The 57,671-nt window shown below is 62.5% G+C and carries 50 protein-coding genes (2 of these 50 only partly in view); 34 read left to right on the forward strand and 16 right to left on the reverse strand.

The window, feature by feature from the left end; all coding sequences use genetic code 11:
• From BN1188_RS02680 to choX, 4 genes are all read right to left on the reverse strand, one after another.
• Window positions 1–308: the 5' portion of a thioesterase family protein gene (locus tag BN1188_RS02680; RefSeq protein WP_040259687.1), read on the reverse strand. 172 nt of this gene lie to the left of the window's left edge; 308 of the gene's 480 nt are visible here — the first part of the coding sequence; the start codon lies at window positions 306–308; the stop codon falls past the left edge of the window.
• Window positions 301–1,266, reverse strand: coding sequence for an L-carnitine dehydrogenase (locus tag BN1188_RS02685; protein ID WP_040259688.1), 966 nt, complete (start codon window positions 1,264–1,266; stop codon window positions 301–303). The genes BN1188_RS02680 and BN1188_RS02685 overlap by 8 nt, the downstream gene beginning before the upstream one ends.
• A gap of 11 nt (window positions 1,267–1,277) precedes the next feature.
• Window positions 1,278–2,165 carry a 3-dehydrocarnitine:acetyl-CoA trimethylamine transferase CdhC gene (locus BN1188_RS02690; protein WP_040259689.1) on the reverse strand — a complete coding sequence of 296 codons (888 nt, stop codon included), beginning with the start codon at window positions 2,163–2,165 and terminating at the stop codon, window positions 1,278–1,280.
• 61 nt (window positions 2,166–2,226) lie between these two features.
• Window positions 2,227–3,165, reverse strand: a complete 939-nt coding sequence (gene choX / locus BN1188_RS02695) for a choline ABC transporter substrate-binding protein (RefSeq protein ID WP_040259690.1) — start codon at window positions 3,163–3,165, stop codon at window positions 2,227–2,229.
• Between the two features lie 159 nt (window positions 3,166–3,324).
• On the opposite strand from choX, the gene BN1188_RS02700 reads away from it, so the two are divergent.
• Window positions 3,325–4,266, forward strand: coding sequence for a GlxA family transcriptional regulator (locus tag BN1188_RS02700; RefSeq protein WP_040259692.1), 942 nt, complete (start codon window positions 3,325–3,327; stop codon window positions 4,264–4,266).
• A 524-nt stretch (window positions 4,267–4,790) separates the two neighbouring features.
• On the opposite strand, the gene BN1188_RS02705 is transcribed toward BN1188_RS02700, so the two are convergent.
• A complete protein-coding gene (locus BN1188_RS02705) occupies window positions 4,791–5,216 on the reverse strand; it encodes a lysozyme inhibitor LprI family protein (RefSeq protein ID WP_040259693.1) in 426 nt (141 codons plus the stop codon).
• A 240-nt stretch (window positions 5,217–5,456) separates the two neighbouring features.
• On the opposite strand from BN1188_RS02705, the gene BN1188_RS02710 reads away from it, so the two are divergent.
• From BN1188_RS02710 to etfB, 6 genes are all read left to right on the forward strand, one after another.
• The gene (locus BN1188_RS02710) at window positions 5,457–6,434 is read left to right on the forward strand and encodes a dipeptidase (RefSeq protein ID WP_040259694.1); all 978 of its coding nucleotides are present in this window, start codon (window positions 5,457–5,459) and stop codon (window positions 6,432–6,434) included.
• A gap of 62 nt (window positions 6,435–6,496) precedes the next feature.
• Complete coding sequence (locus tag BN1188_RS02715) at window positions 6,497–7,027, forward strand: DUF5943 domain-containing protein (RefSeq protein ID WP_040259695.1); 531 nt, start codon at window positions 6,497–6,499, stop codon at window positions 7,025–7,027.
• A gap of 16 nt (window positions 7,028–7,043) precedes the next feature.
• Complete coding sequence (gene dgcA, locus BN1188_RS02720) at window positions 7,044–9,104, forward strand: dimethylglycine demethylation protein DgcA (RefSeq protein WP_040259696.1); 2,061 nt, start codon at window positions 7,044–7,046, stop codon at window positions 9,102–9,104.
• 142 nt (window positions 9,105–9,246) lie between these two features.
• Window positions 9,247–11,211 (forward strand): dimethylglycine demethylation protein DgcB, encoded by a 1,965-nt coding sequence (gene dgcB / locus BN1188_RS02725; protein WP_040259697.1) that lies wholly within the window; start codon window positions 9,247–9,249, stop codon window positions 11,209–11,211.
• A complete protein-coding gene (gene etfA, locus BN1188_RS02730) occupies window positions 11,211–12,431 on the forward strand; it encodes an electron transfer flavoprotein subunit alpha (protein ID WP_040259698.1) in 1,221 nt (406 codons plus the stop codon). The genes dgcB and etfA overlap by 1 nt, the downstream gene beginning before the upstream one ends.
• A gap of 10 nt (window positions 12,432–12,441) precedes the next feature.
• On the forward strand, window positions 12,442–13,212 hold the full coding sequence (gene etfB, locus BN1188_RS02735) for an electron transfer flavoprotein subunit beta (RefSeq protein ID WP_040259876.1): 771 nt from the start codon (window positions 12,442–12,444) through the stop codon (window positions 13,210–13,212).
• A gap of 57 nt (window positions 13,213–13,269) precedes the next feature.
• Here the strand turns inward: etfB and BN1188_RS02740 are convergent, their stop codons facing one another.
• The gene (locus BN1188_RS02740; protein WP_408633566.1) at window positions 13,270–15,315 is read right to left on the reverse strand and encodes a TonB-dependent siderophore receptor; all 2,046 of its coding nucleotides are present in this window, start codon (window positions 15,313–15,315) and stop codon (window positions 13,270–13,272) included.
• 322 nt (window positions 15,316–15,637) lie between these two features.
• Between BN1188_RS02740 and BN1188_RS22210 the strand changes: the two genes are divergently transcribed.
• Entirely contained in the window at window positions 15,638–16,246 is a 609-nt protein-coding gene (locus BN1188_RS22210) for an RHS repeat-associated core domain-containing protein (protein WP_408633559.1), read from the forward strand.
• Between the two features lie 64 nt (window positions 16,247–16,310).
• On the opposite strand, the gene gbcA is transcribed toward BN1188_RS22210, so the two are convergent.
• Window positions 16,311–17,606, reverse strand: coding sequence for a glycine-betaine demethylase subunit GbcA (gene gbcA / locus BN1188_RS02750; RefSeq protein WP_040259700.1), 1,296 nt, complete (start codon window positions 17,604–17,606; stop codon window positions 16,311–16,313).
• 296 nt (window positions 17,607–17,902) lie between these two features.
• On the opposite strand from gbcA, the gene gbcB reads away from it, so the two are divergent.
• From gbcB to BN1188_RS02765, 3 genes are all read left to right on the forward strand, one after another.
• On the forward strand, window positions 17,903–19,003 hold the full coding sequence (gene gbcB, locus BN1188_RS02755) for a glycine-betaine demethylase subunit GbcB (RefSeq protein WP_040259702.1): 1,101 nt from the start codon (window positions 17,903–17,905) through the stop codon (window positions 19,001–19,003).
• 211 nt (window positions 19,004–19,214) lie between these two features.
• A complete protein-coding gene (locus BN1188_RS02760; RefSeq protein ID WP_040259704.1) occupies window positions 19,215–19,445 on the forward strand; it encodes a hypothetical protein in 231 nt (76 codons plus the stop codon).
• Window positions 19,442–19,744: a cell division protein ZapA gene (locus BN1188_RS02765; RefSeq protein WP_040259705.1), complete on the forward strand. Its 303-nt coding sequence runs from the start codon at window positions 19,442–19,444 to the stop codon at window positions 19,742–19,744. The genes BN1188_RS02760 and BN1188_RS02765 overlap by 4 nt, the downstream gene beginning before the upstream one ends.
• Window positions 19,745–19,817: 73 nt before the next feature.
• Here the strand turns inward: BN1188_RS02765 and BN1188_RS02770 are convergent, their stop codons facing one another.
• A complete protein-coding gene (locus BN1188_RS02770; RefSeq protein ID WP_040259707.1) occupies window positions 19,818–20,858 on the reverse strand; it encodes a threonine aldolase family protein in 1,041 nt (346 codons plus the stop codon).
• A 367-nt stretch (window positions 20,859–21,225) separates the two neighbouring features.
• Here BN1188_RS02770 and glyA point away from each other — a divergent pair, with 367 nt between their 5' ends.
• The 10 genes from glyA to BN1188_RS02820 all read left to right on the forward strand — a co-directional run bounded on the left by glyA (window position 21,226) and on the right by BN1188_RS02820 (window position 34,959).
• Window positions 21,226–22,479, forward strand: a complete 1,254-nt coding sequence (gene glyA, locus BN1188_RS02775; RefSeq protein WP_040259708.1) for a serine hydroxymethyltransferase — start codon at window positions 21,226–21,228, stop codon at window positions 22,477–22,479.
• Between the two features lie 15 nt (window positions 22,480–22,494).
• Window positions 22,495–23,745, forward strand: coding sequence for a sarcosine oxidase subunit beta family protein (locus BN1188_RS02780; RefSeq protein WP_040259709.1), 1,251 nt, complete (start codon window positions 22,495–22,497; stop codon window positions 23,743–23,745).
• Window positions 23,746–23,758: 13 nt separating this feature from the next.
• On the forward strand, window positions 23,759–24,091 hold the full coding sequence (locus BN1188_RS02785) for a sarcosine oxidase subunit delta (protein ID WP_040259710.1): 333 nt from the start codon (window positions 23,759–23,761) through the stop codon (window positions 24,089–24,091).
• Window positions 24,088–27,105 (forward strand): sarcosine oxidase subunit alpha, encoded by a 3,018-nt coding sequence (locus tag BN1188_RS02790; protein ID WP_040259711.1) that lies wholly within the window; start codon window positions 24,088–24,090, stop codon window positions 27,103–27,105. The genes BN1188_RS02785 and BN1188_RS02790 overlap by 4 nt, the downstream gene beginning before the upstream one ends.
• Before the next feature lie 30 nt (window positions 27,106–27,135).
• Window positions 27,136–27,768: a sarcosine oxidase subunit gamma gene (locus BN1188_RS02795; protein WP_040259713.1), complete on the forward strand. Its 633-nt coding sequence runs from the start codon at window positions 27,136–27,138 to the stop codon at window positions 27,766–27,768.
• Between the two features lie 105 nt (window positions 27,769–27,873).
• Window positions 27,874–28,731 carry a formyltetrahydrofolate deformylase gene (gene purU, locus BN1188_RS02800; protein ID WP_040259715.1) on the forward strand — a complete coding sequence of 286 codons (858 nt, stop codon included), beginning with the start codon at window positions 27,874–27,876 and terminating at the stop codon, window positions 28,729–28,731.
• Between the two features lie 111 nt (window positions 28,732–28,842).
• On the forward strand, window positions 28,843–30,042 hold the full coding sequence (gene fdhA / locus BN1188_RS02805; RefSeq protein ID WP_040259716.1) for a formaldehyde dehydrogenase, glutathione-independent: 1,200 nt from the start codon (window positions 28,843–28,845) through the stop codon (window positions 30,040–30,042).
• Between the two features lie 779 nt (window positions 30,043–30,821).
• Complete coding sequence (locus BN1188_RS22215) at window positions 30,822–31,544, forward strand: RHS repeat-associated core domain-containing protein (RefSeq protein ID WP_052469127.1); 723 nt, start codon at window positions 30,822–30,824, stop codon at window positions 31,542–31,544.
• Window positions 31,545–31,862: 318 nt separating this feature from the next.
• Complete coding sequence (locus BN1188_RS02815; protein ID WP_040259717.1) at window positions 31,863–34,274, forward strand: glucose/quinate/shikimate family membrane-bound PQQ-dependent dehydrogenase; 2,412 nt, start codon at window positions 31,863–31,865, stop codon at window positions 34,272–34,274.
• A gap of 121 nt (window positions 34,275–34,395) precedes the next feature.
• A complete protein-coding gene (locus tag BN1188_RS02820) occupies window positions 34,396–34,959 on the forward strand; it encodes a DUF2780 domain-containing protein (RefSeq protein WP_040259718.1) in 564 nt (187 codons plus the stop codon).
• Between the two features lie 205 nt (window positions 34,960–35,164).
• Here the strand turns inward: BN1188_RS02820 and BN1188_RS02825 are convergent, their stop codons facing one another.
• Complete coding sequence (locus tag BN1188_RS02825) at window positions 35,165–36,076, reverse strand: RHS repeat-associated core domain-containing protein (protein WP_088776179.1); 912 nt, start codon at window positions 36,074–36,076, stop codon at window positions 35,165–35,167.
• Between the two features lie 310 nt (window positions 36,077–36,386).
• The gene (locus BN1188_RS02830; protein ID WP_040259720.1) at window positions 36,387–37,274 is read right to left on the reverse strand and encodes an acyltransferase; all 888 of its coding nucleotides are present in this window, start codon (window positions 37,272–37,274) and stop codon (window positions 36,387–36,389) included.
• 187 nt (window positions 37,275–37,461) lie between these two features.
• On the opposite strand from BN1188_RS02830, the gene rloA2 reads away from it, so the two are divergent.
• The 3 genes from rloA2 to BN1188_RS02845 all read left to right on the forward strand — a co-directional run bounded on the left by rloA2 (window position 37,462) and on the right by BN1188_RS02845 (window position 40,226).
• A complete protein-coding gene (gene rloA2, locus BN1188_RS02835; protein ID WP_040259721.1) occupies window positions 37,462–37,965 on the forward strand; it encodes a retropepsin-like aspartic peptidase RloA2 in 504 nt (167 codons plus the stop codon).
• A 215-nt stretch (window positions 37,966–38,180) separates the two neighbouring features.
• Entirely contained in the window at window positions 38,181–38,624 is a 444-nt protein-coding gene (locus BN1188_RS02840) for a response regulator (protein WP_040259723.1), read from the forward strand.
• Window positions 38,625–38,891: 267 nt separating this feature from the next.
• On the forward strand, window positions 38,892–40,226 hold the full coding sequence (locus tag BN1188_RS02845) for an OprD family porin (RefSeq protein WP_040259724.1): 1,335 nt from the start codon (window positions 38,892–38,894) through the stop codon (window positions 40,224–40,226).
• Window positions 40,227–40,313: 87 nt separating this feature from the next.
• Here BN1188_RS02845 and BN1188_RS02850 read toward each other — a convergent pair whose 3' ends face one another.
• Entirely contained in the window at window positions 40,314–42,503 is a 2,190-nt protein-coding gene (locus tag BN1188_RS02850; protein ID WP_040259726.1) for a malate synthase G, read from the reverse strand.
• Between the two features lie 185 nt (window positions 42,504–42,688).
• Here BN1188_RS02850 and BN1188_RS02855 point away from each other — a divergent pair, with 185 nt between their 5' ends.
• Complete coding sequence (locus tag BN1188_RS02855) at window positions 42,689–43,207, forward strand: glycine cleavage system transcriptional repressor (protein WP_040259727.1); 519 nt, start codon at window positions 42,689–42,691, stop codon at window positions 43,205–43,207.
• Window positions 43,208–43,419: 212 nt separating this feature from the next.
• On the opposite strand, the gene rarD is transcribed toward BN1188_RS02855, so the two are convergent.
• The 5 genes from rarD to BN1188_RS02880 form a co-directional block, all read right to left on the reverse strand.
• Complete coding sequence (gene rarD, locus BN1188_RS02860) at window positions 43,420–44,307, reverse strand: EamA family transporter RarD (protein ID WP_040259728.1); 888 nt, start codon at window positions 44,305–44,307, stop codon at window positions 43,420–43,422.
• Between the two features lie 36 nt (window positions 44,308–44,343).
• Window positions 44,344–45,318 (reverse strand): serine/threonine protein kinase, encoded by a 975-nt coding sequence (locus tag BN1188_RS02865; RefSeq protein WP_040259730.1) that lies wholly within the window; start codon window positions 45,316–45,318, stop codon window positions 44,344–44,346.
• 49 nt (window positions 45,319–45,367) lie between these two features.
• Entirely contained in the window at window positions 45,368–47,272 is a 1,905-nt protein-coding gene (locus BN1188_RS02870; protein ID WP_040259731.1) for a PhoX family protein, read from the reverse strand.
• A 73-nt stretch (window positions 47,273–47,345) separates the two neighbouring features.
• Entirely contained in the window at window positions 47,346–48,110 is a 765-nt protein-coding gene (locus tag BN1188_RS02875) for a TOBE domain-containing protein (RefSeq protein ID WP_040259733.1), read from the reverse strand.
• 48 nt (window positions 48,111–48,158) lie between these two features.
• Window positions 48,159–48,896 carry a ComF family protein gene (locus BN1188_RS02880; protein WP_040259734.1) on the reverse strand — a complete coding sequence of 246 codons (738 nt, stop codon included), beginning with the start codon at window positions 48,894–48,896 and terminating at the stop codon, window positions 48,159–48,161.
• An 83-nt stretch (window positions 48,897–48,979) separates the two neighbouring features.
• On the opposite strand from BN1188_RS02880, the gene bioB reads away from it, so the two are divergent.
• From bioB to BN1188_RS02925, 9 genes are all read left to right on the forward strand, one after another.
• Window positions 48,980–50,038, forward strand: a complete 1,059-nt coding sequence (gene bioB / locus BN1188_RS02885; RefSeq protein WP_040259735.1) for a biotin synthase BioB — start codon at window positions 48,980–48,982, stop codon at window positions 50,036–50,038.
• A gap of 3 nt (window positions 50,039–50,041) precedes the next feature.
• Window positions 50,042–51,214, forward strand: a complete 1,173-nt coding sequence (bioF, locus tag BN1188_RS02890; RefSeq protein ID WP_040259737.1) for an 8-amino-7-oxononanoate synthase — start codon at window positions 50,042–50,044, stop codon at window positions 51,212–51,214.
• The gene (locus BN1188_RS02895) at window positions 51,207–51,914 is read left to right on the forward strand and encodes an alpha/beta fold hydrolase (RefSeq protein ID WP_040259739.1); all 708 of its coding nucleotides are present in this window, start codon (window positions 51,207–51,209) and stop codon (window positions 51,912–51,914) included. Before bioF ends, BN1188_RS02895 begins: the two co-directional genes overlap by 8 nt.
• Window positions 51,911–52,705 carry a malonyl-ACP O-methyltransferase BioC gene (bioC, locus tag BN1188_RS02900; RefSeq protein WP_040259740.1) on the forward strand — a complete coding sequence of 265 codons (795 nt, stop codon included), beginning with the start codon at window positions 51,911–51,913 and terminating at the stop codon, window positions 52,703–52,705. Before BN1188_RS02895 ends, bioC begins: the two co-directional genes overlap by 4 nt.
• A 12-nt stretch (window positions 52,706–52,717) precedes the next feature.
• A complete protein-coding gene (bioD, locus tag BN1188_RS02905) occupies window positions 52,718–53,398 on the forward strand; it encodes a dethiobiotin synthase (protein ID WP_040259741.1) in 681 nt (226 codons plus the stop codon).
• A 71-nt stretch (window positions 53,399–53,469) separates the two neighbouring features.
• The gene (locus BN1188_RS02910; protein WP_040259742.1) at window positions 53,470–53,760 is read left to right on the forward strand and encodes a hypothetical protein; all 291 of its coding nucleotides are present in this window, start codon (window positions 53,470–53,472) and stop codon (window positions 53,758–53,760) included.
• A gap of 247 nt (window positions 53,761–54,007) precedes the next feature.
• Window positions 54,008–55,813, forward strand: coding sequence for a phenylacyl-CoA dehydrogenase (locus BN1188_RS02915; protein WP_040259743.1), 1,806 nt, complete (start codon window positions 54,008–54,010; stop codon window positions 55,811–55,813).
• 311 nt (window positions 55,814–56,124) lie between these two features.
• On the forward strand, window positions 56,125–57,408 hold the full coding sequence (locus tag BN1188_RS02920) for a GGDEF domain-containing protein (RefSeq protein WP_040259745.1): 1,284 nt from the start codon (window positions 56,125–56,127) through the stop codon (window positions 57,406–57,408).
• Window positions 57,409–57,504: 96 nt separating this feature from the next.
• Window positions 57,505–57,671, forward strand: partial view of an acyl-CoA dehydrogenase C-terminal domain-containing protein gene (locus BN1188_RS02925; protein ID WP_040259746.1) — the 5' portion only. 1,609 nt of this gene lie beyond the right edge of the window; the window shows 167 of its 1,776 coding nt (coding positions 1–167); it begins with the start codon at window positions 57,505–57,507; its stop codon lies off the right edge, out of view.

The raw sequence follows: 57,671 nt of genomic DNA on the forward strand, positions 1-57,671 counted from the left end.
GGCGAGCCCTCCGACCGGTGCAGGCTATGGTAGAGGTGAATCCGTTTGCGGTCATACCCTAATACCTGACTGCGCACCTCGATGCCTTCGTCCCGCTTCACTTCATGGAGAAAATTCAGGTGGCACTCCAGGGTGAACAGCGAGTGGCCACTGGCCTCCCGGCTCTGGGCGTCCAGGCCGATCAGGCTCATGAAGCCGTCTGTGGCATAGCTGAAAAGCAACAGGTAAAAGGCATCGCGCAAATGTCCGTTGTAGTCTGTCCACTCAGCCTGCACCGTACTCTGAAAAGTAACCCGAGGCTCAGTCATCGGCGTGGATTCCATGGTCGCGCTTGGCCTGGTGCACCGCGGCCAGTACGCCGAGCAGAGCATCGTCGCGGTAGCGCTCCAGTGTCGCGATGCTGTGCTGGCCAAGTTGTTCGACGGTCCCCTCGACCACGTCATCGATCAAACGCTCGGTCAGGGGCGGAGCGGGCAGGTACGTCCAGGGCAATTGCAACGCCGGCCCGAACTGGCGCATGAAGTGGCGCATACCTGCGTCACCCCCGGCCAGTGTGTAGGTGAGGAAGGTACCCATGAAGGACCAGCGCAAGCCGGCGCCGAAGCGAATGGCGTCGTCAATCTCACCTGTGGTCGCCACGCCATCGTTGACCAGATGCAATGCCTCCCGCCAAAGCGCTTCCAGGAGACGATCGGCGATGAAGCCCGGGACTTCCTTGCGCACGTGCAAAGGGCGCATGCCCAGGCGGCGGTAGATGACCTGGGCAGCCGTAATGGCGTCTTCGGCCGTTGCCCGGCCGCCCACAACTTCTACAAGGGGCAGCAAGTACACCGGATTGAACGGGTGCCCTACCAGGCAGCGCTCTGGGCAAGTGGCGCGGGCGAAAAACTCGCTGGGCAACAAGCCCGAGGTGCTGGAGGCGATCAAAGCATCCGGGCGCGCCGCCGCGCTGATCGCGGCATGAAGCTCCAGCTTGAGCGGCAGTTGCTCCGGCGCGCTTTCCTGGATGAAATCCGCGTCGGCTACGCAGGCTTCCAACGTAGGGGCCATTCGCAAGCGCTGCGGCGACGCGTCGGGCGCCAAGCCTTGCTTGGTCAGCGCCGGCCAAGCGTTGGCGATGCGTTGACGCAGCACCGCTTCGGCATTGGGCGCCGGGTCCCAGGCCATTACATCGAGCCCGTGAGCCAACGCGCGGGCCACCCAGCCGCTGCCGATCACACCACCTCCCAAGGCGGCGAAAGTCTTCACATCGGTAATCCAGGCCATGGCGATCGTCCTTAGTAGCGCGTGGTAAGGTTCATCTTGGCGCGGCCCTCGGCCGGGGTGAGCACCCTGGCGCCAAGACGCGTGAGGATTTCGACGGCCCGTTCCACCAATTGGCCGTTAGTCGCCAGCACGCCTTTCTCCAGCCAAAGGTTATCTTCCAGGCCCACGCGCACATTGCCGCCCAGTAGTACCGCCTGGGCCGCCATGGGCATCTGCATGCGGCCGATGCCGAACCCTGCCCAGATAGCGCCTGCCGGGAGGTTGTCCACCATGGCCTTCATGGTGGTGGTGTCCGCTGGCGCGCCCCACGGAATGCCCAGGCATAGCTGGAACAGCGGATCCTTAAGCAAGCCTTCCTTGAGCATTTGTCTGGCGAACCACAGGTGGCCGGTGTCGAAGATTTCCAGCTCTGCCTTGACCCCCAGTTCGGTAATACGGCGCGCGCCGGCGCGCAGCTGGGCCGGGGTAGACACATAGATGCTGTTGCCATCGCCGAAGTTGAGGGTGCCGCAATCCAGGGTGCATATCTCGGGCAACAAGGCCTCTACATGCGCCAGGCGAGCTAGCGGGCCGACCAGGTCGGTGCCTGGCCCAAAGGCGTTGGGTTCTTCGCCAGGGCCGATTTCCAGATCTCCGCCCATGCCGGCTGTGAGGTTGACGATGATGTCTACATCCGCTTCGCGGATACGGGTCATCACTTCCTGGTACAACGCCACATCACGGCTGAAGCGGCCGGTGGCGGGGTCCCTTACATGACAGTGCACGACGGTAGCCCCGGCTTTTGCTGCCTCCACTGCCGCCTCCGCGATCTGCTTCGGGGTAACAGGTACGTAGGGACTTTTGGCGGTGGTGTCGCCAGCCCCGGTAAGGGCACAAGTGATGATCACATCGTGGTTCATGGTATTTTCCTTGAGGCGAGCTTGCCCGTGCGCCGCTGGGCGGCGCGCAGTGCAAGAGAGATCAGTTGGTGGTCAGCTTGAGGTGAGTGTCGGCAGGCTTGCCATCGAAGGTGGTCACCCCTTCGAGCCAGCGGGCGCGGTCCTGAGGGTGTTCGGCCAGCCACTGTCGAGCAGCGCTGAGAGGATCTTTATGATCCAGGATCGGCTGCATCATCCGGCTCTCATCCGCCGCGGTGAAGTTCAGATTGTGCAGTAGCCGGTCTACATTAGGGCAGCGCTGGGCGTAATCCGGCGCGGTGACCGTCCAGACCGTGGCCTTGCCTTCGTCCGGGCCGAGGGCATCTCCGCTGCCGCTGAGGTAGGTCATGTCCAGGTTGACGTTCATGGGGTGTGGCGCCCAGCCGAAGAACACCACCGCCTCCTTGTGCTTCACTGCCCGGCTCACCGCCGAAAGCATGCCGGCCTCGCTGGATTCCACCAGCTGGAAGTCGCCCAGGCCGAAGCGGTTCTTGGCGATCATGTCTTTGATCTGAGTGTTGGCGCCTGAGCCTGGCTCGATGCCATAGAGCTTGCCGCCCAGCTGCGTCTTGAAGCGCGCGATGTCCGCGAAGGTTTTCAGGCCCTGGTCGGCCAGGTAGCTGGGCACGGCCAGGGTCGCCCTGGCATCCCCCAGGTTTGGCGCTTGTAATACGCGAACCTGCTGTTGCTCGACGAAGGGCGTCAGGGTAGCGGTCATGAGGGGGTTCCAGTAGCCCAGGAAAAGGTCCAGGCGCTGGTCGCGGATGCCCGCGAAAATGATCTGTTGAGAGGCGCTTGTCTGGCGAGTGTTGTAGCCCAGCCCGTCGAGCAGGGCCTGGGCTACGCCACTGGTGGCCATGACATCGGTCCAGTTGACCACGCCCAGGCGCACTTCCTTGCAGCTGGCCTGGTCCGCAGCCTGGGCGATGGGGAGGGCAAGAGCGCTCAGTAACAGCACACCACAGCGGATCAAACGGGTCATGGGCGAGCTCCTTCGGCATGGCGTTATGGGAAAGGGCGTCTACGCGCCTTGAAATCAGGCTACGCCCCCGCTTGCCGGTCCATCCGCACGGCGGCGACCGCCACTTGCACACTGGCGACCGCTGCGCTATTACACAGCCATTCAAGCGGAGCCTACGCCATGCCCAAGGTGTTCCATTTCCTGCTGCTCCCCGGTTTTTCCGCCTTGGGCTTCATCAGCGCCACCGAACCGTTGCGCGTGGCCAATCGTTTCTGCCCGGGGCTTTACCATTGGCGAATCCTGAGCCTGGAGAGCGGCGCCGTGCTGGCCAGTAATGGCATGTCGATCAATGCCGATGCCGGGCTCGAAACCCTGGAGCGTGGCGCGACCCTGTTCGTGGTGGCCGGTTTTGAACCACTGAAAGCCTTCTCACCGACCTTGCGTGCCTGGCTTAGGCGGGTTGCCGCGACCCAGGGCACCCTCGGCGGCATCGATACCGGCGCGTTCGTGCTGGCCGCGGCGGGGCTGCTGGACCAGGCTCGGGTCACTCTGCATTGGGAGGCGGTGGACGCCTTCCGAGAGCGCTGGCCGCAGGTTCAGGTTACCCAGGAATTATTCGAGATCGATGACCACCGCATTACCTGTGCGGGTGGCACCGCCTCTATCGACCTTATGCTGGACCTGATCAGCCAGGCCCATGGCAGCGCCTTGGCAATCCAGGTGTCCGAGCAGTTCGTACTGGGGCGAATCCGGCCGCGGCAGGACCACCAGCGCATGGCCCTGGCCTCACGCTACGGCACGCGTAATAAGAAGCTCATGCAGGTCATCGCCGCCATGGAGCAACAAACAGAGCCGCTGCTGACCACTGCCGCGCTGGCTGAATCCGTGCAGGTGACTCGGCGTCAGTTGGAACGGCTATTCCGCCTGCATTTACAGGACACGCCCAGCAATTTTTATCTCGGCCTGCGCTTGGACAAGGCCCGTCAGCTGCTGCGCCAGACCGACATGAGCGTGACTGAGGTGAGCATTGCCTGCGGCTTCGAGCTGCCGTCCTATTTTGCCCGACGCTACAAAGGGCGCTTCGGGCGACCGCCGCGAGACGATCGTTCGTTGTCTGGCTAAGCCGTCGCGCTAGCGTTGGATAACGGCGTGTTCAAACGCCTGCAGCTTCGCTCGATAAGGATTCGAATTATCAAGGTTATAGATCCCTTCCCAACGGACGACAGGTAGCCGGGTTTTCGGCGCGTGATGGTTGGGCGCAACCGCGATCTGGATCAGTCGCAGCCGCGCTGACGCATCGGTGAGTAGATGCATTTGGGGCTGCAGGTCGGTAGCCGCATTGATGTCGCTGGCAGAAGGTGCAAGGGCGTGTGCTATCCGAGCGGGTACGAATCACATGACCGACGATGGTCTTGAGCGCCTCGATGGCTTGCTCCATGGGGGATTTAGGCATCGGCAGCTGGCTCACGAACGCTTCGTTAGTCATGGTTCCCATTCCTTGAGGTGAAAGGGCAAAGAGTGCCCCGGCCCGTATCGACCCTTGCAGGTCGCGGGCACTATCGCGGGAATGGTGAGCAGCGATAACGGGCAAGCGGTTCCAGGCGCCTGCTCCGGAGCCTGGCGGGCGGTGGCGACGAGCCTGGGGGTTATTGATCCGGGGCGTCGTTTTCGTCGCCCTGGGTACCGATGGTCTGCAGGTATTCGCTGCGCTCATCGCTGCGTTGCGCCATGCAGTCGTTGAGGGCGGTCTGGCTGGAATTGCCGTCCTTGTCAGCCTCGAGTACCTCGACCGCGCAATCGGCCTCGCGTAGCTTGCGCCACAGGTCCTGGGCAGCCTTGACCTTGGCCAGATACTCCTTCAGTACCGCAGGCTGGTCGCCGTATTGAGCGCTGATCCGGGCATTGAGGCCGTTATAGGCATCGTTGAGCTCACGCTCGGCGGTTTTGCGGTTGTACACCGAGCAATCCAGGCTCTGCTGGCTGGTTTCCACGTTGTCGCAAGGGGTGGGGCCATCGTCATCGGCCTGCGCGCCCATTGCGATCAATGCCAGTATCCCTAACCACGCTTTCATTACCACGCCCCCGGCCGTACGGAAATTGTTCAGAAATTCTGGCCCATGGCCCGCCGGAAGAACAGTCGGAGCAGCGGATTTCATCTTCGGCCACGATGGCTGTCACGCCTTGACGCTTTCGGCAATCCCTCAGTCGTTTTTGCATCCGGGCCCCCTGGCGTGGGGGCATATGCTGGCCCGAAAGCGCCGGCGAACGATCCGGCCACCGCTGACAAGGGGAACCGCCTGATGAGCCCAGCCATGAGCCCAGCCGAACTGCACGCCGACAGCATCGTCATAGACGGGCTGATCATCGCCAAGTGGAACCGCGAGCTGTTCGAGGACATGCGCAAGGGGGGGCTTACCGCCGCCAATTGCACCGTGTCGGTGTGGGAAGGCTTCAAGGCCACCTGCGACAATATCGCCGCTAGCCAGAAGCTGATCCGCGAGAACAGCGACCTGGTGATGCCAGTGCGCACTACCGCTGATATCCGTCGAGCCAAGGAGCAGGGCAAGACCGGTATCCTGTTCGGCTTCCAGAACGCTCACGCTTTCGAAGATCAGCTGGGCTACGTGGAGCTGTTCAAGCAGTTGGGCGTGGGCATCGTGCAGCTGTGCTACAACACCCAGAACCTGGTGGGCACCGGCTGCTATGAGCGCGACGGCGGGCTGTCGGGCTTTGGCCGCGAGGTGGTGGCCGAGATGAACCGCGTGGGCATCATGTGCGACCTCTCTCACGTGGGTTCGAAAACGTCCGAAGAAGTGATTCTCGAATCGAAGAAGCCGGTCACCTATTCCCATTGCCTGCCCCTGGGCCTGAAGGAGCATCCGCGCAACAAATCCGACGCTGAGCTCAAGTTCATCGCCGACCATGGCGGCTTCGTCGGCGTGACCATGTTCGCGCCCTTCCTGGCCAAGGGTATCGATTCGACCATCGACGACTACGCCGAAGCCATCGAGTACGTGATGAACATCGTCGGCGAGGATGCCATCGGCATCGGCACGGACTTCACTCAGGGCCATGGTCAGGACTTCTTCGAATACCTGACCCACGACAAGGGTTACGCCCGGCGGTTGACCAACTTCGGCAAGATCATCAACCCCCTGGGCATTCGCACCGTGGGCGAATTCCCCAACCTGACCGAAACGTTGCTCAAGCGCGGCCATTCCGAGCGGGTGGTGCGCAAGATCATGGGCGAGAACTGGCTCAACGTGCTTGCGGATGTCTGGGGCGAATAGGTAATTCCCGCCGCAACACCCCTGCAAGCGACTAGAACATCTTTTGACTGGAGCTGAGTTCCATGGCCAAGCACGCCCCCGAATTGCCCATCGAAGTCGACAGCGAAACCGGCGTCTGGACCACCGACGCGCTGCCGATGCTGTACGTGCCGCGGCACTTCTTCGTGAACAACCACATGGCGATCGAAGAAGCGCTGGGCGCCGACGCCTATGCCGAGATCCTCTACAAGGCCGGCTACAAGTCGGCCTGGCACTGGTGCGAGAAGGAAGCCGAATGCCATGGCCTGGAAGGGGTAGCAGTATTCGAACACTACATGAAACGGTTGTCCCAGCGCGGCTGGGGGTTGTTCAAGATCCAGGACATCGACCTGGACAACGGCACCGCCAGCGTGAAGCTGGAGCACTCGGCGTTCGTTTACGTCTACGGCAAGGTCGGGCGCAAGGTGGACTACATGTTCACCGGCTGGTTCGCCGGGGCCATGGACCAGATCCTGGCGGCGCGTGGCAGTAGCCTGCGCACTGTGGCTGAACAAGTGTACGCAGGCTCCGAAGCGGGCCACGACGACGGCCTGTTCGTCGTCAAGCCGTTGTAACCCCGAGGATCTTGCCATGGCTTTCGAAGCGATGTTCCAGCCGATCCAGGTCGGCAAGCTCACCATCCGCAACCGGGTGCTCAGTACCGCCCATGCCGAGGTGTACGCCACCGATGGCGGCATGACCACCGAACGCTACGTCAAATACTACGAAGAGAAGGCCAAGGGTGGCATCGGCCTGGCCATCTGTGGCGGTTCCTCCACCGTGGCCATCGACAGCCCTCAGGGCTGGTGGAAGTCGGTGAATCTGTCTACCGACCGTATCATCCCGCATTTCCAGAACCTGGCCGACGCCATGCACAAGCATGGGGCCAAGATCATGATCCAGATCACCCACATGGGCCGCCGCTCTCGCTGGGACGGCGAGCACTGGCCGACCCTGATGTCGCCCTCCGGCATTCGCGAGCCCGTGCACCGGGCCACCTGCAAGACCATCGAGCCGGAAGAGATCCAGCGCGTGATCGGCAACTACGCCCAGGCGGCCCGACGCGCCAAGGCCGGCGGCCTGGATGGCGTGGAGCTGTCGGCCGTGCACCAGCACATGATCGACCAGTTCTGGAGCCCCCGGGTCAACAAGCGCACGGATGAATGGGGTGGCAGCTTCGAGAACCGCATGCGCTTTGGCCTTGAGGTGCTCAAGGCGGTACGTGCCGAAGTGGGCGATGACTTCTGCGTGGGCCTGCGCATCTGCGGCGATGAATTCCATCCCGATGGCCTGAGCCATGAGGACATGAAGCAGATCGCGGCCTACTACGACGCCACGGGCATGGTGGACTTCTTCGGCGTGGTCGGCTCCGGATGCGACACCCATAACACCCTGGCCAACGTGATTCCGAACATGAGCTATCCGCCGGAGCCGTTCCTGCACCTGGCGGCCGGCATCAAGGAAGTGGTCAAGGTCCCGGTGCTGCATGCCCAGAACATCAAGGACCCCAACCAGGCGACCCGCATCCTGGAGGGCGGCTACGTGGACATGGTCGGCATGACCCGAGCCCATATCGCCGACCCGCATCTCATCGCCAAGATCAGGATGGGCAAGGTCGACCAGATCAAGCAGTGCGTGGGCGCCAACTATTGCATCGACCGTCAGTACCAGGGGCTGGACGTCCTTTGCATCCAGAACGCGGCCACTTCCCGGGAATACCTGGGTGTGCCCCATATCATCGAGAAAAGCAGCGGGCCCCGACGCAAGGTGGTCATCGTTGGCGCCGGCCCCGCTGGCCTCGAGGCTGCGCGGGTGTCAGCGGAGCGGGGCCACGATGTGACCCTGTTCGAGAAAAAGGAACAACTCGGCGGGCAGATCACCATTGCCGCCAAGGCGCCCCAGCGTGATCAGATCGCCGGCATCACCCGCTGGTACCAACTGGAATTGGCGCGTCTGAATGTGGACCTGCGCCTGGGTACGGCGGCGGATATCGACACCCTGATGGACCTGCGCCCGGATGTGATCGTGCTGGCCAACGGTGGCCATCCCTTCGTGGAGCAGAATGAGCATTGGGGCGCCGCCGAGGGCCTGGTGGTGAGCAGTTGGGACGTTCTCGACGGCAAGGTCGCACCGGGCAAGAACGTGCTGGTGTACGACACCATCTGCGAGTTCACCGGCATGTCCGTGGCTGATTTCCTGGCGGACAAAGGCAGCCAGGTGGAAATCGTTACCGATGACATCAAGCCCGGCGTGGCCATGGGCGGCACCACTTTCCCCACATACTACCGCAGCCTCTACCCTAAGGAAGTCATCATGACCGGGGACCTGATGCTGGAGAAGGTCTACCGTGAAGGCGACAAGCTGGTAGCACTGCTGGTGAACGAGTACACCGGCGCCAAGGAAGAACGCGTAGTGGACCAGGTGGTGATCGAGAACGGCGTGCGCCCGGACGAAACCCTCTACTACGGCCTCAAGGAGGGTTCGCGCAACAAGGGGCAGATCGACGTGGAAGCCCTGTTCGCCATCGAGCCACAACCGGCGCTAAGCCAGCCGGGTGAGGGCTACTTGCTGTACCGCATCGGCGACTGCGTGGCCCAGCGCAACGTGCACGCGGCCATCTACGACGCCCTGCGGCTGTGCAAGGATTTCTGACACCGCCGCCTTGGAATGCGCGAATCGGTGAGAGCTAGCGCCAGCTAGCGAATGAGCTCGACAACTCGAGCAAATTCGCAGGCCTCGCTGGCTCCCACAGAGGCAACGCTTGCGCTTTGGTTTTGCCGGAGGCCTTTGTGCCATGCTGAACACCATTCTCCCCATCCTGCTGTTCGCTGCCCTGGCCTTGACCCTACTGGGCGCGGCTCGCCGCGTGGCCTTGTGGCGCCAGGGGCGGCGCGCGAAGGTCAGCCTGCTGGCCGGCTTGCTGGCCATGCCCCGGCGTTACCTGGTGGACCTGCACCACGTGGTGGCCCGGGATCGGTACATGTCCAACACCCACGTGGCCACCGCGGGCGGCTTCGCCCTGGCCGCTATGCTGGCCGTGGCCGTGCATGGCTTCGGCTGGCATAGCCGGGTGCTGGGCGTCGCCTTGCTGGTGGCTACCGGCGTGATGTTCTGCGGCGCCCTCTTCGTGTACAAGCGCCGTTTGAACCCTCCGGCTCGCCTGTCCAAGGGCCCGTGGATGCGCCTGCCCAAAAGCCTGTTGATGTTCTCGGCTAGCTTCTTCATCGCCACCCTTCCGGTGGCCGGGGTACTGCCTGTCGACTTCGGCGGCTGGGTGCTGGCAGCGTTGCTGGGGCTAGGTGTGCTGTGGGGCGTCTGTGAGCTGTTTCTGGGTATGACCTGGGGCGGGCCGCTCAAGCATGCCTTCGCCGGTGCCCTTCACCTGGCCTGGCATCGCCGGCCCGAGCGTTTCGGCGGGGGGCGCTCCAGCGGTCTCAAGCCCTTGGACCTGGCAGACCCAACCGCCCCGCTGGGGGTGGAAAAACCCAAGGATTTTACCTGGAACCAACTGCTGGGCTTCGATGCCTGTGTGCAATGCGGCCGCTGCGAGGCCATGTGCCCAGCGTTTGCCGCTGGCCAGCCGCTGAACCCCAAGAAGTTGATCCAGGACATGGTCATCGGCCTGGCGGGCGGCACCGATGCGCGCTACGCCGGCAGCCCCTATCCCTCGGCTGACGGCAAGGGCAGGCCTTTGGGGGATCACGGCGGCAATGCCCACCAGCCTATCGTCGATGGCCTGGTCAGCGCCGATACCTTGTGGGCATGCACCACCTGCCGCGCGTGTGTCGAAGAGTGCCCGATGATGATCGAGCACGTGGATGCCATCGTCGACATGCGTCGGCACCTGACCCTGGAAAAGGGCGCGACGCCCAACAAGGGCGCCGAGGTGCTGGAAAACCTGATCGCCACGGACAACCCAGGTGGCTTCGCCCCCGGCGGACGGCTGCACTGGGCTACGGATCTGGCGCTGCCCCTGATGGCTGAAGTGAAACAGGCCGACGTGCTCTTCTGGGTGGGCGACGGGGCCTTCGACATGCGCAACCAACGTACCTTGCGCGCCTTCGTCAAGGTGCTCAAGGCCGCCGCAGTAGACTTCGCCGTGCTGGGCATGGAAGAACGTGACAGTGGTGACGTGGCTCGTCGCCTGGGTGATGAGGCTACCTTCCAGCTTCTGGCCAAGCGCAACATCCACAGCCTTGGCCAATACCGCTTCAACCGCATCGTGACCTGCGACCCCCACAGCTTCCATGTGCTGAAAAACGAATACGGGGCCTTCGGCGGACATTATGAGGTGCATCATCACAGCACCTACATGGCCGACCTGATGAGCGCTCAACGCTTGACCTTGACGCCCTATCGAGGCGGCAGCGTGACCTACCACGACCCTTGTTACCTCGGGCGTTACAACGGTGAGTACGAAGCACCGCGCCAGGTGCTGCGTGGCCTGGGCATCGAAGTAAAGGAAATGCAGCGCTCAGGGTTCAGGTCTCGCTGCTGCGGTGGAGGCGGGGGCGCGCCCATCACTGACATTCCCGGCAAGCAGCGTATTCCGGACATGCGCATGGGCGACATTCGCGAAACCGGCGCCGAGCTGGTGGCGGTAGGCTGCCCGCAGTGCACGGCCATGCTGGAAGGCGTGGTCGCGCCTCGCCCGGAAATCAAGGACATTGCCGAATTGGTGGCCGACGCGCTGGTGGAAACGCCAGCATCGGTGGCGACGCCGCGAGCCAAGGCTCCTGAAGTAGCGGAGGTGAACTGATGAATCAGATTCTACGGCGGGACCCGCGCGCCGAGTGGATCGCCCGCAATCGCCTGCACCCCTTGCATGGCAGCCTGCAACCCCAGCAGGCGACATGGCAGGGCCCTTCAGGCGTGGTGCGCAAGAACCCCCATGCGGTGGGCTTCATGGGCCCCAACGGCATACGCCGCATCGATCGCAGCGGCGCCCAGCAGGGGGGCAACCTGCGGCGTATCGCCCAAGCCGAGCCGCAGCTACCGTTGCGCAGCATACCGGCGCCGACGTTCCTCGTGGCGGTGGTTCCAGATCTGGTTGGCGGCCGTCTGACCAGCCATGATCGAGACCTCCTTGGTTTGGCCCGGCAGTTGGCTGGAGAGGAGGGGGCCGTACTGGCGATCGTATTCGGCGAGCACAAGGAGCCCGCATTCGACACCGCCGGGGTGGACCGCCTGCTGACCCTCAGCGGCGCGCAATACAACGGGTACGCGCCCGAGCAACGAGTACAGGCCTTGCAAACGGCGGACACTGAATTCAACCCTCGCTACTGGCTGATGCCTGACAGCCACGACGGCGGCGGCGAATTGGGACGGCGCCTGGCGGCGCGCCTTGGCGAACGCCCCGCGACCCGAATCTGGCAGCTCAAGGATGGATGGTGTCAGGGCCGTGCCGGTGCGGGGCAGCACGACCTGACGCAGCCGCTGCCTCGCTTCATCCTGGCTGCCGCCGAGTGTGCCGAGCCCGTGGATGACGCCCGCCATGAGGCCTTGCCGGTGACCCTGGCGTGCCCTGTAGCCCGCACGCTCGGACGTATCGAGGACGCTGGCGCGGTGGCCGTCGACCCCGCTGCCATTCCCATGGCCGAGGCCGAATTCATTCTTTCCGGCGGTAACGGGGTCAAGGACTGGCCACTGTTCCACCAGGTCGCGGTATCGCTGGGGGCCACCGAAGGTGCTTCCCGAGTGGCCGTGGACGACGGCTTCATGACCCGGGAGCGGCAGGTAGGGGCCAGTGGCACCTGGGTCACCGCGCGGGTGTATGTGGCCGTCGGGATCTCCGGCGCCATCCAGCACTTGCAGGGCATCGGTGCCTGCGACAAGGTGATCGCCATCAATCAGGACCCAGCCTGCGACATGGTCAAGCGCGCCGACCTCTCGGTGATCGGTGACAGCACGGCGCTGTTGCAGGCGTTGATGAACGCCGTGAATGCCTGGCGCCGTGGCGCCGAACGCAACGCTGCCTGAGGTTCTGCAGATGAGTACCCAAATCGTGACCTTGGTATCGGTGGGTGCCCACCCCACTTCCGGACGTCCCCGACGCGCCGAGCAGGATGCCCGCGCCCTGGAGCTGGGCTTGCGCCTGGCCGGTGAAGACCTGCGAGTCGTACACGCCGGCGACCCGCGGCAACCTGTGCTGCGTGACTACCTGGGCATGGGCGTGGACAGCCTGGACGTATTGGAACAGCCCGCTGGGGCTGATGCCTTGCCCGGCCTGGCGGACTACTTGCGCGACACCGGCGCGCAGCTGGTATTGACCGGCAGCCAGGCCGAGACCGGTGAAGGCTCGGGCATGCTGCCCTATCTGCTGGGTGAGCGCCTTGGCTGGCCAGTGGTAGTAGGCCTCGCTGAAGTGGAACGCATCGAAAATGGCGTGGCGCAGGTGCTACAGGCGTTGCCTCGGGGGCAGCGCCGGCGCTTGCGGGTACGCCTGCCCATGGTCGCTACCGTGGACAGCGCCGGCCCCAAGCCTCGGCAGAGCGCCTATGGCCCGGCCCGCCGTGGACGGCTCCAGGCACAGGAGGTGGAACTGGTCGAAGACAGCTTGCTGGCCCATGCCGAACTTGAGCCAGCCCGGGCGCGGCCCAAGCGGCTCAAGGTAATCAAGGCCAAGAGCGGTGCGGACCGCATGAAGGCCGCCACCGCCAAGGCCAGCGGCGGCGGTGGCAAGGTACTGAAGGGCGTGACCCCGGAGGAGGGGGCGGCGGCGATCCTGAAGTTGCTGCTCGAGGAAGGGATGGTGCGTTGATCGCCGTAACCGGCCAGCCTGGTTACGCCGGCTCGATCAGGACCTAGGCCGGGCGGGTTAGAAGGTTACGCTGGCAGTCAGCCTCGCGGTGCGCGGCTCCCCTACATTCACTTGCAGCTCGCTGCCAGTGCTCGAAGGGTAATACTGTTTGTTGAACAGGTTATCGACGTTCAACTGCAACCGTGTCTTGTAGCCCGCGGTGGGCAGGTCCCAGCGCAGGAAGGCATCAGCCACGGTGTAACTGCTCATCCAATAGCTGTTTGCGTTATCCCCGGCACGCTCGCCCACGTAGCGGGCCCCGGCTCCGGCATGCCATTGGCCGGTAGCGTCAGGCATGCGCAAGTGATGGCTCAGGTAGAGGCTGGCGGTGTGCTTCGGAGCATCGTTCAGCCGATGACCTTCGTTTTCCGGGTCGTCGAGGATTTCCGTGTGGGTGTAGGCGTAGGTACCGATCATGTCCCAGCGCGGCGCCAGCCGGCCGGTGACATCCAGCTCCAGGCCGCGCGAGCCGACTTTGCCGGCGGCCTCGGACTCGCCCAGGGCATTCTCGGTGACCACGTTGGTCTTGACGATATCGAAAAGCGCGACATTGACGTTCAGCGCCGAAGACGGCGTGTACTTGGCGCCCACTTCGTAGCTGCGGCCTTCCTCCGGATCGAAGGTGTGCCCAGTGTCGTCCACCGTGTCATTAGGCACGAAGGAGCGGCTGTAGTTGCCATACAAGGCCCAGGCGTCGTTGGGCTGGTATACCAGGCCGACGAAGGGGATGAAGGCTTCGCCGTTGTCGTCGCGGTTTGGGGTACTGGCGCGAGGGATTCCCTGGATACTGTATTGATCATAATGTTGCTGGCGCCCGCCGAATACCGCGATCCAACGGTCGTTGAGGTGCCAGTTGTCCTTGAAATATACCGAAGTGGAGGTCAACTCGTTACGCAGGTTACTGGTAGCAGGATCTACCAGGCTCGGTTCAGCCATCGCCCCGTAGGCTGGGTCGTAGAGGCTGAAACCTGATGACACCTTATTGCGGTATGTTTTACCTCGGTACTTGTCGCTGGCTTCGTTATCCACACCTATCAGGAGGTCGTGGCGCTGGCCGAAAAGTTGCTGCTCGCCTATGAAATCGAGGCTGGCGTAACGGGTTTCATAATCATAGTGGCCGCCGTTGGCTCGCCGACTCAGAGTACCGTTCACCAAGGTGGAAGGCTGTGCGATCGCCAGGCTATAGCGATCATTGTTCCAGCCGTAGGTCGCCCGGGTTTTCCAGGTATCGCTGAGCTGATACTCGAACTGCGCCTGGGCCGTTTCCGAGATGCCCACGGCCTTGGCCCATTTCTCGTCGAGCCGCTTGCCATAGCTCACATCGGCGGGGTGGCCGTTGACGAACACCGTGCCCCGATCGAAGGGGCTGCTGTAGTCGTTGTACTCATAGGAGAGCGTGAGGCTGGCGCGCTCGCCGGTCCAGCTCAGGGATGGCGCCACCAGGGTATGCTCGTTGGTGCCGTAGTTGCGCCAATAATCTTCGTGCTGCCGCTCGGCTACCAGGCGGTAGGCCAGCCCGCTTTCGCCCAGAGGACCTGTAGTGTCCACGCTGAGGGTACCGCCACCTTCGCTGTAGGCCGAGCCGGTGATTGTCGTGCTCTGGGTATATTGCGGGCGCTTGCTGATGACATTCACCAGGCCGCCCGGCTCGAGTGCGCCATACAGCAAGGAGGTGGGGCCTTTGAGCACTTCGATATGATCGGTGGTGGCGCTCAGGTTGTGGCCCACCACCGAGCGCACGCCGTCGCGCAGGATGCTGCCGTCATCGTTGGTGCCGAAGCCGCGCTTGACCAAGGCGTCCTTGGTGTTGCCCAGGGTATTGCCTTGGGAAACGCCGCTGACGAACTTTAGCGCATCGTCCAGTGAGGTGCTGGCGAAATCCTGGAGGGTTTGCTGGGTTACGATATTGATGCTCTGGGCCTCGTCACGGACAGGCACTTCGGATTTGCTCGCGGTGCTGGCCTGGTTACGGCTATAGCCTTCAGGCGCATCGATGGCCTGGCCTTTGACTTCTATCGGGCTCAACTCGACGCTCCCTTGAGCGGCTTGAGCTAGCGAGGCCATTGGCAATGAACAGATAGCCAGGGCGATCCAGGGACCAGGGGAAACGACGTGCATAGAAAGCGACCAGAGAGAATATTAATGATAACGATTCTATTTTAATCTTATTTGCTGCGTACAGTGCTATTGGTTTGATGGCCCCGGCTGGCAGATCTGTCAGCTTTTTCCCTTTGTTCCTTGTGCCTAGACTTCTGGTTTGCCTTGGAGTCGGCGCCCCATGACGTTCCAGCTTTTAATGCTTGAATTTAACCAGACGGTAAGTGCTCGGCTTCGGCGACGGCAGCTCGAACGTGATTGTTATCTGCCCTTCGGGGGCGTCGGGCATGTGCAAGACCGCGGACAGCTTGCCTTTATCGGCCAATGGCGTTCGCCTTCGCTTGACCTTTATCTTCTTGGTCACGGGAGGCGAGGCTATCTACCGTGCCTGGGGCGCTTCCTTCAACCTGATCGACACAGCCCATTCGGTATCGGGGGCCTGAATGCCTACGCCTATTGCGCGGCAGATCCGGTCAACCGAACGGACCCCAGCGGGGCTGCCTTCACGGCGCTCATCGTGGGTAGCATCGTGATCGGGGCTACCTCCGCAACATTGCAAGCCAGCCTCGTGGCCACGCGAAGCGTCAAGGACACACCGGCACGCATGATGTGGGGGATGAGGCTGGGGATCGTGGCAGGGCTCGCTTCAATGGTCTCGGGGATAGCGGCCGGCGTGCTCGGTGGCTCGGACCAGACCCGCGCCGCCCTGACCTGGGGGGCGTATGGCCTGGCCTTCACCAGTGCCGCGCTGCGTTTGTCGGTCAGCCTGCCGGCACTCTATCGAACTGAGCCTCGCAAGGTAGTGGGACGCTTGCTCGGTATAAGACGCGGGGCGGCACCAGGGCGCGGCTATGTGGCCGCGCTAAGGCGGGAGGCATTAGCTGTGGCCTTGAGATGACGACAAGGGCGGGCACGCCAGTCAGCTCCCTTGCAGCCGATAGAAATGGGCGAGATACGAGCGTCTATTCATGAGTCGCGACACCCTTGAGGTAGGGCGCCGGGGCTGCGCCCAGGTTATTGAGCATCCGCTCGCTGTACCAGTCGATGAAATTCACCACGCCAAACTCATAGGTCTTGGAGTAGGGGCCAGGCTGGTAGGCGGTGGAGTTGATCCCGCGCTGATTTTCCTCAGCCAGGCGACGGTCCTGGTCGTTGGTGGCGTCCCATACCTGGCGCAAACGCGCAGGATCATAGTCCACGCCTTCCACGGCATCCTTGTGCACCAGCCACTTGGTAGTGACGATGCTTTCCTGAGCGCTGATGGGCCAAACAGTGAATACGATGACGTGGTCGCCCATGCAGTGGTTCCAAGAGTGAGGCAGGTGCAGGATGCGCATGGAGCCCAGGTCCGGGTTCTGAATACGCCCCATCAGCTTGGTACAGCCTGGTTTGCCATCCATGGTCATGGACACGGTGCCCTTGAGCAGGGGCATGCGCACGATGCGGTTACGCAAACCGAAGCTGGCGTGCAGGTACGGAATCTTTTCCGCTTCCCAGGCCGCGGCTGATTGCGCCACGTGATCCTTGAAGGCCTGATCGGCGCGCGGGTCGTTGGTGTCGTCCCATTCAAGCAAGGTGTTGAGCAGCTCCGGATGCGAACCACTGCAGTGGTAACACTCGCGGTTGTTCTCCAGTACCAGCTTCCAGTTCGCTTTCTCTCGCAGGGTGGTCTGCACCGCGACCTTGGTGTTCTCCATGTCGTAGGGCTCCATGTAATGGCCCAAGGTCTGGAGGAATTCATCGATGGCCGGCGGGTTCTGCGCCAGGCTGATGAAGATATAGCCCCCGGCGGTTTTCAGATGCACCGGCTTGAGGCCGAAGGCCTTCATATCGAAGTCATCGCCCATTTCGCTGCCGGCGAACAGCAGCCGGCCGTCCAGCTCGTAAGTCCATTGGTGATAGGGGCATACCAGCTTGGCGACCTTGCCCTTTTCTCCGGCGCACAGGCGCGAGCCCCGGTGACGGCATACGTTATGGAAAGCATGGATGGCATTGTCGGCGCCGCGTACCACGATGACCGGGTTCTTGCCGATTTCCAGGGTCAGGTAGTTGCCCTTCTTGGGAATCTCACACGTCATGCCCGCAATCAACCATTCCTTGTGGAAGATCTCCTGCATGTCGATCTCGAAAAGACGCTCATCGGTATAGAAAGGCTGCGGTAGGGAGTAGGTGCGTTCCCGGGTCTGCAGCATATGGGCGGTAGCGGTGCGCGCGGGTTCCAGGGGGTCGCCAAGGCTCAGGTTCTGGGTGACGTCCATCGTTCTATCCTCGAGGCCGGCGCGCCGGCGGCAGGGCTTTGGGGGCGCGCATGGTGCGCTTCACGGTTCGCCGCGAACCCGGATGCGGTCGCGTACGATCTGCGGCGAGTGTGCTTGCGGGGCTGGCCGGATCCTTATCCATGGGCGACATGGCCGCATCCGTTCCCGACGCGCCAAGCCCGTGCTGGCAAGGCTGGTCGCCACAAGCATGTGAATGTCGCGAATGGGAAAGAGCAGCCGCCCGTCGCCACGCAGAATCCAGCAGAAGGCCGGCGGTCGGCTATGGAGAGGCGAGCATGTCCAATAATTTCCTGAGCCCGGTGAATACCCAGACGTGGGCCAATGGCCGACACCTGGTGCGCTGCGTCAAGGTGATCCAGGAAACCTGGGATGTGCGCACCTTCTGTTTCATGGCCGATCAGCCCGTGATGTTCTTTTTCAAGCCAGGGCAGTTCGTGACTCTGGAGCTGGACATCGACGGCCAGCAGGTGATGCGTTCGTATACCATCTCCAGTTCACCCTCGGTGCCCTACAGCTTCTCGATCACCATCAAGCGCGTGCCTGGCGGGCGAGTATCGAACTGGCTGCACGACACCCTTCATGAAGGCCAGGAGTTGGCCGTGCACGGGCCTGTTGGGTTGTTCAACGCCATCGATTTTCCCTCGCCCAAGGTGCTTTACCTGAGCGGCGGCGTAGGCATCACCCCGGTCATGTCCATGGCTCGCTGGTTCTATGACACCAACGCCAATGTGGACATGATCTTCGTGCACAGCGCCCGCTCTCCCCGGGACATCATCTATCAGCGCGAGCTGGAGCAAATGGCCGCGCGCATCAGCAATTTCGCCCTGCATATCATCTGCGAGAAGCACGGCCTGGGCGAGCCTTGGGCCGGGTACCGGGGCTACCTGAACCGGGCCATGCTGGAACTGATGGCCCCTGACTTCCTTGAGCGGGAGGTCTTCTGTTGTGGGCCTACCCCCTACATGACAGCGGTGAAGCGGTTACTGGAGCAGGCCGGCTTCGACATGCGCCGTTATCATGAGGAATCCTTCGGTGCCACCCCGCCGGAAGCCAAGGCCGATGCGGTGGAGCAAGCCGAGCAGGCGGCTGACGCCCCGGAAGTGCCCGCCGCCGAGTTGCACCAGGTGGAATTCGTGGACACTGGCAAAAGCATTCGCGTAGCCCCGGGGGAGACCGTGCACGCGGCGGCGGCCAAGCTCGGGCTGACCATTCCCAAGGCCTGTGGCATGGGCATCTGCGGCACGTGCAAGGTGCTCAAGCTCAGCGGAGAAGTCGAGATGGACCACAACGGCGGCATTACCGAGGAAGACGAAGCCGAGGGGTACATTCTTTCCTGTTGCAGCGTGCCCAAGGGGGATGTGCGGATCGAATATTGAGCAGCAGTACCGTTTCGGACGGAGCATCCTGAAGACCGTCCGTCCATTGTCATGTTTTGTGCGGAACCGCACACTTTTCTGTCAGTCCATGGCCCATCGCGTGGTGGCGGGCCCTTTCCTTTTCATGGCGTGCTGCTCCGCACTGGCGAGGCGCGCGCTTTTTTCTTATCGTACGTGCCCTTCACGTGTTCATCCTGGTTTCGAGTACCCCATGTTGGAAGCATCCCTGAATAAATTGGAAGCGCTGGTTGGCCAGCTGCTGGAGCAAAACCGTCAGCTGGCCGAGGCCCATGCGGCGCTCAGTGTCGAGTTGGCGCAGGCCCGGGAGGAGAACGACAGCTTGCAGCTCACCTTGCTGGAACAGGAAGAACAGCAAGGCGCCACCGCGGCGCGTATCCAGGCCTTGATCGAGCGGGTCAGCCCTGCCGCGGCCGACGCATGAGCCAGAACACCACGCGGGTGGTCGAAATACTCGGCAACGATTACACCTTGCGCGCGCCGGCCGAGCAGGAGGAAGCGTTGTTTGAAGCGGCGATGATGCTCAAGTCCAGCCTCGCCGAAACCAAGAAGAAGCACCCGACTCTGGTCGGGGACCGCCTGCTGGTGTTGACGGCCATGAATCTCTGTTCGCAGATCCTCGATGCTCGCAAGGAGCACCGTGAGGCCTTGGCCCAGTATGAGCACAAGGTCAATGCCACGGTAGAGCAGCTGGAGCGTACGGTCAGCCGGGCGGCTGAATGATTCGCCAGTGCTGCTTCCTAAGGCAGGAGGCAGCGCAGTGCCGATCTTCGCTAGCTGCCGCTAGCTCCTACCGTCAAGGTTCAGCGGTGACGGTGCGGATGTCGGCGGCCAACTCCCGTACTCGCGCCTCGTCGGTGTCCCAGGCGCACATGAACCGGGCCCCTCCGCCAATGAAGGTATAGAACCGCCAGCCGCGCTCGCGCAGCCGGCTGATGGCCGCCGGTGCCATGTTCAGGAAGACGCCGTTGGCCTCTACAGGAAACATCAGGCTTACCTGCGGAACGTCAGCGATCAATCGCGCCAGCAACCGGGCGCATTCGTTGGCGTGACGGGCGTGGCGCAGCCAGGCGTCGCCTTCCAACAGCCCTACCCAAGGCGCCGAAAGAAAGCGCATCTTCGAGGCCAGTTGCCCAGCCTGCTTGCAGCGGTAATCAAAGTCTTCGGCCAGGTCATGGCGAAAGAACAGAATCGCCTCGCCTACCGCCATGCCGTTTTTGGTGCCGCCGAAACAGAGCACATCCACACCTGCTTTCCAGGTCAATTCCGCCGGGCTGCATCCCAGGGAGGCGCAAGCGTTGGCGAAGCGGGCCCCGTCCATGTGCAGGTTCAGCCCCAGCTCGCGGCAGGTGGCGCTGATGGCGGCGACGTCCTCGGGACGGTAGAGCGTCCCCACTTCGGTGGCCTGGGTCAGGGTCACGACGCGGGGCTTGGGGTAGTGGATATCCTGGCGCTTGAGAGCGATCTCACGAATGGCCTCGGGCGTAAGCTTGCCCCCTTCACTACGGGCCGTGAGCAGCTTGGAGCCGTTGGAAAAGAATTCAGGCGCTCCGCACTCATCCGTTTCCACGTGGGCCACGTCTGAACAGATGACGCTGTGATAACTCTGGCACAGCGCCGACAAGGCCAGGGAGTTGGCGGCAGTGCCGTTGAACGCGAAGAATACCTCGCAATCGGTTTCGAACAGACGCCGGAAATGGTCGGCGGCCCGGGCCGTCCATTCATCCTCCCCATAGGCCCGTTGATGGCCCTGGTTGGCTGCCTCCATCGCCGCCCAGGCTTCCGGGCACACGCCTGAATAGTTGTCGCTGGCGAATTGTTGGCTTTGGTCTGTCATGGGCAGGTCCTGATGGATTGACCGCGCCACTGTAGCGAACTTTGCGCGCTTGTAGGAGCCAGCGGAGCTGGCGAATGTGTGGTGGGTGAACACCCCATATACCGGCCCCTGCTCATGGCTTGTGCCATTGGCTGGCCGGTGTCGAAGTGATGGAATGCTCCGTTGCGTGGGGCTGCTTGACCCAGGCTCCCGGTACCATCGCCCTTGACCCGCTCGTGCGGCGCGGGAAACGCGGCAACAACGGTGCGGAGCGGATGTCGTAATCGCGCCGATGCGTGGCGCCCATAGGCATCTGGCGCGCCGGCGCCAGCCCTACCATCGCTGCCAATGCACCTACAACAGGCGCCGCAGCGCTGGGAGATCCGCGATGTTCAGCAAGCAAGACCAGATCCAGGGATACGATGATGCGCTGCTGGCGGCGATGAATGCTGAGGAGCAGCGCCAGGAAGACCATATCGAGCTGATCGCCTCGGAAAACTATACCAGCAAGCGGGTGATGCAGGCCCAGGGCAGCGGCTTGACCAACAAGTATGCCGAGGGCTATCCGGGCAAGCGTTACTACGGCGGTTGTGAGTACGTGGACCAGGTCGAGCAGTTGGCCATTGATCGCGCCAAGGCCTTGTTCGGTGCCGACTATGCCAACGTGCAGCCCCATTCCGGCTCCCAGGCCAACGCCGCGGTTTACCTGGCGCTGCTGCAACCGGGCGATACCGTGCTGGGCATGAGCCTGGCCCACGGTGGCCACCTGACCCACGGCGCCAAGGTGAGCTTCTCCGGCAAGCTGTACAACGCCGTGCAATATGGCCTGGACAGCGCCACAGGCCTGATCGACTACGACGAAGTGGAGCGTCTGGCCCTGGAATGCAAGCCCAGGATGCTGATCGCAGGCTTCTCCGCCTATTCCAAGACCCTGGACTTCGCCCGCTTCCGCGAGATCGCCGACAAGGTCGGCGCCTACCTGTTCGTGGACATGGCCCATGTGGCCGGGCTGGTGGCCGCCGGGCTTTACCCCAACCCGCTACCGTTCGCCGACGTGGTCACCACCACCACCCACAAGACCCTGCGCGGGCCACGCGGCGGGTTGATCCTGGCTCGGCGCAACGAAGAGCTGGAAAAGAAGCTCAACGCTGCGGTATTCCCCGGCGGCCAGGGCGGGCCTTTGATGCACGTGATCGCCGCCAAGGCCGTGTGCTTCAAGGAGGCCATGGAGCCTGGCTTCAAGGCCTACCAACAACAGGTGATCGACAACGCTCAGGCCATGGCGGGCGTGTTCATCGAGCGGGGTTACGACGTGGTGTCCGGCGGCACCGACAACCATCTGTTCCTGGTCAGCCTCATCCGTCAGGGGCTCACTGGGAAGGACGCCGACGCCGCGCTGGGCCGTGCCCATATCACGGTAAACAAGAACGCGGTGCCCAACGACCCACAATCGCCTTTCGTGACCTCGGGCCTGCGCATCGGCACCCCGGCCGTTACAAGTCGAGGCTTCCAGACCGAACAGTGCCAGTGCCTGGCTGGCTGGATCTGCGACATTCTGGACAACCTCGGCGATGCCGATGTGGAGGCCAATGTAGCCGTGCAGGTCAGTGCCCTGTGCGCTGAATTCCCGGTTTACCGCTGAGCTGGAGTACCGACTATGCAGCGTTATTCAGGCTTCGGCCTTTTCAAGCACTCTCTCAGCCATCATGAAAACTGGCAACGCATGTGGCGCACGCCTACGCCCAAGCCAGTCTATGACGTGGTCATCGTAGGCGGCGGCGGCCATGGCCTGGCAACGGCCTATTACCTGGCCAAGGAGCACGGCATCACCAACGTCGCCGTGGTGGAAAAAGGCTGGCTGGGCGGTGGCAACACCGCGCGCAACACCACCATCGTGCGCTCCAACTACCTGTGGGACGAATCGGCACACCTGTACGAGCATGCCATGAAGCTCTGGGAAGGCCTTTCCCAGGACCTGAACTACAACGTGATGTTCTCCCAGCGGGGCGTCTACAACCTTTGTCACACCCTGCAAGACATGCGTGACTCCGAGCGCCGCGTGAGCGCCAACCGCCTCAATGGCGTGGACGGGGAATTGCTGAATGCCCAGCAGGTGGCCGAGGAAATTCCCTACCTGGACTGCTCCAGGAATACTCGCTACCCAATCATGGGCGCCACCGTGCAACGGCGCGGCGGCGTTGCCCGCCACGACGCGGTGGCCTGGGGCTTTGCCCGGGCGGCCGACGCCCTGGGCGTGGACCTGATCCAGCAAACCGAGGTCACGGGTTTTCGCAAGGAAAACGGCACCGTGGTGGGCGTGGAAACCAACCGTGGCTTCATTGGCGCCAGGCGGGTAGGGGTCGTCACCGCAGGTAACTCCGGCTACATGGCCGACCTGGCCGGGTTCCGCCTGCCGCTGGAATCCCACCCGCTGCAGGCGCTGGTGTCCGAGCCGCTCAAGCCGATCATCGACAGCGTGATCATGAGCAACGCGGTGCACGGCTATATCAGCCAGTCCGACAAGGGCGACCTGGTCATCGGTGCCGGCATCGACAGTTGGGTGGGCTACGGCCAACGCGGCTCGTACCCGGTGATCGAGCACACCCTGCAGGCCATCGTGGAAATGTTCCCGATCCTTTCCCGAGTGCGCATGAACCGGCAATGGGGCGGCATCGTCGATACCACCCCCGACGCCTGCCCGATCATCAGCAAAACCCCGGTCAAGAACCTCTTCTTCAACTGCGGCTGGGGCACCGGTGGCTTCAAAGCCACCCCGGGTTCAGGAAATGTCTTCGCCGCCAGCCTGGCCAAGGGCGAAATGCATCCGCTGGCCAAGCCTTTCTCCATCGAGCGTTTCTACAACGGCGCTCTTATCGACGAACACGGCGCGGCCGCCGTCGCCCACTGACCGGAGCCCCATCATGCTGCACATCTTCTGTCCGTATTGCGGCGAAACCCGTTCCGAAGAGGAGTTCCAGGTCGCCGGCCAAGCGCATATCGCCCGCCCTTTGGACCCCGGCGCCTGTAGCGACGAGGAGTGGGGCACCTACCTGTTCTTCCGTGACAACGTGCGTGGCATCCACCACGAACTTTGGAACCACGCGGCCGGTTGCCGCCGCTACTTCAACATGAGCCGCGACACCCTTACCTACGAGATCTACGAAACCTACCCGATCGGGGCCAAGCCCCAGGTCACTCAGAAGCCCGTGGCGCAAGCCCCGGGCCAGGCGCGCGTGCAAGGGGAAAAGGTATGAGCCAGGTCAATCGCCTGTCCCACGGCGGCCGTGTCGACCGCAACAAACGCATCGAATTCACTTTCAACGGCCAGCGCTACCTCGGCTTTGAAGGCGATACGCTCGCCTCCGCCCTGCTGGCCAACGGCGTGGACGTGATCGGGCGTAGCTTCAAGTATTCCAGGCCACGAGGCATCGTCGCCGCTGGCAGCGAAGAGCCCAATGCCGTGCTGCAACTAGGCGCTACCGAAGCGACGCAGATCCCCAACGTGCGCGCTACCCAGCAGGCCCTCTATCCGGGCCTGGTGGCCAGCAGCACCAATGGCTGGCCCAATGTCAACAATGACATGATGGGCATCCTCGGCAAGGTGGGCGGCAAGCTCATGCCGCCGGGGTTCTACTACAAGACGTTCATGTACCCGCAGTCGTTCTGGATGACTTATGAGAAGTACATCCGCAAGGCGGCGGGCCTGGGCCGCTCTCCGCTGGAAAACGACCCCGACACTTATGACTACATGAACCAGCACTGCGATGTGCTGGTAGTCGGCGCTGGCCCGGCTGGCCTTGCGGCCGCCCTGGCCGCCGCCCGCAGCGGCGCGCGGGTGATCCTCGCCGATGAGCAGGAAGAGTTTGGCGGCAGCCTGCTGGACACTCGAGAAACCCTCGACGGCCGCCTGGCGGCCGATTGGGTGGCGAGCGTCGTGGCCGAGCTGGGTGCGCTTCCCGAGGTAACGCTCTTGCCGCGTGCCACGGTGAATGGCTACCACGACCACAACTTCCTGACCATCCATCAGCGGTTGACCGACCACCTGGGCGATCGCGCGCCTATCGGGCAGGTGCGCCAGCGGGTACATAGAGTGCGCGCCGGACGCGTGGTGCTGGCCACCGGTGCCCACGAGCGGCCCCTGGTGTATGGCAACAACGACCTGCCAGGCAACATGCTGGCCGGCGCCATTTCCACCTATGTTCGTCGGTATGGCGTAGCTCCGGGCAAGCGGCTGGTGCTTAGCACCAACAACGATCACGCTTACCGGGCCGCGCTGGATTGGCTGGAGGCGGGGTTGCAAGTGGTGGCCGTCGCGGATGCTCGGCCCAACCCACGTGGCGCGCTGGTCGATGAGGCCCGTGCCCAGGGCGTGCGTGTGCTGACCAGCAGCGCGGTCATCGAAACCCGGGGTACGCGCCGGGTCACTGGCGCCCGGGTAGCTGCCATCGATCCTCGCGCCATGAAAGTCACCAGCCCAGGGGAATGGCTGGATTGTGACCTGGTCGGCAGCTCCGGGGGCTACAGCCCGGTGGTGCATCTGGCATCTCACCTGGGCGGACGGCCCGTGTGGCGTGAAGATATTCTCGGCTTCGTGCCGGGCGAGGCGCCGCAGAAGCGCGTCTGCGTGGGCGGAATCAACGGCGTCTACAGCCTGGGTGATGCCTTGGCCGATGGCTTCGAGGGCGGCGCTCGTGCCGCGGCCGAGACCGGCTTCAAGGTCGTCGAGGGCGTGCTGCCCAAGACCGTGAGCCGGGCCGAGGAGCCGACCCTGGCGCTGTTCCAGGTGCCCCACGACAAGACCACCGCGCGTGCGCCCAAGCAGTTCGTGGACCAACAAAACGATGTCACCGCCGCCGCCATCGAACTGGCCACGCGCGAAGGCTTCGAGTCGGTGGAGCACGTGAAGCGTTATACCGCGCTGGGTTTCGGTACCGACCAGGGCAAGCTGGGCAACATCAATGGCCTGGCCATCGCCGCCCGTTCGCGGGGCATTCCCATCCCGGAGATGGGCACCACCATGTTCCGCCCCAACTACACGCCCGTGACCTTTGGCGCGGTGGCGGGGCGCAATTGTGGCCACTTGTTCGACGCCGTGCGCTTCACTGCCCTGCATGCCTGGCATGTCAGGCAGGGCGCTGAATTCGAGGACGTGGGCCAGTGGAAACGGCCTTGGTATTTCCCTCGTCGAGGCGAGGATCTGCACAGCGCCGTGGCGCGTGAGTGCAAGGCCGTGCGCGAAAGCGTGGGCCTGCTGGACGCCTCGACCCTGGGCAAGATCGATATCCAGGGGCCGGACGCCCGGGAATTCCTCAACCGCGTCTATACCAACGCCTGGACCAAGCTGGACGTGGGCAAAGCCCGTTATGGCCTCATGTGCAAGGAAGACGGCATGGTCTTCGACGACGGGGTGACTGCCTGCCTGGCCGACAACCACTTCCTGATGACCACCACCACCGGCGGCGCCGCGCGGGTGTTGCAGTGGCTGGAGCTGTACCACCAGACCGAATGGCCGGAGCTGAAGGTGTATTTCACCTCAGTCACCGATCACTGGGCGACCCTGACTCTTTCCGGCCCCAACAGCCGCAAGCTGCTGAGCCAGGTGACCGACATCGACCTGGACAAAGACACCTTCCCATTCATGACCTGGAAGGAGGGCAAGGTGGCGGGCGTACCGGCGCGAGTATTCCGGATTTCCTTCACCGGCGAGCTTTCCTACGAGGTGAACGTACAGGCGGACTATGCCATGGGCGTACTCGAAGCCATTGCCGAAGCGGGCAAGGCTTACAACCTCACGCCATACGGCACCGAAACCATGCACGTGCTGCGAGCCGAGAAGGGGTTCATCATTGTGGGTCAGGACACCGATGCCTCCATGACGCCTGACGACCTCAACATGGGCTGGTGCATCGGTCGGACCAAACCGTTCTCCTGGATCGGCTGGCGCGGCATGAACCGTGAAGACTGCGTTCGCGAAGACCGCAAGCAACTGGTAGGGCTCAAGCCGGTGGACCCGAACCGTGTATTGCCGGAAGGCGCGCAACTGGTGTTCGACCCCAGGCAGCCCATTCCCATGGACATGGTCGGCCACGTGACTTCCAGCTACATGAGCAGCACCTTGGGCCGTTCCTTCGCCATGGCGGTGGTCAAGGGCGGGCTCAAGCGCATGGGGCAGAAGGTGTGGGCACCCTTGGCCGACGGCAGCGCCATCGAGGCGGAGATCTGCGGTTCGGTATTCGTTGACCCTAAAGGTGAGCGGCAAAACGTATGAGCCACCACTCCTTAACGGAAGGCCTTTGAAATGAGCACAGTCAACGTATATGCCCAGCGACCTGAAGAGACGGCCAAGGCCGAGTCGCCACTGCACCATGCCGACCTTCCTAGCCTGGTGGGCAAGGGCCGTGCAGGTGCCGGTGTAACGCTGCGGGAAAAAAAGCTGCTGGGGCACCTTACCTTGCGCGGCGATGCCAAGGACCCGGCCTTCGCCGGAGGCGTGCACAAGGCCCTGGGCCTGGAGCTGCCCATGGCACTGAACGTGGTAGGGAGCGGCGAAACCACGCTGCAATGGATGGGCCCGGATGAGTGGTTGCTGATCTGCCCGCGTGGCGAGGAGTATGCCCTGGAGCAGCGCTTGCGCGAGGCTCTGGCGGGGCTGCACATCCAGGTCGTCAATGTGAGCGGTGGGCAGACAGTGCTAGAGCTGAGCGGACCGAATGTGCGCCAGGTGTTGATGAAATCGACCAGCTATGACGTGCATCCGAACAATTTCCCAGTGGGCAAGGGCGTGGGCACGGTATTCGCCAAGTCGCAGCTCAATATCCGGCGCATGGGCGAAGACACCTGGGAGCTGGTGATACGGCGTAGTTTCGCCGATTACTGGTGGCTCTGGCTGCAGGACGCAAGCGCGGAATATGGATTGGCGATCGTGGACTAATCTGTTCGCGTCGGAGCCAGGGTCCGCTGGCGAACTCGCAAGCCTTGCTGCCCGTTCGCCAGCAGGCCCTGACCCACAAGCTCCACCCTACATTCGGAGAGCCCCATGAGCCGCAACCCCGACACCTGGATTCTCGCGGCCGATTGCCCCAGCCGCCTCGGCACAGTGGACGCCGTGACCCGCTACCTGTTCGAGCAAGGCTGCTATGTAACGGAGCATCACTCTTTCGATGACCGCCTCTCGGCGCGCTTTTTCATTCGTATCGAGTTCCGCCAGCCCGCCGGCTTCGACGAAGCAGGCTTCCGCGCCGGCCTGGCGGAGCGAGTAGGCGGGTTCGACATGAACATCGAGCTGACCGCGCCCGGTTACCGACCCAAGGTAGTGATCATGGTGTCCAAGGCGGATCACTGCCTGAACGACCTGCTCTATCGCCAGCGCATCGGCCAGCTGAACATGGACGTGACGGCGGTGATATCCAATCATCCCGACCTGGAGCCCCTGGCCCGTTGGCACGGCATTCCCTACCATCATTTCCCGCTGGACCCGGCGGACAAACCTGCCCAGGAGCGGAAGGTGCTCGATGTGATCGAGGCCACCGGTGCCGAACTGGTGATCCTTGCCCGGTACATGCAAGTGCTCTCGCCAGAGCTGTGCCGCCGACTCGATGGCTGGGCCATCAACATCCATCACTCCCTGCTACCTGGTTTCAAGGGTGCCAAGCCCTACCATCAGGCCTACAACAAGGGTGTGAAGCTGGTGGGCGCCACTGCCCACTACATCAACAACGACCTGGACGAAGGGCCAATCATCACCCAGGGCGTCGAGGCTGTGGATCATGCCCACTACCCCGAAGACCTGGTGGCCAAGGGGCGGGACATCGAGTGCCTCACCCTGGCCCGGGCCGTGGGTTATCACATCGAGCGGCGGGTGTTCCTGAACGCAAACCGCACGGTAGTGCTTTAGAAACGGCTGCAAGCCGTAAGCGGCAAGAAGCTCGCGTGCATAGCCGTCTCCTGCAGCTTGCTGCGTGAAGCTTGGGGCTTAAAACAACAACAAGAGCGAGGTGAAACAAGCATGGCTGACAATCGTGGCGTTGTGTACCTGGGAACCGGCAAGGTCGAGGTCCAGCCCATCGCCTACCCGAAGATGCAAGACCCCCGCGGCCGCAAGATCGAGCATGGCGTGATCCTGCGAGTCGTTTCCACCAACATCTGCGGCTCGGACCAGCACATGGTGCGCGGACGCACTACCGCCCAGGTAGGCCTGGTACTGGGCCACGAAATCACCGGCGAGGTGATCGAGAAGGGCAGCGACGTGGAGCATCTGCAAATCGGTGACCTGGTGTCGGTACCCTTCAATGTGGCCTGTGGTCGTTGCCGCTCCTGCAAGGAGCAACACACGGGCGTATGCCTGACGGTAAACCCGGCCCGTGCCGGCGGTGCCTACGGCTATGTGGACATGGGCGACTGGACTGGAGGGCAGGCTGAATACGTACTGGTGCCCTATGCGGACTTCAACCTGCTCAAGCTGCCCAACCGCGACAAGGCCATGGAAAAGATTCGTGACCTCACTTGCCTCTCGGATATCCTGCCCACCGGCTATCATGGCGCGGTGACCGCTGGCGTCGGGCCAGGTAGCTCGGTGTATGTGGCCGGCGCTGGCCCGGTAGGCCTGGCAGCCGCTGCCTCGGCTCGATTGCTGGGCGCCGCGGTGGTGATCGTCGGCGATGTGAATCCCACCCGCCTGGCACACGCCAAGGCCCAGGGTTTCGAGATCGCCGACCTGTCCCAGGACACCCCGCTGCATGAACAGATCGCCAATCTGCTGGGCGAGCCGGAGGTAGATTGCGCTGTGGACGCGGTCGGTTTCGAAGCTCGCGGCCATGGCCACGCCGGCGCGCAACAGGAAGCGCCCGCCACGGTGCTCAACTCGCTGATGCAGATCACCCGCGTGGCCGGGAAAATCGGCATCCCCGGCCTGTACGTCACCGAAGACCCCGGCGCCCACGACGCCGCCGCCAAGCTGGGCAGCCTGAGCATCCGCTTCGGCCTGGGCTGGGCCAAGTCCCACAGCCTGCACACGGGGCAGACGCCGGTCATGAAATACAACCGGCAACTGATGCAAGCCATCATGTGGGATCGCATCAACATTGCCGAAGTGGTCGGCGTGCAGGTGATCAGCCTGGATCAGGCGCCCCAGGGCTACGGCGAGTTCGATGCGGGGGTACCGAAGAAATTCGTGATCGACCCGCATGGGTTGTTCAGCGCGGCATGATAACAACGGAAGCGCGACGCTGCGGCGCGCTTCCGTTTTTAACGGTAGAAGCTTTCGGGATAGAACCACTCCGATACATATTCAGAGCCTGGCTGATATTTTACGACATAAACTTCCCCCTGAATGTCAATGCCGCCTGCGGGGTTTCCTCTAAATGCCCTTGAGGCTATCGCAGCGTCAACATTTCCTACATCATTTTGGACATTCACAACGCCACGGAATGCCTTTACAGGTTTATTCGTGCGGTCGGCGAGGATTCTCGGAATAGGTGGAATGTTTCTGTATGGATGGGCTTCAGCAGAGGAGCAACTTAATAATCTGATATATCGGTAGTCTTGGAAGTCAATCCCCCGATTTTATTAGTCTGTCATATAGTACGTTGCCATCTGCGGCTTCTCCGTCAAGTTTGACCAGGCCCGGTCTGCCATGGGTATTTATATTGAGTCGCCGATAGCCCTTATGGATGTCATCATGTACGCTTATCTCGGACGCGATTTTACGAACATTTTTTGTCCAAGATATTTATTCGAGTCGTATTGGGATTCAGATTTGAATAGCTGCCCAGCGTAAATAAAAACCCCCGCTCAGTATGTCAAGGCCCTGGTAATGCCTGGTCCTGAGGAAGTCTGGCAGGTTGTCAGGTAGCGCCGGACGCCTCGATTTTCTAGAGTGAAATCCGGTATTCATTCGAGGAAACTGCCTTGAGGTCTCAAAATTCCTTTCGATCAATAAAGGCTGACTGGTTGATGAGCGGGACTCATTCGCTGCCGGGTGGGCGCATGACCCCCTTTGGGGTGCAAGTTCGGGATTTGTTGCAATCGACCTACTACAAAGGCAAAAAATTCGAAGCACCACAGCCGGGACTTGTGGTTGGGCGTGGTTATCGAGCCTACCTTTCTTCCCTTGGCCGTTTCATTCAGCCCGACGTGCTTTCGCCTTTCGGGCACGGCGGCCGCAATGCTTATGGCTATTGCCTGAATGATCCTGTCAACAGAATCGACCCCAGCGGCGCGGCGTCCATCGGGAAACTCTTTAGCAGGTTGTTCAGGCGTGGCGTCAGGAAATCACGCGGCGGCTCCAAGGTTTCCAGGGATACAAGCGTCAAGGGGCTGCGTAACGGATACCCGCATCACCTGGAAGCTGAGTACAACCTGTTCGCAAAAAACTATCGGCAAGACCCTCGCCGTATTATCACCACCACTCCAGACGTTGCGCGACTCGATACAGGCGTTGAATACAAGTTTGTCTTTGCTGATGATCGACTCATTGTGTCTCCCAGCGGGGCCAAGGGTGGCCAGCGCTATATATCCCACGCGGTCGTGGCGGAGCTTATGCCTGGCGCACCGGTCGAGAGTGCTGGAATGCTGAGTAAAGGATCGCTTGGCGAAATACTCCTGACCAATCACTCGGGGCATTTTCGCGCTGATGCCATGAGGCTGGAGCGGCCGGCTCGCTACCTTGAAGGTCTGGGTTTCGACGTCGTCCGACAGGCCATCCACTAGTGTTTATCGAGGCGACGCTGCATCGCGGCTGGTAGGCGCGGTGCTGTTGGAGCAGAGCAGCGGTGCCTGCGAAGACGATATATACGGTTGGAGGTCTACGAAGTCGTCAACGACAGTCCATGGGTCACTGAATTATTGCTCGGGGCGTAACAGTCTTTCTTCCTGTACAGGTGAGCCAATTTGTCGCAGCTGAGCGGCCGCTTTTGGTACTATTGGAAAACGAACCGGTTGGTTAATAGCTATTGTTGACCTGGGGCTGAGTGTTTGCTCGATGCTGCTGATTCGGTCCAAGAACGAAGAAATCAAGGTATAGGGTTGATGACTACTGAAAATCGTGCGGCAGGCCCGCGAAAGCTTCTTCTGGGAGCCTTGGGCGTGATCATCGCGCTTCTGGGCCTGTTCCTGGGGGCGGGGGGTGTTTACCTGACGACTCTGGGCGGGAGCTGGTACTTTTTGTTGATGGGGCTGGCCATGATCGTGGCCGGCCTGCTGATTGCCCGACGTGATCCTCGGGGCGCCTGGATATATGCCGCAGCATTTGTGTTGACCGGCGTTTGGGCAGTATGGGACGCGGGCTGGGAATACTGGCCGCTGGTGTCGCGCGTACTGACCTTCGCTGTGATCGCGCTGGTAGTGGCATTGGCGTACCCCAGCCTCAAGCGCGCCGCTGGTCAGCCCGGCGGCCGCGCGGCTTACGGTGTTGCCGGTGCGCTGGCAGTAGGCGTGGTCGCTACCCTGGTGGCGATGTTCTCGCCAAAAAATGTTCTGGTGGCCAGCGAAACCGCGTCCCCGGTGCAACCTGTGGCGCCAGGCAGTGAGCAGAAGAACTGGGAGCACTGGGGCAATACCACGCACGGCAACCGTTTCGCCGCGCTGGACCAGATTACCCGGGAGAACGTGAGCAAGCTGCAAGTCGCCTGGAGCTTCCACACCGGCGACATTCCGCAAAGTACAGGCGCGGGCGCCGAAGATCAGAACACGCCTCTGCAAATCGGCGATACGGTCTACGCCTGTACCGCCTACGGCAAGGTATTCGCCCTGGACGCCGATACCGGTACACAGAAGTGGACCTTCGATCCCAAGGGCAGCGCGCCTAACTGGCAGCGCTGCCGTGGCCTGGGATACCACGACGACACCGAGGCCTCCGTCACTGCTGTCACGGATGTGGCCGTTGCGCCATCGGCTTCGATACCGACTGCGGCCGCGGCCTGTCGCAAGCGACTGTTCCTGCCCACCGGCGATGCTCGCCTGGTAGCCCTCGACGCTGACACCGGCAAGCCCTGCGAGGACTTCGGCGACCACGGCGTGGTCGATCTGAAAGTAGACATGGGTGAGGTCAAGCCCGGCTTCTACCAGCAAACCTCTACGCCACTCGTAGCGGGTGACAAGGTCATCGTAGGTGGCCGAGTAGCGGACAACTGGTCCACTGGCGAGCCGCCGGGGGTGGTCCGTGCCTATGACGTGCACAGCGGCGAACTGGCCTGGGCCTTCGATCCGGGCAACCCGGACACCACCAAGCGTCCTCCTGCCGGTCAGACCTACACTCCCGGCACGCCGAACGTATGGTCGGCCATGGCCTACGACGCCAAGCTGGGCCTGGTGTACCTGCCCACTGGCAACGCCACTCCGGACTTCTTCGGCGGCACTCGCACGGCGCAGGACGATAAGTACAGTTCCTCGATCGTGGCGGTGGAAGTAGGCACGGGTCGGGTGCGCTGGCACTTCCAGACCACCCACCATGACCTCTGGGACTTCGACCTGCCGGCCCAGCCGCTGCTCTACGATGTGCCCAACGATCACGGCGGTACCGATCCGGCACTGGTGCAGGTAACCAAGCAGGGCATGATCTTCATGCTCAACCGGGAAACCGGCGTGCCGCTGGCGAAGGTGGAAGAGCGTCCGGTACCTCAAGGCAACCTGGAAGGCGAGCGCTATTCGCCGACTCAGCCGTTCTCGGTGGAGCTGCCGAACATTGGCAACCAGACCCTTGCCGAAGCGGACATGTGGGGCGCGACACCTTTCGACCAATTGCTGTGCCGCATCAGCTTCAAGGGCATGCGCCATGAAGGCGTCTATACCCCGCCGGGGCTGGATCATGCGTTGCAGTTCCCAGGCTCCCTGGGTGGCATGAACTGGGGTAGCGTGTCGGTGGACCCAACCACGAACTACATGTTCGTGAACGACATGCGCCTGGGCCTGGCCAACTACATGATCAAGCGCGAAAACATGCCGAAGAACTCCAACGGCATCGAAATGGGCGTGGTACCCCAAGTGGGCACTCCCTATGGCGCCATGCGTCAGCGCTTCCTCTCAGCTGTGGGCATTCCTTGCCAGAAGCCGCCGTTCGGGACCATGTCGGCGATCGATCTGAAAACCAAGAAAATGGTTTGGCAGGTGCCGGTGGGCACCGTCCAGGACACCGGCCCGCTGGGTATCCGCATGCACATGCAGATCCCGATCGGCATGCCCACCCTGGGCGCGTCCCTGGCTACCCAGTCCGGCCTGGTGTTCTTCGCCGGCACCCAGGACTTCTACCTGCGCGCCTATGACTCGCGCACCGGTCATGAAGTATGGAAGGCTCGCCTGCCGGTAGGTAGCCAGTCCGGCCCCATGACCTATGTGTCGCCGAAAACCGGCAAGCAGTATGTGCTGCTGACCGTGGGGGGCGCGCGGCAGTCCCCGGACCGTGGAGATATGGTGATGGCGTTCGCTTTGCCAGATCGGGACTGATCCCGCTTCGATCGGAAGGCGGGTTTGGCTCTGCCTTCCTTTATCGACGCCGGAGGTTGAACCCTTCGGCCCAGTCGCGTCCAATAAGGGTCTTCCGTATGTGTTTCAGGAGCAGTACCCGATGCGTATCTCCCTCAGCCTGCTGGCGTTCTCCCTTGTTCTGGTAGGCGGCCAGGCCATGGCCTTCAACCTCAATGACGCGGTGAATGCCGCCGCTACCCTGCAGAACGGCAAGCAGAACGGCGCGCCTGTGGCTGCCGCGGCACCGGCGGCAGGGTTGTTGAATACGCTGGGTACGCAGTTGAACATCACGCCGGAGCAGGCCATTGGCGGTACTGGAGCGATGCTGGGCCTGGCGAAGAATCAATTACCCGCCGCCCAATACAAGGAGCTTAGCAAGTCGGTTCCGGGCCTGGACAAGCTCTCCGGCAACAATGCCCTGGGCGGGCTGGTGGGCTTGAGTGGCCTGATGGGCAAGTCGGACAGCCAGAAAGCCAACGCGCTGAACAATGCCCTGACGAACGTCAAGACCGCCCAGGACATGAACAGCGCCTTCACCCAGCTGGGCATGAACAGCACTATGGTCAGCCAGTTCGCGCCCATCATCCTTCAGTATCTGGGCCAGCAGGGCGCCAACGGCTCGGCGCTGTCCAGTCTGGCGTCCCTGTGGGGTGCCAAGCCCTAAGCGTGCCGCGCCCGTAGCGCTTTGGTGCGAGCGTCTGTCTCGGTTACGAAGCGGGCGCCTTTGGGATAATTTCGTCTTGTCCTCGGTTAAGGCTTGTCTAGTTCGCAAGCCTTGTAGGTGATTTCAACGCTCAGTCACACCGATGTAGGTGCTTGTTCGGGACATCCTTGCTCTAGTCCTTCATGAAGGGGTAGTCCATCCCCCATCATCTGAAGACATCCACCCAATAATGGAAGCGTCCGAATCCAAGCATATTGCTAGGGTCAGGCGGTCCATTGTAATTAGGTGCCGCCCGGACCTGACCATAAGGGAATTCTTTCCTGACCCGCCTTAGAGGATAGCCGCGGTTGTTTGCCGAAGAGGGCATAACGCCTGGAATCTCATAATAATGAGCGCGCTCAGCGAAAAGAACTGCCGAGGCGCGCTCATCCGGCAATTGGCGGAGAAAAGCCTCGTCTGAAATACGGTTGGTGTTGTGGTATACCGCCTTCGAAGTCCGGTTAAGCGCAACCATGCTTCTGGAGTCGAGTATTTGAGTTATGTTACCTAGGACATCCGGATGTTTGATGGCCAGGCGTTCAATGGGGCGGGCTTTGAGAGCCTCGGCTGCTACACTGTGCATGGTTCTCGAAGTAGCCCCAAGCGCCATGACACTACGAGTGTCGAGATGCTGTGCTATGTTCTGTGCAACATGGGGCGCTTGGCACGCCAACTGCTCCAATGGGCTCAACGATGCTCGGGAGTGTATGACAATTTCTGTAAGTTCATCCATGCCCGATGAGTGTCTTGAAAATAAGGCTTTAATCCGTTTCCAAAAAGCACCCGAGTTATCATGCTTGTTGACGGGATCACCCGCGCAATAGGCATAGGAATTGACTCCACCTTTTCCGAACGGACTCAGTGCGTCAGAACTGAGAAATCGGTATAGCGTGGGAGAGTAGGCTCGATATCCATGACCCAGCAAATAAAAGCCAGATTCTGGTACCTGAGCATTGTAGGCGACTCGTCCCATATGAGTCGGATGTGTGAACCCGTGTGGGGTATAGGCATGCCAGCGTCCATGTGATGATTTCAGTACGCTTCGGGCCGTGTCGGTCAGTACTGGTGTGCTATTCATAGGCATTCCCCCCGTATATGCTTAATGAAAACATAGGGGAGGGGGGGTAGCTACCTGGCAAGATGTTAGGTGGCAGGTCCGTAGCAAGCGATGGGGCCAGGGAGCCTACTCTTCGCCCAATCGCTTCACATAGCGGCATCTTGTTGGTATACCCGGTGCGTATTTCATCAGCCTATGGGCGGCTTCTAGCGATGCAAGGCAGCCAGGCCGGAGTTGAACTTCACTACCGTGCTCCTCCTGCACCTTGCGCAATAACTTGGGCAGCAAGGCGCCGGCCGCTCGGCCCCAGGCCCCTCTGGAATGCCAAGCCCTAGCCGTGCCGCACCCTTAACGCTTCGATGCGGGCATCCTTTTCCGCCCACAACTCGTTCACCCAGGCCTGCACCTGCTGACGGAAGGCGGGGTCGTTCTCATAGTCGCCCTGGATAAGGGCCGGGTCGATAGCGCGGGCGCGGATGTCCACGATCACCTTGTTCACCCGGCCGCAGAGCAGGTCCCAGAATCCGGGAATGCGTTGGCTGGGATAGACCACGGTCACATCCAGCAGTTGATTCAATTGTGCCCCCATGGCGGCGAGCACGAAGGCGACTCCGCCAGCCTTGGGCTTGAGCAAATGACGGAAGGGCGAAGCCTGTTGGTCATGCTTGGCCTGGGTGAAGCGAGTGCCTTCCAGGTAATTGACCACGGTCACCGGCTGGCGCTTGTAAAGTTCGCACGCCTTGCGCGTGATTTCCAAATCCTTGCCGCGCAGGTGTGGGTGCTTGTCCAGGAATGCCTTGCTGTAGCGCTTCATGAAAGGGTAATCCAGCGCCCACCAGGCCAGGCCCAGCAGCGGTACCCAGATCAGTTCTTTCTTGAGGAAGAACTTGAAGAAGGGCGCGCGGCGGTTGAACGCCTGGATCAGCGCCGGGATGTCCACCCACGACTGGTGATTGCTCACCACCAGGTAGGACGCGTCCACGTGCAGCGCTTCCAGGCCACGGATGTCCCAGCGGGTGGGCGTGCACAAGGCGAAGATGGCCTTGTCGATCTCCGCCCAGGTTTCGGCGATCCACATCACTCCACGAGACGCCCGGTCGCGCATGAGGGGCGGTGTCACCAATTTCACCAATGCAAGCACTGTCAACGGGCCGATGAATACCAGGGTATTGATGAGCAGCAGCGAAGCGGTGAGGCAGCCATTGAGCAGGCGAAGCATGAACGCACTCGTTTATGAAAGGAGGCCGACATCATAATGGGGTGTCGCGGCTGCGCCAAATGCATCCGACTGAGCGGGACTTCACGAAACTTTTACTTTCTCCCCGTCCGCTTGCCCTTACCTTAGCTTTTGCCGAACTTATAGTCGCGCAACGCTCTAATTTTTCGCGCCCCTAAGGAATACGTCCGTGAAAGCCGTGCTCGCCCTGTTGTCGCTGTTATCGCTACCGGCCTTGGCCGCCGAACCTACCCTGTATGGCCGCTACGAATACTTCAAGCTGCCAGAGCTGGGCCAGACGCTCAAAGCCAAGATGGATACCGGAGCGCTTACGGCTTCGCTGTCAGCGCGCAATATCGAAACCTTCACCCGCAACGGCGAAGACTGGGTACGCTTCCAGCTCGCCACCAAGGACTCGGACGGCAAGGTGTACGAGCACAAGGTTTCCCGTACGAGCCGAATCAAAAGCCGTGCTGATGAAAACGATGGGGACGAAGAGGGGGTCGAGGTTGCTCATCGCCCCGTAATCGACCTGGAAATGTGCCTGGGCGATGTCAAGCAGACTATCGAGGTGAACCTCACCGACCGTAGCAGCTTCAACTATCCCCTGCTGATTGGCGCCAAGGGCTTGCGCGAGTTCGGCGCGGCGGTGAATCCGGCGCGGCGCTATGTCGCCGGCCAGCCTGAGTGCTAGCCGCTGGTATCGGGATTGGTAAGGAGTATCGCCTGAGGCCCGCCTGGTCGCGATGCGAGGCCAATTGGCGCCGGTTGTAGGTATCGCTTGTGAAACAGGGCTTTTTCAGGTTGGCAAGCGCAGGGCTATGCTGCACCTTATGCAGCCTGTCGCGCCCGCCGGCTTGGCCAAGGCGCGCGTCAGACCTGTTTTGCAAGTAACGGATGGCGAGCCCGATGTCAGACCTGGATATCCTCAGCGACGAGGAGCGCGAGGCCCTTAATGAGATTCTGCTGGTGCCCAGGTTGGCGCCTCCGGGCGTGCTCATTGTGGACGATGATACTGATGCCCGCGAGTTGCTGGCGCAGATTCTGGCCTTGCATGGGGTGCAGGCTTCGACTGCGAGCGATGCCCAATCGGCCTTCGAGCTGCTGATGAACGACCGTACCCTAGGCTTGCTGGTTACAGACCTGCGCATGGCGCCCGCCTCGGGATTGGACCTTGTCCGCCGAATACGCGAGTCAGAGCGCGCGGCGCTGCCTATCATCATCGTTTCAGGCGACGCTGGTGTAAAAGATGCGATCGAGGCCATGCACTTGAGCGTCGTGGACTTTCTCCTGAAGCCCATTGATCCCTATCAGCTCATTACCCTAGTGAGGCGCGAGCTGGGTATGAACTGACTTACGAATAAAAAATCCATTCTTCAGATCTTTTTAGCATAGCCTGCTTTCAAAAAGCTTAATCTCTAAAATGTGTGTATCAGCGAATTTTCATGCTTATCAAACCAATTGACAGCTTTTAGGAGTTTTTTCAGGCCTTGGCTTCCTCTCTCAAGCGTGTCGAAACGCATCGGCTTGTTACATAACCCGCAACACACCATTGCAATACATGTCACCTGCCTGATATCTATGCCCCCGCAAAAATTAGAAACACATGGGGAGCACCAAATGACTGTAACCACCAAGACTCGGCTGAGCGCATTGGCCGTGGGCGCTGGGTTGTGCCTGCCAACGCTGGCCCTCGCCGATTTCATCAAGGACAGCAAGGCTACGCTGTCGATGCGCAACTTCTATTTCAATAACGATTACCGGGAACAAACCTCAAGCGCGGGCAGCAAGCTGGCCGAGTGGGGGCAAGGGTTCGTTCTCGACTATAAATCCGGCTTCACCGACGGGACCCTAGGCTTCGGCCTGGATGCCCAGGCGCTCCTGGGCCTGACCCTGGACAGCGGCAGCGGCCGTCACCAGGGCAGCACCATGATTCCTTCGGAGTCCAATGGTGACGCGGTAGACCAGTGGAGCCACGCGGGTGTGACCGGCAAGGTGCGCCTGTCCAAGACTGAGCTGCGCTACGGCAACCTGCAGCCCAAGCTGCCGATCCTGGTGTCCAACGATGGTCGCCTGCTGCCGCAGACCTTCGAAGGCGGCATGATCACCTCTAATGAGATCGACGGCCTCAAGCTGACGGCTGGTCGCCTTGAGCATGTGGTAGGTCGTGCCTCAACCAACCGTACCGGCATGGCGGTATCCGGTGGCACCCAGGAGAGCAACGAGTTCTGGTTCGGTGGTGCCGACTACACGATCAATGACCAGCTGACCGCCCAGTACTACTACGCCAACCTGGAAGATTATTACAAGCAGCACTTCGCAGGCCTGGTGCACGTTTACCCGATCAGCAAGGACCAGTCCTTCAAGACGGACCTGCGTTACTTCAAGACCGACGCCGATGGCGCCAACGACTCGGCCGCTGGCCGTGCCGCGGGCTATAAGGTGGGTGGCTACAGCAACGGCACCAACGGCAAGATCGACAATGATACCTGGAGCGCCATCTTCACCTACGCCCTGGGCGGTCACTCCTTCACTGCCGGTTATCAGAGCGTGTCCGATAACAGCAACTTCGTGCAGTTGAACCAGGGCGGCCTGGTCAACGAAGGCGCGGGCGGTGCCAGCCTCTACCTGTTCACCGACCGTCTGATTTCCACCTTCACCCGGGCTGGTGAACAAACGCGCTTCGGTCAGTATGCCTACAACTTCAGCCAAGTTGGCATCCCGGGGCTGACCGCTTCGGTCACCTACCTCAAGGGCACCGGGATCGAAGCCACCAGCGGTAGCGATACCAAAGAGTGGGAACGTGACATCGCAGTGGACTACGTAGTCCAGAGCGGCACCTTCAAGGGTGTCGGCTTTGGCTGGCGTAACGGGATGCTGCGCACCAACGTCAGCGGTGACTACGACCAGGACCAGAACCGCCTGATCGTCAGCTACAGCTTGCCGTTGCTCTAACCCGCCTCGCCTGCAGGAGCCAGCGAAGCTGGCGAGTTTGCGCAATTGCCGCGCCACTTCGCCAGCTGGCGCTGGCTCCTGCAGGATTCAGACGGTGCTGGACGAACCCATGGCAGCCTTGTACTGGCGGCGCCGACGGTGCAACACCGGCTCGGTGTAGCCATTGGGTTGTCGGGCGCCTTCGAGCACCAGTTCCAGCGCGGCCTGGAACGCGATATTGCTGCCGAACGCCGGTGCCATGGGGCGGTAGGCCGGGTCCGAGGCGTTCTGCCGGTCCACCACCGGTGCCATGCGCTCGAGGCTCTCCACTACCTGGGCCTGGCTCACCACACCATGGCGCAACCAGTTCGCCAGAAGCTGGCTGGAAATGCGCAGGGTGGCGCGGTCTTCCATCAACCCTACATCGTGGATGTCCGGCACCTTGGAGCAGCCCACGCCCTGGTCTATCCAGCGCACCACGTAGCCAAGAATGCCTTGGGCGTTGTTATCCAGTTCCTGGCGGATCGCCTCCTGGCTCCAGTTGACCTCCGGTGCCAGTGGAATACGGAGGATGTCGTCCAGGGGCGCGGGCTCGCGATTGGCCAGTTCAGCCTGTCGGGCGAATACGTCCACCTGGTGATAGTGCAAGGCGTGCAAGGTCGCGGCGGTGGGCGAGGGTACCCAGGCGGTATTGGCCCCTGATCGTGGGTGGGCGATTTTCTGTTCCAGCATGGCGGCCATCAAGTCCGGCATGGCCCACATGCCCTTGCCAATCTGTGCGCGCCCCTGAAGGCCACACGCCAGGCCGACATCCACGTTCTGGTTCTCGTAGGCGGCGATCCAGGGTTGGGCCTTCATCTCGGCCTTGCGTACCATGGGACCAGCCTCCATGGAAGTGTGGATTTCATCCCCGGTACGGTCCAGGAAGCCGGTATTGATGAAGACCACGCGCTCGCGCGCTACCTGGATACAGGCCGCGAGATTGACCGTGGTACGCCTTTCCTCGTCCATGATGCCCATTTTCAGGGTATTGGCGGCAAGCCCCAATACGCTTTCGACCCGGGCGAACAATTCGTTGGCGAAGGCCACTTCGTCCGGGCCGTGCATCTTCGGCTTGACGATGTACACCGAGCCGGTGCGGCTGTTGCGCCGAGTGCCGTTGCCACGCAAATCGTGCAGCGCCGCCAGGCTGGTGAAGAGCGCGTCCAGTATGCCTTCCGGTACTTCGTGGCCGTTCTGATCCAGCACGGCGTCGCTGGTCATAAGGTGGCCCACATTGCGCACGAAGAGCAGCGAGCGGCCATGCAGGGTCAGCGACTCGCCATTGGGCGCTGAATAGACGCGGTCCGGATTGAGGGTCCGGGTGAATACCTTGCCCTGCTTGTTCACCGGCTCGGCCAGGTCGCCCTTCATCAGCCCAAGCCAGTTGCGATACACCAGTACCTTGTCGTCAGCATCCACCGCGGCGACCGAATCCTCGCAGTCCATGATGGTGGTGAGGGCCGACTCCATCAGCACGTCCTTCATGCCCGCCGGGTCGGTGCGACCGATCGGGCTGCTGGCGTCGAGCTGAATCTCGAAATGCAGGCGGTTATGTTCGAGCAACACCGCCTGCGGTGCCTGCGGCGCCCCTTGATAGCCGACGAACTGGGCGGGATTGGCCAGCGCGGCTTTTTGCCCGTTCGCCAAGGTTATGCACAGCGTGCCATCCTCGACGGAGTAAGCGGTGGCCTGGGCATGAGAACCTTCCGTCAAAGGCGCCGCCTGGTCCAGGAAGGCCTTGGCGAAGGCAACCACCTTGGCGCCTCGCGCCGGGTTGTAGTCCTTGCCGCGCTCCGCGCCCTGCGCCTCGCTAATGGCATCGGTGCCATAGAGCGCATCGTAGAGCGAACCCCAGCGCGCGTTGCAGGCGTTCAATGCGAAGCGCGCATTCATCACCGGCACCACCAGCTGGGGGCCAGCGATGCGGGCGATTTCTTCATCTACATTCGCGGTGGTCACGGTGAATTCCGCTGGCGTCTGCACCAGGTAACCGATGTCCTGCAGGAAGGCCTTGTACGCCATGGCGTCGTGTGGCTGGCCCCGGCGGGCCTGATGCCAGGCGTCCAGGCGCGCTTGAAGCGCGTCGCGCCGGGCGAGCAGGTCACGATTGCGCGGAGCCAAGGCCTCGATCACCTCGGCCGCGCCAGCCCAGAACGCCTGCGCGTCCAGGCCGCTGCCGGGGATGACCTCGTCATTGACGAAATCGCGCAGTACCTGGGCCACCTGCAAGTTGCCTACTTGGACATACTCGGTCATTGCCTGCCTCACTCAAGGTGTCGCGTGGATGGACCCACTCGGTTATGTAGTGGTTTTTCTCGGATACTACATGAGCCTTTGCATTAGGCAAAATGAGACTGAACGGTCATCGCGAATTCGTGGCGAGCGCAGCCGGTAGGCGAGGCTTGCCTATACTGCATAGCCAAACCCAAGGGAGAGCTGCCGTGGAACAACTGGTGTTGACTGTACTGGCCCCGGACAAAGCCGGCCAGGTCGAGAGCATCGCCGAGTGTGTCGCCGCACACCAGGGTAACTGGCTGGAAAGCCAGATGGCGCGCATGGGGGGCCACTTTGCCGGTATCTTGCGGATCGAAGTCCCTGCCAGCCGGAAGGCGACGCTGACAGAGGCGCTCGGGCGGTTGCAGGAGCGAGGCATCGGGGTGTTGATCGAACCTACCGCGCCGCTGGAAACGGGACGTTGGAAGCCGGTCAACCTTAGCCTTACCGCCAATGACCGGCCGGGCATCGTGCGTGACATCTCTCGGTTGCTGGCTGGGCAGGGTGTGAACGTAGAGCGTTTATCCACAGCGGTTTGTCCTGCTCCCATGAGCAACGAGGCGCTATTCCAGGCCCAAGCGCAACTCGCCGTGCCAGAAGGTCTTGCACTTGGGGACCTGCAGCGGGCCTTCGAAACCTTGGCCGACGAATTGCTCGTGGAGTTGAATCTGACGGCAGCCGTTTAGGTTATTCATGGAAAACTTGAATCCAGCTGTGGATAACCTGGGGGATGAACGCTGCATGTCGCAGCTGGCAAGGCTTGCAGAGAAGTGATCAAAATCTGATCAAAGGCGTGGGTCTTGTGCACAGTCCGAGTGGACCAGCTTGTGGATAACCCTGGGATGTTCAGCTACAGCCCGCGAATATCGCAGGCTGTAGCGGGATGTTCGTTTTTTGATCAGCGGTTTTTTCTCAGAACTTGCCAGACATCCAGGCTATACACCGCCAAGGCTAGCCAGATAAAAGCGAAGGCCATCAGGTTGCCAGTGCTCAGGTGCTCATCGTAGAAGCTGACCGCCAGGATCAACACCAGGGTCGGGGCTACGTATTGAAGAAAGCCCAAGGTGGCATAAGGCAGGTTGCGCGCAGCCGCAGTAAAGCACAGCAAAGGCACCAGGGTTACCGGCCCGGCTGCCACCAGCAACCAGGCCACCGAGGTGCTCCAGAATTCAGGCTGGGCCGTGACCGCATCGCCATGCAGCAACAGCCAACCCAGCGCCAGGGGCAACAGCATCCAGGTCTCCACCAATAGCCCGGGGAGGGCCGCGACGGGGGCTTGCTTGCGGATCAGGCCATAGAACGCAAAGCTCAGCGCCAGGGCCAGGGATACCCAAGGCAGGCTGCCTACCAGCCATAGCTGCTGCACCACGCCAATCACCGCCAGGCCTACGGCGACCCACTGCAGACGGCGCAGACGCTCCCCCAGCAACAGCATGCCCAGCAGCACATTCACCAAAGGGTTGATGTAGTAACCCAGGCTGGCCTCGAGCATGCGCCCGTTGTTCACTGCCCAGACATACACCAGCCAGTTGCCTGCGATCAGGCTGCCGCTGCACATGAGCACGAGGAACCGTTTTGGGTTATCCACAAGCTGGCGCCACCAGCCAGGGTGTCTCCACACCAACAGGGTCAATACCGCAAAGACTGCGGACCAGAGCACGCGTTGAACGATGATCTCCATCGAAGGCACGCTTTGCAGCAGTTTGAAATAGATCGGGAATATGCCCCAGATGATGTAGGCGGTCAGCCCCAGAACGTAGCCGCGCCGGGGGTTGGCGGTTTGCATGATCAATCCTTGTCAGGTTCGAAGGGATAGCTTCGCTCAATACAGCCGCAGCGGTTCTTCGCCGAGAGCGGCCAATTGTTCGCGCAGAGCCAGTACCTGGTCGCCCCAGTAACGCTCACTGCCAAACCAGGGGAAGCTTCGGGGGAAGGCCGGGTCGTCCCAGCGGCGCGCCAGCCAGGCACTGTAATGCATCAGGCGCAGGGCGCGTAGCGGTTCGATGAGCGCCAGCTCTCGAGGGTCAAAGCTGTGGAATTCGTTGTAGCCGTCCATGAGCTCGGCCAACTGGGCGAGCCGCTCCTGACGGTCGCCAGCCAGCATCATCCACAGGTCCTGAACTGCCGGGCCGGTGCGGCAATCGTCGAGATCCACCAGGTGGAAGACTTCGTCGCGGCACATCATGTTGCCGGGGTGGCAGTCGCCATGCAGGCGAATCGATGCGAACTTTGTGCTGGCGAAGGCGGCCTCGACCCTCGCCAATACATCCCTGGCTACGCTGGAGTAGGCCGGCAGCAGACTGGCAGGAATGAAGCCACCGTCCAGAAGCGTAGTCAGCGACGCGCTGCCAAAGTTATCCACTGTCAGTGCTTCACGGGCCAGAAAGGGCTTGCTGGCACCTACGCCGTGAAGCCGCCCCAGCAGTTGGCCGAGGCGATACAGTTGATCCAGGTTGCCAGGCTCTGGCGCGCGACCGCCGCGCCGGGGAAAGAGCGCGAAGCGAAACTCGCCATGGGCGAACAGGCTCACACCGTCACGCACCAGGGGTGCGACCACGGGCACCTCGCAATCGGCCAGTTCAGCGGTGAAGGCGTGCTCTTCGAGAATGGCGGCATCGCTCCAGCGACCGGGCCGGTAGAACTTGGCGATCAAGGGCTCGCTGTCTTCGATACCGACCTGATACACCCGGTTTTCGTAGCTGTTGAGGGCCGTGACCCGGGCGTCGCACAGGTACCCGATGCTTTCGACAGCATCGAGTACCCGGTCGGGGGTGAGTGTATCGAAGGGGTGAGACATGCCGGCTCCTGAGCGCGTGTGGCTACACATGGTAGCGCACGCCGCCGCCTCAGGCGCCTATCAAGCCACCGTCCTGACGCGTGATCACCATTACCGAGGACCGCGGCTTGCCGTTGGGCAAGTGCTCAGGGAAGGTTGAGCCGCCGTTCTCACCCGGATGCTGAATGCCCACGAAGAGGGTTCGGTAGTCCGGCGCGAAGGCGATGCCAGTGACTTCGCAGCCCACCGGGCCCACCATGAACCGACGGATCTCGCCCGTGGCCGGGTCCGCGGCAAGCATCTGGTTGTTGCCCATGCCTGCGAAATCACCGGTATTGCTCACGTCCCCATCGGTCAGTATCCACAGCCGCCCGCTGGCATCGAAGCCAAGGCCGTCCGGGCTGTTGAACATGTTCTGCGCGGTAATGTTGGCCGAGCCGCGCTTGGGCCCTTGGGGGTTGGCCTGAGGGTTGCCCGCCACCACGAACAGGTCCCATTCGAACGTCGCGGCGCCGTGGTCGTTGGCCTCGGGCTTCCAGCGCAGGATCTGGCCGTAGACGTTCTTCTCGCGAGGGTTCGGCCCACCCACAGGCTGACCGTCCTCGCCGCGTTTCACGTTGTTGGTCAGGGTGCAGTACACCTGGCCGTCCAGGGGGCTGACAACGATCCACTCGGGGCGGTCCATCCGCGTGGCCTTGACCGCGCTTGCGGCCAGGCGCGCATGCACCAAAACCTGTGCCTGGCTGGCGAAGCCGGCCTGGGCGTCCAGCCCGTCACGCCCATGTTCCAGCGCCACCCACTCGCCGCGGCCCTTGGGCCGGTCCGGATTGCCGTCGCCGGCGTCGAAGCGGGCAACGTAGAGGGTGCCGTGGTCGAGCAGGTCGCGGTTGGCCTTGGGGTTGGCGTAGTCGATGCGGTCACGGCTGATGAATTTGTAAATGAATTCCCCGCGTTCATCGTCACCCATGTACACCACCGCCCGGCCATCGGCGGTTTCGCCCACGGCCGCGTTTTCGTGCTTGAAACGGCCCAGCGCAGTGCGCTTGACCGGGGTGGAGGCCGGGTCGAAGGGGTCGATTTCCACCACCCAGCCGTGGCGGTTCAATTCGTTGGGGTTGCGGGAAACATCGAAGCGTTCGTCATGGGTGTGCCAGCCAATTTCCTTGCTGGCGGGGGCCAGCCCGTAGCGCTTCTGCGCGGCGTCGAGCTTGGCGTCCGGCTGGCTGCAGCCGAAGCAGTCGGTGAAATTCTCCTCGCAGGTAAGGTAGGTGCCCCATGGCGTCTTGCCGTTGGCGCAGTTCTGGAAGGTACCGTACACCTGGCGCCCGCTGGGGTCGGCGGCGGTCTTGAGCAGTTCGTCGCCCGCAGCCGGGCCGCTGAAACGCAAGGGCGTGTTGCCGTGGATACGCCGGTTGTACTTCGAACCCTGCACGAAGCGCCATTGGCCTTGTTCGCGGCGCACCTCGATTACCGATACCCCCTCCACGGCCAGCGCCTTTTGCACCTCGGCGGCCGACACGGGTTGGCCTCCATGCTCGTACAGATAGCGATAGTTGGTGTATTCGTTGTTGATCGCCATCAGCGCGCGGTCAGGGTCGTCCGGGAACGGGAAGAAGCTCATGCCGTCGTTGTTGTCACCGAACTGCTGCTCATGGGTTTTCGCATCGGCCCGCCCGCTGGGGTCGAAGGCGGGGCTGCCAGCGTGCAGTGGTTGGCCCCAACTGATCAGCACCTTGGCCTGGTAGCCTGGCGGCAAGGTGACGGTGTCAGTGGTGGCGGCGGCGATGGAGTCGAAGCCCAGCAGCGACCCCTTGGCGTTTTCCACTGCCTGGGCCAGGGTGCTGCGGGTCAGCAGGCCGCCGCCAAGGAACATGGCGGCGCCGCACAGTGCCCCGGCGCCGATGAAGCGGCGCCGGCTCAGGCCTACATAGCGTTCGAGATCGGTGGGCTGTTCGTTGTCGTTATAAGTGGTCATGGTCGGCTCCCTGCGGTTCAGCCCGCCACGTTAAACAGACCTCATGACGGTTTGGTGACGAGGCTGTCACCCATCAGAGCGGCCGCCCCAGCAGCACGGAGCCAGGGTCGAAGCAGGCCAGCACATCGGTGCCGGTTCGCAAGCCCAGGGCTTGCACTCGCTCGCCATCGGCGAGGGCGCAAAGGGTTTGGCCGTTGCTCAGGACCAGGCGTACCTCGCTTGGCCCCGAGTCAGCTGGCTCAAGGGCTTCGACGCGAGCCGGCAGGGCGTTGTGTCCGTTCGCTGGTGAAGTCTGGCTGGCTTGCAGATGGACCCAGCCTGCTTTCATCAGCGCACTGACGGGTACCCCGAGGGCCAGCCGCAGGCGACGGGTACTGTCCGGGGTGATCCGGGCCTTTATCGCCACCCCGCCGCCCAGGTCCAGGTGGATCAGGTCCATGCCCTCGGCCCGCTCGATCAGCGTCACCTTGCCGGCCAGCTGGTTGCGTGCGCTGGTATGCAGCAGCAGGCGGCCAAGCAGGTCCAGGTCGGCGCTATCTTCAGCGATCGCCAGGACCTGGGCCTGCAGCGCCTGCAAGCGCTGGTACAGCCGCAACACGCGGGCGCCGTCCTCGCTCAGGCGCGCGCCGCCTCCGCCTCGGCCTCCCACGCTGCGCTCCACCAGTGGGCAGGGCGCCAGGTTGTTGAGCTCGTCGATGGCGTCCCAGGCCCCTTTGTAGCTGAGGCCGGCCGCTCGCGCCGCCCGGGTGATGGAGCCCTGTTCGGCAATGTGCTGCAACAACGCGATGCGCTGTGGGCGCTGCCAGAAGTAGTGGGACAGTTCGGGCGGTAAAGACATGGCCAGGTTCGCGCAAAGCCATGACCTTGCGCCGCGCCTGGCGTCCCGTCAAGCCACCACGCCACTGGCGGTACGGGCCAGGCAATAGACATCCACCCGGTGGGCGTCCGCCTCGAGCAGTAGCCTCGCCAGGGCCGTCGCGGTCGCGCCAGTGGTCATGACGTCATCGACGATGGCCAGGTGCAGGCCTTGGACCTTCGCCTTCGCGCTCAAGGCGAAGGCCCCCTTCAGGTTGCCTTGACGGGCAACCAGGTCCAGGCCTTGCTGGGCGGGCGTGTTGCGCAGACGCACCAGGCTACCGGCCGGCGCCGGGATGCGCAGCCGTCTCGATAGGTCATCGGCCAAGGCTTGCGCCTGGTTGAAGCCGCGCTGGCGCAAGCGCTTGGCTGCCATCGGTACGGCCAGCAATTGCTGGGGCCGCGGCAGCCCCTGCTGGTAGCGGTGGGTGAGCCAAGCGCCAAGCCTGTCGGCCAACAGCCGGCCCATGGGGCGGTTTCCCCTGTGCTTGAAGGCCAGGATGGCTGCATCCAGAGGGAAATCGTAGGTCCAGGGGGCTTCGACACAGGCGAACGGCGGCGGTGCCACTTCGCATTTCGCGCAACACTGGCTATCGAAGGTCAGCGGCAGCGCGCAGTGCAGGCAACGCTGGCGGGCCCAGGGCAAATCCTCTTCGCAGCCCGAGCAGAGCGGGTAAGGGTTATCGCCGCGGGCACCACAGAAATAACAGGTTTGATTAAATTTTGAGCATATGTCGACCAGTAGGTCGCGTAGCGGTTGACAGCGCATGGGCCTTCCTTGACCATTTGTTTCCTACCGTGAACCGCCAGGCGTGGTCGCCCGGCGCATCTGCATAAACCAAGGAAACCCCGATGAGCGCCAGCCTGAACAGCCCGCTGCGTCATGATTGGACCCTGTCCGAAGTCAAGGCCCTCTTTACCCAGCCCTTCAACGACCTGCTGTTCCACGCCATGAGCGTGCATCGCGCCCACTTCGACCCCAACCAGGTTCAGGTTTCCACCCTATTGTCCATCAAGACCGGTGCCTGTCCGGAAGACTGCAAGTATTGCCCCCAGTCCGGGCACTACAACACCGGCCTGGAAAAGGAAAAGCTGCTGGAGGTGCAGAAGGTCATCGAGGAGGCCGCCCGCGCCAAGGCGATCGGTTCCACCCGCTTTTGCATGGGGGCGGCCTGGAAGCATCCATCGGCCAAGGACATGCCTTACGTGCTGGAGATGGTCCGCGGGGTCAAGGCCTTGGGGCTGGAAACCTGCATGACCCTGGGCCGCCTCGATCGTGACCAGACCGTTGCCCTGGCCGAGGCCGGCCTGGACTACTACAACCACAACCTGGACACCTCCCCAGAGTTCTACGGCAACATCATCACTACCCGTACTTATGGCGAGCGCCTGCAAACCCTGGCCTATGTTCGTGACGCCGGCATGAAGATCTGCTCCGGCGGCATCCTGGGCATGGGCGAATCGCTGGACGACCGCGCCGGCCTGCTCATCCAGCTGGCGAACCTGCCCGAGCATCCAGAGTCGGTGCCGATCAACATGCTGGTGAAAGTTGCCGGCACTCCGCTGGAAAACGCCGAGGACGTGGACCCCTTCGATTTCATCCGCATGCTGGCGGTGGCGCGCATCCTGATGCCGCGCTCCCATGTGCGCCTGTCCGCCGGCCGCGAGCAGATGAATGAACAGATGCAGGCGTTGGCCTTCATGGCCGGAGCCAACTCCATTTTCTACGGCGAGAAGCTGCTGACCACCGCCAACCCGCAGGCCGACAAGGACATGCGTCTGTTCGCCCGGCTGGGCATTCGTCCGGAAGCTCGCGAGGAGCATGACGACGAGGTTCACCAGGCGGCGATCGAGCAAGCCCTGGTCGAGCAGCGCAGCGGCGAACTGTTCTACGACGCCGCGGCCGTATAAGGCATGGCGTTCGACCTTCAGGCGCGCCTGGCCCAACGGCGCGCTGAAAGCCTTTATCGCCAGCGTCCCACCCTGGAAAGTCCCCAAGGGCCAGACGTAGTCGTGGATGGTCAGCGGTTATTGGCTTTCTGCAGTAACGATTACCTGGGCCTGGGCAACCATCCGGAGGTGATCAAGGCCTGGCGCGACGGTGCCGAACGCTGGGGCGTAGGTGCCGGGGCATCGCATCTGGTGATCGGCCATAGTGCCCCGCACCATGCGCTGGAGGAAGCTCTAGCGGAATTGACCGGGCGACCCCGCGCCCTGCTGTTTTCCACAGGCTACATGGCCAACCTGGGAGCCGTAACGGCATTGGTGGGCAAAGGCGACAGCGTGTTCGAAGATCGTCTCAATCACGCGTCCCTGCTGGACGCGGGCTTGCTCAGCGGCGCCCGTTTCTCTCGCTACCTGCACAACGATCCGGTAAGCCTGGCCAGCCGCCTGACGAGCGCGCAGGGGGACGCCTTGGTGATCACCGACGGCGTGTTCAGCATGGATGGCAACCTGGCCGACCTGCCTGCCCTGGCCGAAGTCGCCCGCGCCAGGCGTGCGTGGCTGATGGTGGACGATGCCCACGGCGTGGGCGTGCTCGGCGCCCAGGGTGGCGGCATCGTGGAGCACTTCGGCCTCGGCCTGGAGGAGGTGCCCGTATTGGTCGGCACCCTCGGCAAGGCGTTTGGTACCGCTGGCGCCTTTGTCGCGGGCAGCGAGGCCCTGGTCGAATGCTTGATCCAGTTCGCCCGCCCTTACATCTACACCACCGGTCAGCCCCCCGCGCTGGCCTGCGCAACCTTGAAGAGCCTGGAGTTGGCGCGCCGGGAAACCTGGCGGCGGGCGCACCTGGCGGTCCTGGTAGAGCAGTTTCGCAGCGGTGCCGAGGCCTTGGGCCTTGACCTGATGCCCAGCCACACGCCCATCCAGCCCATCGTGGTGGGTAGTAGCGAGCGTGCCATGGCGTGGTCCGGGCGTTTGCGCGAACGCGGCTTGCTGGTCACGGCCATTCGCCCGCCCACGGTGCCGGCCGGCAGCGCCCGCTTGCGAGTCACCCTGAGCGCGGCCCATAGCCAGGCCCAAGTCGCGCGCCTGCTTGAGGGTTTGGCTGAATGCCAAGCGCAACTGGGGGCCCTGGATGAGTGAAGTATTGGCCCTGCTGTCGGGCTGGGGATTGGGCTCGGCGCCATTGCGGCCCCTGGCCCAGGCGCTGGAAGCTGCTCGCCCGGGTGCGCGAGTAGAACTGGTGCCGTTGCCGCAGATGGGCAACGCCGAGGCGGCGCTGACCGCGCTGGATCAGGTGGTGCCCGCAGGCGCGTGGCTGCTGGGCTGGTCGTTGGGCGGGATGCTGGCTACAGCGTTGGCGGCGCGCCGTGGCACGGCTTGCCCTGGGCTGGTTACCTTTGCCAGCAACCCCTGTTTCGTCGCCCGCGAGGATTGGCCTGCGGCCATGGCGCCGGAGGTATTCGACGGTTTTGCCCAACTGTGCGCAACCGACCGGGCCGCTACGCTCAAGCGCTTCTCGCTGCTCTGCGCTCAGGGGAGCCCGGCTGCGCGTGGCCTGGCCAGGCAGTTGGCCGAGGGCGGCCCCGCCTATGCCGACTCGGCCGCGCTGGGATTACTGGCCGCGCTGGACAACCGAGCCGCCGTGGCGCGCCTGCGGCTGCCGCAGTTGCACCTGTTCGCCGAGGCTGATGCCTTGGTGCCGATAGCGGCTGCCACGGCCTTGGGCAAGCTGGCACCAGGCGCCATTGTGGCAGCGATGCCCGGATGCCATGCCTGGGTGAACGAGGCGGCCACGGAGGTGGCGGTCCGAGTGGCAGCGTTCATTGAGGAGGCGGCATGACCGAGATTCATGCCGGTTTGCCGGACAAGCGTCAGGTCGCGGCCTCGTTCTCCCGCGCCGCCACAACCTACGACAGCGTCGCCGCCTTCCAGCGTGGGGTCGGGGAGCATCTGTTAAGCATGCTTCCTCCAACGCTGACGCCGCGCCTGTGGCTGGACCTAGGCAGCGGCACCGGCCATTTCAGCCGTCGGCTGGACCAATGCTTTACCTCGGCGCAAGGGCTGGCCCTGGATATCGCCGAGGGCATGCTCGCCCATGCTCGCGGCCTGGGCGGGGCTGTCTGGCATGTGGCCGCGGATGCGGAGAACCTGCCTCTGCACTCCGACACGCTGGATCTGGTATTCAGCAGCCTGGCGCTGCAATGGTGCGGCGACTTCCGGCGGGTGCTTACCCAAGTGCGCGATGCGCTCAAGCCGCGGGGGCATTTTGCGTTCAGCAGCCTATGCACCGGCACCCTGGCCGAGTTGCGCAGCAGTTGGGAGGCCGCCGACGGGCAGGTGCATGTGAACCGCTTCCGCGCGTTCGAAACCTACCACCGCCTGTGCGCCGAGAGCGGCCTGAAGGTGCTGGAGCTTGAATGCCGGCCTTGGGTACTCCACTACCCGGACGTACGCGGCCTCACTCACGAACTCAAGGCGCTCGGCGCCCACAATCTTAACCCTGGCCGCCCGGGAGGCCTTACCGGCCGCGCCCGAGTCGCCGCCATGATGCAGGCTTACGAACGCTGGCGAACCCCCGCCGGGCTGCCCGCCACTTATCAAGTGGTCTACGGCGTTCTTCGCAAAGCTTGACGAGACATACTCATGACCGCTGCTTATTTCGTAACCGGTACCGATACCGAAGTCGGCAAGACCACCCTCAGCGCTGGGCTGCTTCAGGCTGCCAAACGCCAGGGCCTGAGCACTCTCGGCGCCAAGCCGGTGGCCTCCGGCTGCGAATGGGCCGAGGGTGCGCTGCGCAACAGCGACGCCTCGGCACTCATGGCCGAAAGCACCCTGAAACTGCCCTACGAAGCCATCAATCCCTATGCCTTCGAACCGGCCATTGCACCCCATATCGCCGCGCAAGAGGCAGGCGTAGCGCTGACCGCCCAGGCCCTGCTGGCCCCCATGCGCAAGGTACTGGCCGAGCAGGCAGACTTCACCCTGATCGAAGGGGCGGGCGGCTGGCGCGTACCCCTGGCCGGGCAAGACAATCTGTCCGACCTGGCCATCGCCTTGGGCTTGCCCGTGATACTGGTGGTCGGGGTGCGCCTGGGATGTATCAACCATGCCGTCCTGACGGCCGAAGCCATTGCCCGTGATGGCCTGCAACTGGCGGGCTGGGTGGCCAACATCATCGACCCTGGCACCTCTCGCCTGGACGCCAACCTCGATACCCTGGCCCAACGGCTGTGTGCCCCGTGCCTGGGGAGGGTGCCGCGCCTCGACTTTCCCGGCGCTGCCGCGGTGGCCGACCATCTGGACCTGAGCCGGCTGGCCTGACCAACGTCGCTTTACGTCGCCCATAGACGGCGTACACTGATGGCACATAGCCAAGCAGGGGCACCGCCGCCATGCAGATTACCTCTTCGATGAATTCCGGGCTCAGCCTGATCCAGGTCGCCAGCGCACGCTTCGATAACGCCGCCACTGCCGTGGCCGGCGTGGAGAACGACAGTCCTGCCCTAAGCCAATCCACCGGCTACCAGGCCCAACGGCTTCAGGCCGTGGACAGCAGCCAGCAAACCGACCTGGCCGCGCTCACGGTGCAGATGACCCAGGCAGCCTTGCAGGTAGAGGCCGGGGCAAAGGTGGAAAAGGCGTCCGACCGGGCCCTGGGAACGATGATCGATACCTATGCCTGAAGCGCTCACCGAACGCTTCGTTACCTTGCTTCACTAAGCATCCGAATGCACAGACGCCCCTCCCGCGCTTTAGCGCAGGCGGGGCGTCTTGCTTTGGGTCGAGGTGACAGGCTGCACCCCGGGGCCTATTGACAACCCATCTGGCATAAACGTATGTTTCAAACACCTGTTTGACGCGTCCGCCGTGGGTGGATGCCTCTATTATTGCGGTTTACCTCCCATCGGATTCAGCACAGAGGTTTTCGTTATGCCCGAGTTCAAGGCCCCCTTGCGTGATATTCGCTTCGTTCGTGACGAATTGCTCGGCTACGAGGCGCATTATCAAAGCCTGCCTGGTTGCCAGGACGCGACTCCGGATATGGTGGATGCCATCCTCGAGGAAGGCGCCAAGTTCTGCGAGCAGGTGCTGGCGCCGCTCAACCGCGTCGGCGACCTGGAAGGCTGCACCTGGTCCGAAGCAGGGGTAAAGACCCCTACCGGTTTCAAGGAAGCCTACCAGCAGTTCGTCGAAGGCGGCTGGCCAAGCCTGGCCCACGACGTGGAACACGGCGGCCAGGGCCTTCCCGAGTCCCTGGGCCTGGCGATCAGCGAACTGGTGGGTACCGCCAACTGGTCCTGGGGCATGTACCCCGGCCTGTCCCATGGCGCCATGAACACCATTTCTGCGCATGGCACCCCTGAGCAACAGCACACCTACCTGACCAAGCTGGTGTCCGGCCAATGGACCGGCACCATGTGCCTGACCGAACCTCATTGCGGTACCGACCTGGGTATGCTGCGCACCAAGGCCGAGCCACAGGCCGATGGCAGCTACAAGGTCAGCGGTACCAAGATCTTCATCTCGGCCGGCGAACACGACATGGCCGAGAACATCGTGCACATCGTACTGGCTCGCCTGCCGGATGCGCCCGCCGGCACCAAGGGGATTTCCCTGTTCATCGTGCCCAAGTTCCTGCCCAATGCCGAAGGCGGCGTGGGTGAGCGCAACGGCGTGTCCTGTGGTTCCCTGGAACACAAGATGGGTATCCACGGCAACGCCACCTGCGTGATGAACTTCGACGGCGCGACCGGCTTCCTGATCGGCCCGGCCAACAAGGGCCTGAATTGCATGTTCACCTTCATGAACACCGCGCGCCTGGGCACCGCGCTGCAGGGCCTGGCCCATGCCGAGATCGCCTTCCAGGGCGGCCTCAAATATGCCCGCGAGCGCCTGCAGATGCGTTCGCTGACCGGCCCGAAAGCACCGGAAAAACCAGCCGACCCGATCATCGTGCATCCGGACGTGCGTCGCATGTTGCTGACCATGAAAGCCTTCGCTGAAGGCAACCGGGCGATGGTGTACTTCACGTCCAAGCTGGTGGACATCGTCAAGTACAGCCAGGATGAAGAAGAGAAGAAGCGCGCTGATGGCCTGCTGGCCTTCATGACGCCTATCGCCAAGGCCTTCATGACCGAAGTGGGCTTCGAAGCCGCCAACCACGGCGTGCAGATCTACGGCGGCCACGGCTTCATCGCCGAGTGGGGCATGGAGCAGAACGTGCGCGACAGCCGTATTTCCATGCTCTATGAAGGCACCACCGGCGTGCAGGCCCTCGACCTGCTGGGCCGCAAGGTGTTGATGACCCAGGGCGAGGCACTCAAGGGCTTCACCAAGATCGTGCACAAGTTCTGCCAGGCCCAGGAAGGCAATGCCGCCGTGGCCGAGTTCGTGGCACCCCTGGCGCAGTTGAACAAGGAGTGGGGCGAGCTGACCATGAAAGTGGGCATGGCCGCCATGAAGGATCGCGAAGAAGTGGGTGCCGCCTCGGTGGACTACCTGATGTACTCCGGTTACGCCTGCCTGGCCTACTTCTGGGCCGACATGGCGCGTGTGGCCGCCGCCAAACTGGCCGAAGGTACGTCCGAGGAAGCCTTCTACAAGGCCAAGATCAGCACCGCGCGCTTCTACTTCCAGCGCCTCCTGCCGCGTACCCGTACCCACGTGGCGGCCATGCTGTCCGGCGCCGGCAACCTGATGGAACTGGACGAAGCGGCGTTCGACCTGGGTTACTGAAAGCTGCGCTGTCTTGATTTGCCCGGGGGAGCCAGCGAAGCTGGCGAATTCGGCCCTGATTCACGGCCCTTCGCCAGTTATCGCTAGACCCCACTGGATACCTCCCTGGAAGGTTCCATGCAGCCGCGCTTGCGCGGCTGCATGAATCGAATTTTCCAAGCAAGCCTTCCGACCAATTGCGCCGCTGATGTGTATCGAGCTGCTAGAGTTTCGCTCCGTCCTTTGACGAATGCCTCATTCTTTCGCAGGCAAGGCCGATACAAATAAAGGCACAATGCCATAACCTGTCTGCTGGGTCGGAGCCAGTCCCCTTGCCGCGTTTATCCGCCTATCGCTATAGCCATTTCGTTCCGTCTGTTCTGCTGCTTGTGGCAGGCCTGGCGGCCGCGTACGTGCGGGACCTGAATGTGTTCTTCACGTCGCTGTTCAATGTCCTTCCCACCTTGGTCCTGCTGTTGGGCGGCGCCTACTGCGCGGTCTATCGCCGCCAGCGGGAGCTGTTCCTCATGGTGACGGTGTACATCGCCTATTTCCTGCTCGATACCCAGACCGACCATTACCGGGACAACGGTAAGGTCAGGGAAGACGCCGCCGTGATCTTCCATCTCTGTTGCCTCTTGTTGCCCCTGCTCTATGGGCTTTACGGCGCCTGGCAGGAACGCACCCACTTGCTCCAGGATATGGTCGCCCGCTTCGCCGTACTGCTGGCGGTAGGCAGCGTAGCCCTGGGGCTCGAACAAAGTTTTCCCCAGGCCCTGTTGAACTGGCTGGCGGACATACGCTGGCCGGCGTTGCATGGTCAATGGATGAGCCTGATCCAGTTGGCCTATCCGGTCTTCGCATTGATGTTCGTTCTTCTTGGGGTGCAATACGTGCGTAGCCCCAGGCCCTTGCATGCCGCCCAGTTGGTCGGTTTGGCAGGGCTGTTCTGGATGCTGCCAAAGACCTTCATCCTGCCGTTCACCCTGAACATCATGTGCAGCCAGGTGATGCTGATGATTGCCGCGGCCGTCGCCCACGAGGGCTACCAGATGGCCTTCCGTGACGAGCTGACCGGCTTGCCGGGGCGGCGGGCGCTCAATGAACGCCTGCAGCGGTTGGGGCGCAATTATGTGATCGCCATGAGCGACGTAGACCACTTCAAGCGCTTCAACGACACCCATGGCCATGATGTAGGTGACCAGGTGCTACGCCTGGTGGCCAGCAAGCTGGGCAAGATCGGCGGTGGCGGCCGCGCCTACCGCTACGGGGGAGAGGAGTTCGCGCTGGTATTCGCAGGCAAGACGCTGGAGGAGTGCCTGCCTCATCTGGAAGTGGTGCGCGGCGTGATCGCTGCCTACGTCATTCACTTGCGCGACCCGGACCGGCCAGTGGATGACCAGCAAGGCCGACAACGGCGCGGAGCGAGCGGCGCCTCCCAGGTATCGGTGACCATCAGCATTGGCGTGGCCGAGCGGCAACTGGAGCAGCGTAGCCCGGAAGAAGTCATCAAGGCTGCCGACCAGGCCCTTTATGCGGCGAAAGGCGCCGGACGCAACTGTGTGATCGCCCAGGGCCAGAACCGGCGAGGCGCCATCCGTACCAAGGCTGCGTGACTCTTATGTTGGTTTTGGTCATGCCATGACGCTACGTCTCTGATTTGTTGTTGGGCTACACTGGCGCCATCCCTGTACCTTTACTGCGAGGTTGCCATGGCCGACTACAAAGCTCCGCTGCGTGATATGCGTTTCGTTTTGGAAGAGGTGTTCGATGCGCCCGCGCAGTGGGCTGCACTCCCAGGCCTGGCAGAAGTGGTGGACGGGGAAACCGCCATGGCGGTGCTGGAGGAGGCCGGCAAGCTGACGGCCAGCGTGATCGC

The organism is Pseudomonas massiliensis (genome assembly GCF_000826105.1).
In the GTDB taxonomy this organism is placed as follows: Bacteria; Pseudomonadota; Gammaproteobacteria; order Pseudomonadales; family Pseudomonadaceae; genus Aquipseudomonas; species Aquipseudomonas massiliensis.

Bases quoted from the DNA above. Each gene is read 5' to 3' on its own strand.
- BN1188_RS02685 (WP_040259688.1), bottom strand. From the start codon at position 1,266: ATGGCCTGGATTACCGATGTGAAGACTTTCGCCGCCTTGGGAGGTGGT.
- BN1188_RS02690 (WP_040259689.1), bottom strand. From the start codon at position 2,165: ATGAACCACGATGTGATCATCACTTGTGCCCTTACCGGGGCTGGCGAC.
- choX (WP_040259690.1), bottom strand. From the start codon at position 3,165: ATGACCCGTTTGATCCGCTGTGGTGTGCTGTTACTGAGCGCTCTTGCC.
- BN1188_RS02700 (WP_040259692.1), top strand. From the start codon at position 3,325: ATGCCCAAGGTGTTCCATTTCCTGCTGCTCCCCGGTTTTTCCGCCTTG.
- BN1188_RS02705 (WP_040259693.1), bottom strand. From the start codon at position 5,216: ATGAAAGCGTGGTTAGGGATACTGGCATTGATCGCAATGGGCGCGCAG.
- BN1188_RS02710 (WP_040259694.1), top strand. From the start codon at position 5,457: ATGAGCCCAGCCGAACTGCACGCCGACAGCATCGTCATAGACGGGCTG.
- BN1188_RS02715 (WP_040259695.1), top strand. From the start codon at position 6,497: ATGGCCAAGCACGCCCCCGAATTGCCCATCGAAGTCGACAGCGAAACC.
- dgcA (WP_040259696.1), top strand. From the start codon at position 7,044: ATGGCTTTCGAAGCGATGTTCCAGCCGATCCAGGTCGGCAAGCTCACC.
- dgcB (WP_040259697.1), top strand. From the start codon at position 9,247: ATGCTGAACACCATTCTCCCCATCCTGCTGTTCGCTGCCCTGGCCTTG.
- etfA (WP_040259698.1), top strand. From the start codon at position 11,211: ATGAATCAGATTCTACGGCGGGACCCGCGCGCCGAGTGGATCGCCCGC.
- etfB (WP_040259876.1), top strand. From the start codon at position 12,442: ATGAGTACCCAAATCGTGACCTTGGTATCGGTGGGTGCCCACCCCACT.
- BN1188_RS02740 (WP_408633566.1), bottom strand. From the start codon at position 15,315: ATGGCCTCGCTAGCTCAAGCCGCTCAAGGGAGCGTCGAGTTGAGCCCG.
- gbcA (WP_040259700.1), bottom strand. From the start codon at position 17,606: ATGGACGTCACCCAGAACCTGAGCCTTGGCGACCCCCTGGAACCCGCG.
- gbcB (WP_040259702.1), top strand. From the start codon at position 17,903: ATGTCCAATAATTTCCTGAGCCCGGTGAATACCCAGACGTGGGCCAAT.
- BN1188_RS02760 (WP_040259704.1), top strand. From the start codon at position 19,215: ATGTTGGAAGCATCCCTGAATAAATTGGAAGCGCTGGTTGGCCAGCTG.
- BN1188_RS02765 (WP_040259705.1), top strand. From the start codon at position 19,442: ATGAGCCAGAACACCACGCGGGTGGTCGAAATACTCGGCAACGATTAC.
- BN1188_RS02770 (WP_040259707.1), bottom strand. From the start codon at position 20,858: ATGACAGACCAAAGCCAACAATTCGCCAGCGACAACTATTCAGGCGTG.
- glyA (WP_040259708.1), top strand. From the start codon at position 21,226: ATGTTCAGCAAGCAAGACCAGATCCAGGGATACGATGATGCGCTGCTG.
- BN1188_RS02780 (WP_040259709.1), top strand. From the start codon at position 22,495: ATGCAGCGTTATTCAGGCTTCGGCCTTTTCAAGCACTCTCTCAGCCAT.
- BN1188_RS02785 (WP_040259710.1), top strand. From the start codon at position 23,759: ATGCTGCACATCTTCTGTCCGTATTGCGGCGAAACCCGTTCCGAAGAG.
- BN1188_RS02790 (WP_040259711.1), top strand. From the start codon at position 24,088: ATGAGCCAGGTCAATCGCCTGTCCCACGGCGGCCGTGTCGACCGCAAC.
- BN1188_RS02795 (WP_040259713.1), top strand. From the start codon at position 27,136: ATGAGCACAGTCAACGTATATGCCCAGCGACCTGAAGAGACGGCCAAG.
- purU (WP_040259715.1), top strand. From the start codon at position 27,874: ATGAGCCGCAACCCCGACACCTGGATTCTCGCGGCCGATTGCCCCAGC.
- fdhA (WP_040259716.1), top strand. From the start codon at position 28,843: ATGGCTGACAATCGTGGCGTTGTGTACCTGGGAACCGGCAAGGTCGAG.
- BN1188_RS22215 (WP_052469127.1), top strand. From the start codon at position 30,822: ATGACCCCCTTTGGGGTGCAAGTTCGGGATTTGTTGCAATCGACCTAC.
- BN1188_RS02815 (WP_040259717.1), top strand. From the start codon at position 31,863: ATGACTACTGAAAATCGTGCGGCAGGCCCGCGAAAGCTTCTTCTGGGA.
- BN1188_RS02820 (WP_040259718.1), top strand. From the start codon at position 34,396: ATGCGTATCTCCCTCAGCCTGCTGGCGTTCTCCCTTGTTCTGGTAGGC.
- BN1188_RS02825 (WP_088776179.1), bottom strand. From the start codon at position 36,076: ATGAATAGCACACCAGTACTGACCGACACGGCCCGAAGCGTACTGAAA.
- BN1188_RS02830 (WP_040259720.1), bottom strand. From the start codon at position 37,274: ATGCTTCGCCTGCTCAATGGCTGCCTCACCGCTTCGCTGCTGCTCATC.
- BN1188_RS02840 (WP_040259723.1), top strand. From the start codon at position 38,181: ATGTCAGACCTGGATATCCTCAGCGACGAGGAGCGCGAGGCCCTTAAT.
- BN1188_RS02845 (WP_040259724.1), top strand. From the start codon at position 38,892: ATGACTGTAACCACCAAGACTCGGCTGAGCGCATTGGCCGTGGGCGCT.
- BN1188_RS02850 (WP_040259726.1), bottom strand. From the start codon at position 42,503: ATGACCGAGTATGTCCAAGTAGGCAACTTGCAGGTGGCCCAGGTACTG.
- rarD (WP_040259728.1), bottom strand. From the start codon at position 44,307: ATGCAAACCGCCAACCCCCGGCGCGGCTACGTTCTGGGGCTGACCGCC.
- BN1188_RS02865 (WP_040259730.1), bottom strand. From the start codon at position 45,318: ATGTCTCACCCCTTCGATACACTCACCCCCGACCGGGTACTCGATGCT.
- BN1188_RS02870 (WP_040259731.1), bottom strand. From the start codon at position 47,272: ATGACCACTTATAACGACAACGAACAGCCCACCGATCTCGAACGCTAT.
- BN1188_RS02875 (WP_040259733.1), bottom strand. From the start codon at position 48,110: ATGTCTTTACCGCCCGAACTGTCCCACTACTTCTGGCAGCGCCCACAG.
- BN1188_RS02880 (WP_040259734.1), bottom strand. From the start codon at position 48,896: ATGCGCTGTCAACCGCTACGCGACCTACTGGTCGACATATGCTCAAAA.
- bioB (WP_040259735.1), top strand. From the start codon at position 48,980: ATGAGCGCCAGCCTGAACAGCCCGCTGCGTCATGATTGGACCCTGTCC.
- bioF (WP_040259737.1), top strand. From the start codon at position 50,042: ATGGCGTTCGACCTTCAGGCGCGCCTGGCCCAACGGCGCGCTGAAAGC.
- BN1188_RS02895 (WP_040259739.1), top strand. From the start codon at position 51,207: ATGAGTGAAGTATTGGCCCTGCTGTCGGGCTGGGGATTGGGCTCGGCG.
- bioC (WP_040259740.1), top strand. From the start codon at position 51,911: ATGACCGAGATTCATGCCGGTTTGCCGGACAAGCGTCAGGTCGCGGCC.
- bioD (WP_040259741.1), top strand. From the start codon at position 52,718: ATGACCGCTGCTTATTTCGTAACCGGTACCGATACCGAAGTCGGCAAG.
- BN1188_RS02910 (WP_040259742.1), top strand. From the start codon at position 53,470: ATGCAGATTACCTCTTCGATGAATTCCGGGCTCAGCCTGATCCAGGTC.
- BN1188_RS02915 (WP_040259743.1), top strand. From the start codon at position 54,008: ATGCCCGAGTTCAAGGCCCCCTTGCGTGATATTCGCTTCGTTCGTGAC.